Origin of the sequence: Halorussus caseinilyticus (genome assembly GCF_029338395.1) — an archaeon.
Taxonomy (GTDB): Archaea; Halobacteriota; Halobacteria; order Halobacteriales; family Haladaptataceae; genus Halorussus; species Halorussus caseinilyticus.
In genome coordinates this window covers 2291550-2345527 of the sequence record NZ_CP119809.1, presented here as the reverse complement: position 1 = coordinate 2345527, position 53978 = coordinate 2291550, and the positions used below count along the sequence as shown (strand labels likewise).

Annotated in this window: 59 protein-coding genes and 2 tRNA genes (1 of these 61 only partly in view); 15 read left to right on the top strand and 46 right to left on the bottom strand. The window is 65.2% G+C overall.

Going from position 1 to position 53978, the window contains the following annotated elements; genetic code table 11:
• Positions 1-465: 465 nt before the first annotated feature.
• Entirely contained in the window at positions 466-2277 is a 1812-nt protein-coding gene (locus tag P2T60_RS11785) for a hypothetical protein (RefSeq protein WP_276279443.1), read from the bottom strand.
• A 173-nt stretch (positions 2278-2450) separates the two neighbouring features.
• Positions 2451-3170, bottom strand: a complete 720-nt coding sequence (locus P2T60_RS11780; RefSeq protein WP_276279442.1) for a CehA/McbA family metallohydrolase — start codon at positions 3168-3170, stop codon at positions 2451-2453.
• Positions 3171-3225: 55 nt separating this feature from the next.
• On the opposite strand from P2T60_RS11780, the gene P2T60_RS11775 reads away from it, so the two are divergent.
• On the top strand, positions 3226-4185 hold the full coding sequence (locus P2T60_RS11775) for a diacylglycerol/lipid kinase family protein (protein WP_276279441.1): 960 nt from the start codon (positions 3226-3228) through the stop codon (positions 4183-4185).
• A gap of 30 nt (positions 4186-4215) precedes the next feature.
• On the opposite strand, the gene P2T60_RS11770 is transcribed toward P2T60_RS11775, so the two are convergent.
• The 6 genes from P2T60_RS11770 to P2T60_RS11745 form a co-directional block, all read right to left on the bottom strand.
• The gene (locus P2T60_RS11770) at positions 4216-4437 is read right to left on the bottom strand and encodes a hypothetical protein (protein WP_276279440.1); all 222 of its coding nucleotides are present in this window, start codon (positions 4435-4437) and stop codon (positions 4216-4218) included.
• A 93-nt stretch (positions 4438-4530) separates the two neighbouring features.
• Entirely contained in the window at positions 4531-5064 is a 534-nt protein-coding gene (locus P2T60_RS11765) for a DUF5815 family protein (RefSeq protein ID WP_276279439.1), read from the bottom strand.
• A 307-nt stretch (positions 5065-5371) separates the two neighbouring features.
• On the bottom strand, positions 5372-5785 hold the full coding sequence (locus P2T60_RS11760; RefSeq protein WP_276279438.1) for a DUF7124 domain-containing protein: 414 nt from the start codon (positions 5783-5785) through the stop codon (positions 5372-5374).
• A 138-nt stretch (positions 5786-5923) separates the two neighbouring features.
• Entirely contained in the window at positions 5924-6166 is a 243-nt protein-coding gene (locus P2T60_RS11755; protein WP_276279437.1) for a DUF7979 domain-containing protein, read from the bottom strand.
• A gap of 143 nt (positions 6167-6309) precedes the next feature.
• Positions 6310-6546: a DUF7120 family protein gene (locus P2T60_RS11750; protein WP_276279436.1), complete on the bottom strand. Its 237-nt coding sequence runs from the start codon at positions 6544-6546 to the stop codon at positions 6310-6312.
• A gap of 152 nt (positions 6547-6698) precedes the next feature.
• A complete protein-coding gene (locus P2T60_RS11745; RefSeq protein ID WP_276279435.1) occupies positions 6699-7940 on the bottom strand; it encodes an NAD(P)/FAD-dependent oxidoreductase in 1242 nt (413 codons plus the stop codon).
• Positions 7941-8045: 105 nt separating this feature from the next.
• On the opposite strand from P2T60_RS11745, the gene P2T60_RS11740 reads away from it, so the two are divergent.
• Positions 8046-8639, top strand: coding sequence for a DUF6149 family protein (locus P2T60_RS11740; RefSeq protein ID WP_276279434.1), 594 nt, complete (start codon positions 8046-8048; stop codon positions 8637-8639).
• A gap of 26 nt (positions 8640-8665) precedes the next feature.
• On the opposite strand, the gene P2T60_RS11735 is transcribed toward P2T60_RS11740, so the two are convergent.
• From P2T60_RS11735 to P2T60_RS11725, 3 genes are all read right to left on the bottom strand, one after another.
• Positions 8666-9352 (bottom strand): DUF6338 family protein, encoded by a 687-nt coding sequence (locus tag P2T60_RS11735; RefSeq protein ID WP_276279433.1) that lies wholly within the window; start codon positions 9350-9352, stop codon positions 8666-8668.
• 19 nt (positions 9353-9371) lie between these two features.
• On the bottom strand, positions 9372-9587 hold the full coding sequence (locus P2T60_RS11730; protein WP_276279432.1) for a hypothetical protein: 216 nt from the start codon (positions 9585-9587) through the stop codon (positions 9372-9374).
• 103 nt (positions 9588-9690) lie between these two features.
• Positions 9691-11073 (bottom strand): NAD(P)/FAD-dependent oxidoreductase, encoded by a 1383-nt coding sequence (locus P2T60_RS11725; protein ID WP_276279431.1) that lies wholly within the window; start codon positions 11071-11073, stop codon positions 9691-9693.
• A gap of 136 nt (positions 11074-11209) precedes the next feature.
• On the opposite strand from P2T60_RS11725, the gene gpmI reads away from it, so the two are divergent.
• Positions 11210-12727, top strand: a complete 1518-nt coding sequence (gpmI, locus tag P2T60_RS11720) for a 2,3-bisphosphoglycerate-independent phosphoglycerate mutase (RefSeq protein ID WP_276279430.1) — start codon at positions 11210-11212, stop codon at positions 12725-12727.
• Positions 12728-13551: 824 nt separating this feature from the next.
• Here the strand turns inward: gpmI and nadC are convergent.
• From nadC to P2T60_RS11690, 6 genes are all read right to left on the bottom strand, one after another.
• Positions 13552-14364, bottom strand: a complete 813-nt coding sequence (gene nadC / locus P2T60_RS11715; RefSeq protein WP_276279429.1) for a carboxylating nicotinate-nucleotide diphosphorylase — start codon at positions 14362-14364, stop codon at positions 13552-13554.
• Positions 14351-15901, bottom strand: a complete 1551-nt coding sequence (locus P2T60_RS11710; protein WP_276279428.1) for an L-aspartate oxidase — start codon at positions 15899-15901, stop codon at positions 14351-14353. The genes nadC and P2T60_RS11710 overlap by 14 nt, the downstream gene beginning before the upstream one ends.
• A gap of 2 nt (positions 15902-15903) precedes the next feature.
• Positions 15904-17037, bottom strand: a complete 1134-nt coding sequence (gene nadA / locus P2T60_RS11705) for a quinolinate synthase NadA (protein WP_382210359.1) — start codon at positions 17035-17037, stop codon at positions 15904-15906.
• Between the two features lie 189 nt (positions 17038-17226).
• Entirely contained in the window at positions 17227-18783 is a 1557-nt protein-coding gene (locus P2T60_RS11700; protein ID WP_276279427.1) for an amidohydrolase, read from the bottom strand.
• Positions 18784-18855: 72 nt separating this feature from the next.
• Positions 18856-19152 (bottom strand): DdfA family disk-determining factor, encoded by a 297-nt coding sequence (locus P2T60_RS11695; protein WP_276279426.1) that lies wholly within the window; start codon positions 19150-19152, stop codon positions 18856-18858.
• Between the two features lie 110 nt (positions 19153-19262).
• Complete coding sequence (locus P2T60_RS11690) at positions 19263-19907, bottom strand: helix-turn-helix domain-containing protein (RefSeq protein WP_276279425.1); 645 nt, start codon at positions 19905-19907, stop codon at positions 19263-19265.
• Positions 19908-20022: 115 nt separating this feature from the next.
• Between P2T60_RS11690 and P2T60_RS11685 the strand changes: the two genes are divergently transcribed.
• Complete coding sequence (locus P2T60_RS11685) at positions 20023-21087, top strand: thiamine pyrophosphate-dependent dehydrogenase E1 component subunit alpha (RefSeq protein WP_276279424.1); 1065 nt, start codon at positions 20023-20025, stop codon at positions 21085-21087.
• A gap of 22 nt (positions 21088-21109) precedes the next feature.
• Here P2T60_RS11685 and P2T60_RS11680 read toward each other — a convergent pair whose 3' ends face one another.
• Positions 21110-21340 carry an Lrp/AsnC ligand binding domain-containing protein gene (locus P2T60_RS11680; RefSeq protein ID WP_276279423.1) on the bottom strand — a complete coding sequence of 77 codons (231 nt, stop codon included), beginning with the start codon at positions 21338-21340 and terminating at the stop codon, positions 21110-21112.
• 82 nt (positions 21341-21422) lie between these two features.
• Between P2T60_RS11680 and P2T60_RS11675 the strand changes: the two genes are divergently transcribed.
• On the top strand, positions 21423-22118 hold the full coding sequence (locus P2T60_RS11675; RefSeq protein ID WP_276279422.1) for a potassium channel family protein: 696 nt from the start codon (positions 21423-21425) through the stop codon (positions 22116-22118).
• Position 22119: 1 nt separating this feature from the next.
• Positions 22120-22350: an Lrp/AsnC family transcriptional regulator gene (locus P2T60_RS11670; RefSeq protein WP_276279421.1), complete on the top strand. Its 231-nt coding sequence runs from the start codon at positions 22120-22122 to the stop codon at positions 22348-22350.
• Here the strand turns inward: P2T60_RS11670 and P2T60_RS11665 are convergent.
• Positions 22347-22874, bottom strand: coding sequence for a DUF5813 family protein (locus P2T60_RS11665; protein ID WP_276279420.1), 528 nt, complete (start codon positions 22872-22874; stop codon positions 22347-22349). The two genes, P2T60_RS11670 and P2T60_RS11665, sit on opposite strands and share 4 nt — an antisense overlap.
• Before the next feature lie 26 nt (positions 22875-22900).
• On the opposite strand from P2T60_RS11665, the gene P2T60_RS11660 reads away from it, so the two are divergent.
• A complete protein-coding gene (locus P2T60_RS11660; protein ID WP_276279419.1) occupies positions 22901-23056 on the top strand; it encodes a hypothetical protein in 156 nt (51 codons plus the stop codon).
• A 74-nt stretch (positions 23057-23130) separates the two neighbouring features.
• Here the strand turns inward: P2T60_RS11660 and P2T60_RS11655 are convergent.
• Positions 23131-23213: transfer RNA gene (locus tag P2T60_RS11655), tRNA-Leu, on the bottom strand.
• Positions 23214-23386: 173 nt separating this feature from the next.
• Here P2T60_RS11655 and P2T60_RS11650 point away from each other — a divergent pair.
• On the top strand, positions 23387-23719 hold the full coding sequence (locus P2T60_RS11650; protein ID WP_276279418.1) for a hypothetical protein: 333 nt from the start codon (positions 23387-23389) through the stop codon (positions 23717-23719).
• A 2-nt stretch (positions 23720-23721) separates the two neighbouring features.
• On the opposite strand, the gene P2T60_RS11645 is transcribed toward P2T60_RS11650, so the two are convergent.
• The 7 genes from P2T60_RS11645 to P2T60_RS11615 all read right to left on the bottom strand — a co-directional run bounded on the left by P2T60_RS11645 (position 23722) and on the right by P2T60_RS11615 (position 31035).
• Positions 23722-24270 carry a peptidylprolyl isomerase gene (locus tag P2T60_RS11645; RefSeq protein ID WP_276279417.1) on the bottom strand — a complete coding sequence of 183 codons (549 nt, stop codon included), beginning with the start codon at positions 24268-24270 and terminating at the stop codon, positions 23722-23724.
• A gap of 104 nt (positions 24271-24374) precedes the next feature.
• On the bottom strand, positions 24375-24680 hold the full coding sequence (locus P2T60_RS11640) for a winged helix-turn-helix domain-containing protein (protein WP_276279416.1): 306 nt from the start codon (positions 24678-24680) through the stop codon (positions 24375-24377).
• Between the two features lie 292 nt (positions 24681-24972).
• Positions 24973-26028: an ABC transporter ATP-binding protein gene (locus tag P2T60_RS11635; RefSeq protein ID WP_382210361.1), complete on the bottom strand. Its 1056-nt coding sequence runs from the start codon at positions 26026-26028 to the stop codon at positions 24973-24975.
• Positions 26021-27304 carry an ABC transporter ATP-binding protein gene (locus tag P2T60_RS11630; protein ID WP_276279415.1) on the bottom strand — a complete coding sequence of 428 codons (1284 nt, stop codon included), beginning with the start codon at positions 27302-27304 and terminating at the stop codon, positions 26021-26023. The genes P2T60_RS11635 and P2T60_RS11630 overlap by 8 nt, the downstream gene beginning before the upstream one ends.
• Positions 27304-28374, bottom strand: coding sequence for an ABC transporter permease (locus tag P2T60_RS11625; protein ID WP_276279414.1), 1071 nt, complete (start codon positions 28372-28374; stop codon positions 27304-27306). The genes P2T60_RS11630 and P2T60_RS11625 overlap by 1 nt, the downstream gene beginning before the upstream one ends.
• Positions 28374-29360 carry an ABC transporter permease gene (locus P2T60_RS11620; RefSeq protein WP_276279413.1) on the bottom strand — a complete coding sequence of 329 codons (987 nt, stop codon included), beginning with the start codon at positions 29358-29360 and terminating at the stop codon, positions 28374-28376. Before P2T60_RS11620 ends, P2T60_RS11625 begins: the two co-directional genes overlap by 1 nt.
• A 46-nt stretch (positions 29361-29406) precedes the next feature.
• On the bottom strand, positions 29407-31035 hold the full coding sequence (locus P2T60_RS11615) for an ABC transporter substrate-binding protein (RefSeq protein WP_276279412.1): 1629 nt from the start codon (positions 31033-31035) through the stop codon (positions 29407-29409).
• A gap of 131 nt (positions 31036-31166) precedes the next feature.
• On the opposite strand from P2T60_RS11615, the gene P2T60_RS11610 reads away from it, so the two are divergent.
• Positions 31167-31817 carry a reverse transcriptase-like protein gene (locus P2T60_RS11610; RefSeq protein ID WP_276279411.1) on the top strand — a complete coding sequence of 217 codons (651 nt, stop codon included), beginning with the start codon at positions 31167-31169 and terminating at the stop codon, positions 31815-31817.
• A gap of 92 nt (positions 31818-31909) precedes the next feature.
• On the opposite strand, the gene P2T60_RS11605 is transcribed toward P2T60_RS11610, so the two are convergent.
• Positions 31910-32011 (bottom strand): C2H2-type zinc finger protein, encoded by a 102-nt coding sequence (locus P2T60_RS11605; protein WP_276279410.1) that lies wholly within the window; start codon positions 32009-32011, stop codon positions 31910-31912.
• A gap of 365 nt (positions 32012-32376) precedes the next feature.
• Here P2T60_RS11605 and P2T60_RS11600 point away from each other — a divergent pair, with 365 nt between their 5' ends.
• The 3 genes from P2T60_RS11600 (at position 32377) to P2T60_RS11590 (ending at position 34187) form a co-directional block, all read left to right on the top strand.
• Entirely contained in the window at positions 32377-32889 is a 513-nt protein-coding gene (locus P2T60_RS11600) for a CBS domain-containing protein (RefSeq protein WP_276279409.1), read from the top strand.
• A gap of 82 nt (positions 32890-32971) precedes the next feature.
• Positions 32972-33904, top strand: coding sequence for a DMT family transporter (locus P2T60_RS11595; RefSeq protein ID WP_276282201.1), 933 nt, complete (start codon positions 32972-32974; stop codon positions 33902-33904).
• A gap of 58 nt (positions 33905-33962) precedes the next feature.
• Positions 33963-34187, top strand: coding sequence for a hypothetical protein (locus tag P2T60_RS11590; RefSeq protein WP_276279408.1), 225 nt, complete (start codon positions 33963-33965; stop codon positions 34185-34187).
• 7 nt (positions 34188-34194) lie between these two features.
• Here P2T60_RS11590 and P2T60_RS11585 read toward each other — a convergent pair whose 3' ends face one another.
• Positions 34195-35163: an aldo/keto reductase gene (locus P2T60_RS11585; protein WP_276279407.1), complete on the bottom strand. Its 969-nt coding sequence runs from the start codon at positions 35161-35163 to the stop codon at positions 34195-34197.
• Between the two features lie 92 nt (positions 35164-35255).
• Positions 35256-35552, bottom strand: a complete 297-nt coding sequence (locus P2T60_RS11580) for a DUF8028 family protein (protein ID WP_276279406.1) — start codon at positions 35550-35552, stop codon at positions 35256-35258.
• Positions 35553-35915: 363 nt separating this feature from the next.
• On the opposite strand from P2T60_RS11580, the gene P2T60_RS11575 reads away from it, so the two are divergent.
• The gene (locus P2T60_RS11575) at positions 35916-37112 is read left to right on the top strand and encodes a M24 family metallopeptidase (RefSeq protein WP_276279405.1); all 1197 of its coding nucleotides are present in this window, start codon (positions 35916-35918) and stop codon (positions 37110-37112) included.
• A 31-nt stretch (positions 37113-37143) separates the two neighbouring features.
• Here the strand turns inward: P2T60_RS11575 and P2T60_RS11570 are convergent, their stop codons facing one another.
• The 4 genes from P2T60_RS11570 to P2T60_RS11555 form a co-directional block, all read right to left on the bottom strand.
• On the bottom strand, positions 37144-38082 hold the full coding sequence (locus P2T60_RS11570; RefSeq protein WP_276279404.1) for a DUF7827 domain-containing protein: 939 nt from the start codon (positions 38080-38082) through the stop codon (positions 37144-37146).
• A gap of 152 nt (positions 38083-38234) precedes the next feature.
• Positions 38235-38384 (bottom strand) — tRNA-Met (locus tag P2T60_RS11565).
• Between the two features lie 215 nt (positions 38385-38599).
• Positions 38600-39229 carry a transcription elongation protein SprT gene (locus P2T60_RS11560; RefSeq protein WP_420028682.1) on the bottom strand — a complete coding sequence of 210 codons (630 nt, stop codon included), beginning with the start codon at positions 39227-39229 and terminating at the stop codon, positions 38600-38602.
• Positions 39230-39550: 321 nt separating this feature from the next.
• Positions 39551-39856: a CBS domain-containing protein gene (locus P2T60_RS11555; RefSeq protein ID WP_276279403.1), complete on the bottom strand. Its 306-nt coding sequence runs from the start codon at positions 39854-39856 to the stop codon at positions 39551-39553.
• Between the two features lie 28 nt (positions 39857-39884).
• On the opposite strand from P2T60_RS11555, the gene P2T60_RS11550 reads away from it, so the two are divergent.
• Entirely contained in the window at positions 39885-40187 is a 303-nt protein-coding gene (locus P2T60_RS11550; protein WP_276279402.1) for a hypothetical protein, read from the top strand.
• Between the two features lie 174 nt (positions 40188-40361).
• Here P2T60_RS11550 and P2T60_RS11545 read toward each other — a convergent pair whose 3' ends face one another.
• The 12 genes from P2T60_RS11545 to P2T60_RS11490 form a co-directional block, all read right to left on the bottom strand.
• The gene (locus P2T60_RS11545) at positions 40362-41420 is read right to left on the bottom strand and encodes a deoxyhypusine synthase (protein WP_276279401.1); all 1059 of its coding nucleotides are present in this window, start codon (positions 41418-41420) and stop codon (positions 40362-40364) included.
• A 92-nt stretch (positions 41421-41512) separates the two neighbouring features.
• Positions 41513-42235, bottom strand: coding sequence for a bacteriorhodopsin (locus P2T60_RS11540; protein WP_276279400.1), 723 nt, complete (start codon positions 42233-42235; stop codon positions 41513-41515).
• Positions 42232-44529: a methyl-accepting chemotaxis protein gene (locus tag P2T60_RS11535; RefSeq protein ID WP_276279399.1), complete on the bottom strand. Its 2298-nt coding sequence runs from the start codon at positions 44527-44529 to the stop codon at positions 42232-42234. Before P2T60_RS11535 ends, P2T60_RS11540 begins: the two co-directional genes overlap by 4 nt.
• Positions 44530-44964: 435 nt before the next feature.
• Positions 44965-45732: a Nif3-like dinuclear metal center hexameric protein gene (locus P2T60_RS11530; protein ID WP_276279398.1), complete on the bottom strand. Its 768-nt coding sequence runs from the start codon at positions 45730-45732 to the stop codon at positions 44965-44967.
• A gap of 583 nt (positions 45733-46315) precedes the next feature.
• Positions 46316-47137 carry an agmatinase gene (gene speB / locus P2T60_RS11525; protein WP_276279397.1) on the bottom strand — a complete coding sequence of 274 codons (822 nt, stop codon included), beginning with the start codon at positions 47135-47137 and terminating at the stop codon, positions 46316-46318.
• Positions 47138-47518 carry a translation initiation factor IF-5A gene (locus P2T60_RS11520; protein ID WP_276279396.1) on the bottom strand — a complete coding sequence of 127 codons (381 nt, stop codon included), beginning with the start codon at positions 47516-47518 and terminating at the stop codon, positions 47138-47140.
• A 220-nt stretch (positions 47519-47738) separates the two neighbouring features.
• Positions 47739-48008 (bottom strand): DUF8028 family protein, encoded by a 270-nt coding sequence (locus P2T60_RS11515; RefSeq protein WP_276279395.1) that lies wholly within the window; start codon positions 48006-48008, stop codon positions 47739-47741.
• A 232-nt stretch (positions 48009-48240) separates the two neighbouring features.
• Positions 48241-49362, bottom strand: coding sequence for an aminotransferase class I/II-fold pyridoxal phosphate-dependent enzyme (locus P2T60_RS11510; RefSeq protein WP_276279394.1), 1122 nt, complete (start codon positions 49360-49362; stop codon positions 48241-48243).
• Between the two features lie 57 nt (positions 49363-49419).
• The gene (locus P2T60_RS11505) at positions 49420-49683 is read right to left on the bottom strand and encodes a hypothetical protein (protein WP_276279393.1); all 264 of its coding nucleotides are present in this window, start codon (positions 49681-49683) and stop codon (positions 49420-49422) included.
• A gap of 39 nt (positions 49684-49722) precedes the next feature.
• Positions 49723-50625 carry a ZIP family metal transporter gene (locus tag P2T60_RS11500; protein WP_276279392.1) on the bottom strand — a complete coding sequence of 301 codons (903 nt, stop codon included), beginning with the start codon at positions 50623-50625 and terminating at the stop codon, positions 49723-49725.
• Positions 50626-50696: 71 nt separating this feature from the next.
• Positions 50697-52370, bottom strand: coding sequence for an ABC1 kinase family protein (locus P2T60_RS11495; RefSeq protein WP_276279391.1), 1674 nt, complete (start codon positions 52368-52370; stop codon positions 50697-50699).
• A gap of 9 nt (positions 52371-52379) precedes the next feature.
• Positions 52380-52736 carry an Hsp20/alpha crystallin family protein gene (locus P2T60_RS11490; RefSeq protein ID WP_276279390.1) on the bottom strand — a complete coding sequence of 119 codons (357 nt, stop codon included), beginning with the start codon at positions 52734-52736 and terminating at the stop codon, positions 52380-52382.
• Positions 52737-52830: 94 nt separating this feature from the next.
• Between P2T60_RS11490 and P2T60_RS11485 the strand changes: the two genes are divergently transcribed.
• Positions 52831-53978: the 5' portion of a molybdopterin molybdotransferase MoeA gene (locus tag P2T60_RS11485; RefSeq protein ID WP_276279389.1), read on the top strand. Its footprint extends 79 nt past the window's final position; 1148 of the gene's 1227 nt are visible here — the first part of the coding sequence; it begins with the start codon at positions 52831-52833; its stop codon lies off the right edge, out of view.

Genomic DNA, 53978 nt, shown 5'->3' with positions numbered 1-53978 from the left:
GCTTAGGGACATCTGTAGATTGTTCTCGGCGAGGGGTTCGGTTTACGGGCGTCTTCGGTCGGCGAACGTCTTCGGTCGGCGAACCGGCGACGGGACGGACGCAGGGAAAAGGAGAGCTAGCTACTCCTTGAGCCAATCAAAACCGCCCCGCACGGCACCGCAACCGCGGACCACGCCCTCCCCAACCGATTGCGTTCCTCGCTCCCTGCGGTCGCTGTGGTACTCATCCACCGTCGGAAGCGAGTTCCGACGAGCCATCGGTCGCTCGTTCGCGGTTGCACCGCTCTCGGTCGCGGCGCAGAGCGCCGCGCACCGCTCCCGATGACCTCGCGCAGATGGGCGCGGCGCTTGTGCGCCGCGCCCGCACGCGCCGGGGTCGAAAGAGTCACGTCGGCGCGCGCCCGTCGCAAAATCGCAGTGGCGCGCGCCGACCCCGAACGTCCCGACTACCGCCGGTCGGCGGTCTCAGTTACTCGTGCCGTCCTCGTCGAAGTACACCTCGGCGATGCGGGTGTGGTAGGGGTCGCGCTCCTCGGCCTCCGGCGGAACCTCCACGTCGGGCGAGTACTGGCTCACCGTCCAGAACCGGCCCGAGGAGGGGTCTACCGACACGCCGTTGTAGTCGCCCCAGCGCAGGGGGTTGGCCAGCGTCCCGAAGCCCTCGCCGAAGTCGTAGTTCGACTCGCCGTCTTGGACGACCAGCGAGTCTTCGAGTCGGCCCTGCGCGTAATCGCTGGTCCGGCCCGAGACCAGCGACTGGATGTAGGTGTCGGGTCCGCTCCGGTTGTGGGCGATGACCGCCGTGCCGTCGTCGGCCCCGACCGTCGGGATGTAGTAGGAGGTGCCGGGTTCGCCGTAGACGCCGCTCTGGACGACCGACCGCGAGGCCACGTCGATTTCGTACCACCGGATGGCCGCGACCGCGCGCCCGTCGCCGTCCCAGTCGTACTGGATGGTGTGGGCGGTCCACAGCGACCCGCCGTCCACGTCGGCGTTCATCAGGCGCGTGCCGAGGGTGTCCACGTAGTCGGTCTCGTCGCCGCCCTTCTGTCGCGCTGGCGGCGGATAGCTGTAGGGGTCAACGTCGAGCGTGTAACACTCCAGCGTCGGGTCGCCCGTCGGGTCGGTCAACTCCCAGAGCGTGAGCGTCCCCGAACTCGGCGTGGGGAAGTCGGAGTTCACCAGATAGTACGTCCCCGAACTCCCGCCCGAGAACGGCTGAAGCGCCGGTTGGACCGTGAACGTCAGACCGTCCGCGTCCGGGTCGCTCATCCCGGTGAAGTGGTGGGTCGTCACCGGTTCGCCCGCGTACATCTCGGCCTTGTCGAGGGTAATCATCGTCACCTCGAACACCTCGCCGAAGAAGTTCTGCGTGAGGTAGATGGCGTCGCTGTCGAGTCCGAGCGTCGGGTAGTCCACCAGACCCTCGTTGTTCAGCGGCGGGACCCGGTAGACGTGCCACTCCCCGTTCGGGTTGCTGGTCGCCGACACCGCGACGACCCACCATCCTCGGGGCGGGCGACTGACCTGTTCGTCCTCCAGCTCGCCCTCTTCGAGGGTCTCACGGTCGATGATTTCGCCGTCGGTCGTCAGGCCGGGTTCGTACTGGGTCGCACACACCACGAACCGGTCGGCCTCTCTGTCGTAGCGCGCCCGCGGGTCGAACACGAACGGTTCGCCGTAGACGAACCCGCCTTCGGGTTCGGGGATGACCGGTTCCCAGAGTCGTTCGAGGCGTACCTGCTGTTGTCGCCGCCCCGCCTGCTCGTTGAAGATGGCGACCTGTCGGTTGAGCGCGTGGACGACTTTGCCGTTGCCCGCCGCGACCTGCGAGTCGGAGGGGACGCCGCCGCGGGTCTGTTCGGCGTTCACGCCGTCGTACTCGGTTCTGGCGGTCAGCGGGCCGGGGTCGTCGGCGTTCGACTCTTGGGCGGCCTGTCGCGGCGGTTGTCGTCCGCCCGCCTCGCTCGCGGTCCGGCGCAGGTCCGCGGCGGTCCCGCCACCGCCCGGACTCGACGCGCCCACCGAGTCGGGTGCCTCGCCGCGCGCTTGCTCGGCCCGAATCTGACCGAAGTTGATGGTCGCGCCGTCGTAGGTCCGCTTGAACGGGCCGTCCGCGCAGTCGGTCTGGGCAGTGGCGACTTCGCCGCCGAACCCCGCGAGCGAGAGACCGCCGACTCCGACGCCCGCCGCCTGCAACAGTCGGCGTCGGCCCATCGACAGGTGGTCGTCGTCCTTCTCCGAGTCTGCAGGTTCGTCCTTTTTCGTTCGTCTCATGGAGCAGTCCGGTTTGAGAATTGGAAGATTGAAGGTTAGTTAATTAGCTCCTACTCGAAGGTGAGACCGGAAACGAAGACGCAATTTTAAGTCTACCTACGTGGTACGTACTCGGCTTTCCGGCGAAACGAACCCGCGCGAGACGGAGTGTCGTCGCCAGAACCAGACAAGAGTCACTTCGGCGGTTCGCCCACGCCCGGCGTCTCCAACCACTCGGGTCGCTGGAGGTACCCCTTCTCCTCGTGAACCCGCCGGTAGAGCGTCCGAAGCGCCCTATTGAACGGGCTACGGTCGACCTGCGGCCTGACCCGTCCGTCCCGAATCGCCGAGACGACGGCCTCGGGCGAGAACTCGTCGGCGTCGATTTCGGTGTAGGCCCGACCCACCTCGACCGGATAGTGGGCGTCGCTCCCGCCGACCAGCGGCAGGTCGTTGCGGTCGGCCAGTCTCCGGACCCACTCCCCGGTCCGGGGGTGTTTCCCGTTGACTTCGATGGCGTCGAAGTCGGCCCCCACCTCTCGGACGGTGCTGTTGCGGTAGGGGTGGGCGACGATGGCCGCACACCCTCGGTCGTGGGCGAGTTCGACCGCTTCTTCGGGCGAGAGGTCGCCGGGGTCGGTCTCTCGCGGGGGGTCCGGCCCGACCACGAGGACGTGGCCGTGAGTGGTCGTCACCTCGATGCCCGGAATCGTCCCCGCGAACCGGCCGTCCGGCCCGGAGTCGCCGATGTCGAACGCCCGGAAGTAGTCGTGGTTGGTCAGCGCCACCCCGTCGAGTCCCCGCAGTTCGGCGGTCCCGGCCAGCAGACGGACCCCCACCGGGTCGTAGTAGTCGGCCGCCCGCCGGTGGCCGTGGAAGAATCGCGTGTGGGCGTGTAGGTCAACCGTGTACACACGAGACCGTAATAGCCGGTAGACCTTTGACTTTCTGCCCCCAACGGACTGTCGTATGCCCGATGTTGGGCGGGGGCCCACGGGTGAGGCGACTATCGCCGACGACGGCGACCCGAGCGACCGAATACTCGTTCTCAACCCGGTCAGCGGGAACGGGAGTCACGCCGAACGGGTCCGGAAGTCGGCCGACGACGCCGGATTCACCGTGTTGGAGACCCAAGCCAGCGGCGAAGGCGTCGAGTTCGGCCGACTCGCGGCGGCGGCCGGTGCGGACCTCGTAGCGGCGGCGGGCGGCGACGGAACCGTCAACGAAGTTCTCCGGGGTCTCGACGCGGCAGACGCGTTAGACGACGTGACCTTCGGTGTCGTCCCGGCCGGGACCGGAAACAACTTCGCCGGGAACGTCGGCATAGAGGGCATCGACCACGCCTTCGACGTTCTCGCCGAGGGCGAACGCCGCCGCATCGACGTGGCGACTGCCGACGGCGAACGCTTTCTGAACTCCTGCATCGCGGGGTTGACCGCCGAAGCCAGCGCCTCGGCTTCGCCGGAGTTGAAGGCCCGACTCGGCGTGTTGGCCTACGTACTCAACGGTCTCCGAGCGGTCACGGAGTTCGAGGGCCTCCCGCTTGCGGTCGAGGCCAGTTGCCCGGGGACCGAGAAGACGTGGACGGGCGACGCCGTGATGGTACTGGTCGGCAACGCTCGCAGGTTCCCCGCACGGGGTCGGTCGCAGGCCAACTGCGAGGACGGACTGCTGGAGTTGACAATCGTCGAGCGGTCGCCCCCGACGAACCTGCTACAGGAGGCGGCGATTCACCGACTGTTCGGCGAGGAGACCGAACACGTCACCAACCTCTTCGCGTCGGAACTGCGGGTCGACGTTCGACGCGACGACCCGGTGGGGTTCAGTTTCGACGGCGAAACCGGGACTCACGGGTCGCTGACGATGGAGACCGGCGAGCGAACGGTGGAACTCGCCGTCGGCGAGACCTACGAACCGACTCCGGAGTGAGTCGGGGTCGGCGAATCGGCTCTCGGCGACTCAGGTTTCGAGTCGGTACCGATACGGCGACGACTGGATGACTGTCACCTCGCCCTCTCGCGCGCGCCGCCCGAGGACGGTGGCGACGCGGTGGGCACTCTCGAACGGTTCGTCGCGTGCTTCGAGCAACTGGAGGATTTCTCGCGCGGTCAACGGTTCGTCGGCGTCCGTTTCGGCGAGGACGGTTCGGATGCGGTCGTACTCCCTCGCGGGCCGGGCCATACGTCTGTTCTCGCATGGGAGAGAGCCACACTTAAGCCTCAGTCAGACGGGCGTCAGACGCGGTTTCGCGTCGAAAATCGGACTCGGGCGAAACTACACCGCTCGGTCGTGGGGACCGGAGAAGTCCCGTTCGCGGCGGTACTGCTCTACGAACTCCGTCACGTCGAAGTCGAGCATGTCGTCTTCGAACTGGGCCATCGCGCCGTCGTCGTCGGCGTGACTCACGGCGTGTTCCATCAGTTCCACGACGAGTTCGACCACGATTTCGTGGAGGCGACGCGAGTCGAAGTCGGTCAACCAGAGTAGGGCGTAGCCTACGTCTTGGTCGTCTTCGACGTTCTCGCTGACGACTTCGCCGGGGAACTCCTCCAACACGACGCCCATGACGTGGGGCGTGCCGAACTCGCCGAGGTCGTCGTCGGTGTCGATAGTCGCCCGGAGGACTTCCACGAGGAACTCGGGGACGAAACGCGAGGGCGGGTGAACGTCGGTGACGACCGCGTGGTTCTCGCCGCACGCGCACTCGTACTCGCGCATGCCCATGTCGAGGTCGTGGACGTAGACCGACTCGCCGCAGGGGAGGTCGATTTCGGCCCCCCGACCGCCCGGAACGCGCGGTTCTGCCATGCGACTGGGTTGGCGTTCGGGACGTTTAAAAACCGCGACTTGGTGAACGGGGACGGTTGGCCCGCCCACGAAGCTACCCCGTCCTTTTCGCCCGTCCGCGTTTTCGGTAGGGGGTGACTATCGGAGCGTCGGGTCCGATTCCCCACGCTCCCAGAGTTCAAGTACGAACGCGGGACAAGTCCGCCCCGGTGAACCCACGGCGAAGCAAATCTGCATCTCCCGCGAGGCCCACGAACGACTGAAGTCGCTCCGAGAGGACGGGGAAACGTTTTCGGAGACTATCCTTCGATTCGAGGCGGTGTGACGCTCAGGGCCAGTCGTCGCGCTGGTCCTCTTCGGCCGCTTGCTCGTCGTCGTCCACCTCGTCGGCGAGTTGCCACTCGGCGGCCTCTGCCGCCTCGGTCACGTCTAAGAACTCCCACTCGTACTCGTCGGCGAGTTCCCGGTCGTCGTCGGTCGTGCCGACGAAGACGTGGCGGTCGGTGTCGAACTGCTCGCGGACGCTTTCGAGACTCTCGCCTTTCCCCTTCGGTCCGGAGAAGAAGTCCTGCCGGATGCGGTTCTTCCGGGTGAAGTTCGTCACGACGTAGGTGGGCTTGTCCGAGACGACGCCGACGTACTTGCTCCACCTGCGGGCGTCTTCGAACACCGTGCCGGGTTTGGCCAACTCCTCCAGCGCGGAGAGTTCGAAGGCGAGGGTCATGTCGCCGCTTCCGTTCATGGGTCTCTTTCGGCCCGTGGCGGGCAAAACGCCTTCGGTCCGAAGTCATCTCTCGGACCGACGCCGACGCTCGCCGGGAATCGACGGTCGGGTTCGCGCCGACTGCCCACCGGTTCCGGTGGGCAGTCGGCGCTCGACTCAGGCGAGTTCGACGCGCAGGTACTCGGAGAACACGACCACCGGTTCGTCGGCGAACAGGGAGGCCACCTCCGGCGTCACGGCGACTGTGCCCCGTCCGTCGTACTCGGCGAGCAACTGCTGTGCCCGCTCTGGTAACTCGTCGAAGTGACGCACCGGCACCCCGGCCGGTGCGGTCGCTGTCGGACGGAGACGAAGGGTTCGCCCGTCTCTCTCGGTTCCGGAAGTCGTGTTCGAGGACATTGTGCTACACGGTACCAAATGCCGTGAAGTATCTTAAACCTTCTGGCGTTCGGAACCAACGAGTCGGGGAGATAGATATTCCTCTCGGCGGGAAAGTCGAAAAGCAAGATTTGCGAAGCGTCGGGTCGAGCGCCGAACGGACGTTAGAACCGGTAGCCTTCGTCTTCGTCGCCGAGCGAGCGTTCGGTCGTCTCCATCATCTCGTCGGCGAACTCCATCTCGTCGCGGGTGTTGCTCTCCATCGTGGTCTGGTACTCCTTGATACCGAGCGACAGGACCTCTTCGAGGGCCTCTTGGCGGTCCACGAACTCCTCTTGGGAGACCAACTGGTCTATCTGCATGTCCACGTCGTCCGACAGAGTAATTTCGAGCTGAGGCATGTACATCGGCTACCAGTTCCAACTACTACAACGTTTGGTTGGCCCGTCGTTTTGCTCCCATCGGCGAGTCGGCGGTCCGCGGACCGCCGACTCGCCGAGAAGTCTGAGACGAAAAGTGACGAGTTACCGGGTGGTTCGTCGTTCGCGCGAAACTACTGTTCCTGCGGAATCGCCAGCTCTTCGGGGTCGAAGTCCTTCTCCAGCAGGGTCTCTTTCTGGTCGGCGACTTCGGCCTCTTGGCGGATGAGGTCCTTGTACTTGCCCTGCGGGGCGATGTCGCCGATGAGGACGCCGCCGACCAACTTACCGTCCTTGAACGCGAGACGCCGCCACTCGGTGTCGCTGTACTTGCGCTCGCACTCGTCGTCGCCCAGCGTCGGGAACCCGAAGCTGAGGAACGGGAAGTCGAAGTGGGTGATGGAGTACGACGAGACCCAGCGGAACGCTTCGTCTTCGCCGTCGGCGACCATATTCTTCGCGGCGATTTGGCCCTGCTCTTTCGCACTGCCCCACGACCCGTTCTGGGCGTACTGGTCGAGGATGGTGTCGTAGTACCGGGTGATGTCACCGGCAGCGTAGATGTCCTCGACGTTGGTCTGCATGTACTCGTCCACGACGATGCCGCTGTCCTCCTCGATGCCGGTGCCTTGGAGGTACTCGGTGTTGAAGTTCAGACCGATGGCGACGCCGACGAAGTCGCTGTCGTACTCTTCGCCGTTGGCGTCCACCGTCGAGACGACTCGGCCGTCGTCGTCGGTCTCGAATCGCTCGACGCCGCTTTCGAGGACGGGTTCGACACCCTTCTCTTCGAGGGCGTCGTGGATGATTTCGGCACCGTCGAGGCTCAGGCCGTAGCGCCACCAGCGGTTGCCACGCATGATGTACTTGGCGTCCACGTCTTGGGCCGCGCACACCGCCGCGAGGTCGATTCCGAGCAGACCCGCGCCGACGACGACGCCTTGGTCGGCCTCGCTCGCGTTCTCCTGAATCTTCCGGGCGTCTTGGAACGTCCAGAAGTGGTGGATACCCTCGGCGTCGCTGTTGTCCACCGGAAGCTGAGTCGGCGTTCCGCCTGTCGCCACGAGCAGTTTGTCGTACTCGAACGTGCCGCTGTCGTGGGTGTGGACCTCGTGAGCGTCGGGGTCCACGTCGGTCACGAACGTGTTGAGTTCGAGGTCGATGTCCCGCTCGGCGTACCAGTCTTCCTCGTGGATGGAGATGGGTGCTTCGGGGAGCTTTCCTTTGGCGAATTCCTTGATGAGGATGCGGTTGTACAGCGCCTCACCCTCGTCTGTGATGACGGATACGTCGGCGTCGGGGTCTTCCTCGCGGATGGTCTCCGCGGCGGAACTGCCCGCGATTCCGTCACCGATTATCACGTACGACTCGCTCATAGCCGAACCTTCAGCTTCGGGGTTAAAGTGGGTTGCTATCTTCGTATCGTGTCAGAGGTTCACGAACAGACGAACTTTTGGGGGTCGCGTCCTAACCCCCGCCCGATGAAGATAAACCAGAACGTCCGCCACTTCGCGTCCCGGAAGGCGCTGGAACTGCCGGTGGTCTCGGACCTCGTGAAGGACAAGCTCGTGGACCTACACACGCGTATCTTCCTAGAGAAGGCCGACGAGCGACACCGCGAGGAGCGCCGCGAGCGACTCGACGCCTTCTTCGACGCCACGATGGACACCTACCTCGCGGCGCTACAGGCCGGTGCGCCCGAGGCCGAGGCCCGCGAAATCACCCACATTCAAGCCAATTTCGACTTCTACAACCACGGCTGGACCGAGATGATGGAGTTCCCGAGCGACGAACTCGACGACCACTACGACCGCTACGCCGAGTTCTTCGAGCGCCACGGCATCGCCATCGAGGACCCCCTCGGCGAGTTCATGCCCGCGGGCGGGATTCCCGATGCGCCCTCGACGCCCGAGAAGTTGGAGGAGCCGGAGCATCCCTACGCTGAGGGTGGATTTGCGGACGACGTTTACGTCGAGGGACCTGATGGTGAGATTCGGGTCGGCGGGCAGGACGAACCCGAGGAAGTGGACCTGACGGACGCGCCCGGCGTGAGCGACGAGGACGCCGAGGCGTAAGAAAATATCTATTCACTATCTAGAGACTACTCAGAGCTTTCATCGCAAGAACAAAATTGGAAATTTGAAAGAAAATATTTTATTTTGTCTAAAATACCCTCTCGTTCTCGTGTCGTCATTACATGGACGGCCCTGATTTGCTCCTCAGTGAGAATTGTTTTCTCTCGGGAGGGTTTATCCTCAAAATCGATATAGACTGGATATGCGAGTACAAGCTGGCGCTCTCTCCCAACTCGGCTATACTCGGTAAGTATGCCGGAAATATCCTTTCCATTCTTGAGTTCTACCATGACTTGCTCGGCATTTCGAAGACCTCCTTCCCAAGGTTGCCACGGATTCCGCTGATGACTCATCCAAGAGCCAAGTTTCGAGCGAACTTGGTGTGGGAAATTTGTTGTGAGTGTGATTGCGTAGACAAGGCCAAAAGCACATGAAAGAATGAATAAGGTGACGGCTGACTCAATATAAAACCTATCTGGACCGAAGAAGACGCCACGAATTGCATTCTGACTATTAATTATTTTCCCTGTCTGCTGACCGATCCAAATGAATGTAATATCTATTAGTATACTAGAGACGAAACTTGTAAGATAGAATATATCGCGGTCGATTTTTTGCTCAACCACTCCTAGCGTGATACCAAGAAGTACAGCAATAAAACCGGGAGCGATCAATAAGGCCGCGAGTATCAGCGTTTCCGCAGTTATCGGCATAGGAAGCGAAAATATTGTGTTAGTCGTTATCGCCGTCGCCGTTACTTCTATCAGGGTTATTTGAGGTCGGAGCCATGATGTAACCGTCTTCTGGTGGCTCAACATCAACTACTTCTTCCCCCTTCTCAATTGTTCGGCGAGCAACTTTCTCTGAAAGTTCAACCTTTTCAGAATTTGCTCGGGGGTTCTGTGTCTTATTTTCTTGGGCGGCGTCTGATGAATCGTCGTCAGACATACACCACTATTTTAACTAGAACATAAAATGGTTTTCGGACGGTTGAACAGTGTGGAGAATATACTTGATGATAAAGTACTGAGGATTTATAACTTAGCCTCAACTACTCCGGACTGACGACTTCCTTCCGCCCCGCAATCCGGTCGGCACACTCGTAACCCGCCACGATACCGCCGTTCAGACTCCGCTCGGGATACTGCGCTCTGCTCGCCATCCCCGCATAGTACAGCCCATCCGCAACCTCCTCGCCGAGGTCGTAGGGAATCACCATGTCGAGATACCCCCGCTCGTAAATCGGTGCGGCGCGGGGGTTCTTGGCCAGTCGGAACTCCTCGACGTGCGAGCGGTCCCAGTCGGGGAACATCTCTTCGACGTGCCCCAACCACAAGTCCCGAACCTCCTCTTCCTCCATCTGCCAGAGGTCCTCCTCGTAGTCCTGAATGTAGCTGGCGACGTAGAGCAGGTGGTCGCCGCCGTAGTTCTCGGGCGGCATGTAGTTGGTGTGTTCGATGAGCGCGCCGAAGGGAGCGTCGTGGGCCACGTTGAGCCAGTAGGTGTCGGTCAGCGCTTCGTCCATCGTCACCAGCGCGCAGACCGCCCCTTGGAAGTCGATTTCGCACGGGTAGCCGGTGAGGTCTTCGAGGACGTTGGGCATCGCCGCGACCACCACGTCGTCCACCGCGTGGGTCTCGGTGGCCGTGCCGCCGTCGGCGGCCTCGGCCTGCGCTTGCTCCGAGACGGGTTCTCCGTCTGCGACTTCGACGGTCATCTCGCTCACCCCGCCGTCTTCGAGGTCGAGGTCGGTGACGCGGGCGTTCGTCGTGATGTTCTCACGGCCGACTTCCTCCACGAGAGCGTCGAGCAACTGCCCGAACCCGCCTTCGAGGTAGCCCAGCGGTTCGCCCCGGAGCAGGTCGCGCTCGCCCCGGAACTTGATGCGCCCGAGCAACCACGCCGCGCTCACGTCGTCTTTGCGGTCGCCGAACTTGGCGTCCAGCAGGGGTTCGAAGAATCCCTCGTAGACGCCGTTGGAGGTGTGTTCGCGAAGGAAGTCCTCGATGGCAACGTCCTCGAAGTCCTCCAGATTCTCGTAGGTGTCGAACTTCGGAACCCCGCCTCGAACGTCGATTTCCTGCGTGAGCATCGTGAGGCGGAACTTGTCGTAGACGCTCATGTGGGGGTAGGCCAGAATCTCCCACGGTTTGTCCATCGGGTAGACCGTGCCGTCCCAGTAGTAGGCGTTCTTGCCGATTGGCCACTCCAGACGCTCTTCGAGACCCAACTTCTCGATGAGGTCCACGATGGTCTCTTCGGAGGCCGAGAGGTGGTGGTAGAACTTCTCTACTGGGTCGCCCGCCGTCTCGTACACGGCGGCGAGTCCGCCGATTTGGTCGCTGGCTTCGAACACCTGCACGTCGTGACCGTGTTGCTGGAGGCGGTAGGCGGCCGCGAGACCCGCGATTCCCCCACCGACGACACCTTTCATGTCCCTTCGTTCACCACGGTCGGCCAAAGGTCTTGTTGAAGTGTCCGGCCGGTCGCGGTCCCGCGACCGGCCGACGCGACCGGCCGATTTCTCGCCAAGCGAAGAGTAGTTACGACAAGCCGCCCTCCATCCGCCCATGAAGGCCGCGCTCATCATCCTCGACGGTTGGGGATTGGGAAGCGAAGACGGCGGGCGAAACGCCATCGAAGCCGCCGAGACGCCGAACTTCGACCGGTTCGCCGACGCCGGGAGCTACGGCACCCTGAACGTGACCGGGCGGCGGGTCGGCCTGCCCGAGGGACAGATGGGCAACAGCGAAGTCGGCCACCTCAACATCGGCGCGGGCCGGGTAGTCCGCCAAGAGTACACCCGCATCTCCGACGCCATCGAGGGCGGCGAGTTGGGCGACAACGACGCCATCGACTCGGCGTTCGAGTACGCGAAGGACAACGACGGTCGAGTCCACTTCATGGGTCTGGTGAGCGAGGGCGGGGTTCACTCCGACCAGAAGCACCTCTACGCCCTCGTCGAGTTGGCCGCCGAGCGAGGCGTCGATGCGGTCACGCACGCCTTCACCGACGGCCGGGACACCCCGCCCCAGAGCGGCGCGGGGTTCGTGGGCGAGTTGCAGGAGGTAATCGACCGCGAGGAAACCGGCGAGGTGGCGACCGTCTCCGGGCGCTACTACGCGATGGACCGCGACCAGAACTGGGAGCGAACCCGGCGGGCCTACGACGCCATCGTGAACCGCGAGGCCGAGTACACCGCTGAATCGGCGGTCGAGGCGGTCGAAGAGAGCTACGAGCGCGAGACCACCGACGAGTTCGTGGAACCGACGCTAGTCGAGGGCGGTCCCGCACTCTCGGACGGCGACGCCGCGGTCTTCTTCAACTTCCGGTCGGACCGCGCCCGCCAGTTGACCCGGATGCTCGCGGACATCGACCCGGTGTGGGCGTTCGACACCTCGCCGCCCGAGATTCGACTGGTCACGATGACCGAGTACGACGAGGAGTTCGACCTCCCCGTGGCTTTTCCGCCCCACCAACCCGCGGACGTTCTCGGCGAAGTCCTCGCAGAGACCGGTCTCACGCAACTGCGCATCGCCGAGTCCGAGAAGTACGCCCACGTTACCTACTTCCTGAACGGCGGGCGCGAAGTGGAGTTCGAGGGCGAGAGCCGGAAAATCGTGGAGTCGCCCAACGTCCCGACCTACGACCAGCAACCCGAGATGAGCGCCGAGGAGGTGACGGACACCGCCATCGCCACCATCGAGGAGACCGACCCGGACGTGTTGGTCCTCAACTACGCGAACCCCGACATGGTTGGCCACACCGGGGACTTCGACGCCGCGGTCGAAGCGGTCGAGGCCGTGGACGCCCAACTCGGCCGACTCGTGGAGACCGTGGAGGGCGCTGGCGGGCACGTCCTCGTCACCGCCGACCACGGCAACGCCGACGACATGGGCACGCCGGAGGACCCCCACACTGCCCACACCTACAATCTGGTTCCGCTGGTCTACCTCACCCCGGAGGGCGACGACGGCGGCAAGCGGGTCCGCGAGGGCGGGTCGCTCTGCGACATCGCGCCGACGTTGCTCTCGCTCATCGGAGTTGAGAAACCCGAAGCGATGACGGGCGAGAACCTGCTGGAGTAGCCGAGAAGTCCCCGAGAACCGTCGTTCTGACTGGAGTCGCGCTCTCACGATTTCTCCTCCGGCGCGTGCGGGCGCGACCCTCGTGGTCGCGCCGACCCGCGCGAGGTCGTCAGCGCTGTGCGCCGACTGCTCGTCGGAACTCGCTTCCGACGGTGGACGAGCGAGTGACCAACGGGAACGAGCGAGGAGGTTGGGGAGGTGTGAGGCCCGCGGTTGCGGTGCTGTGCGGTCTCCTCGGCGTCGGCATCAGTGCGGTTCGCGGTTGCGGTGCTGTGCGGTCTTCGTCGGTTCGAGTCTGTAGCTACCAACCTGACGCTTCTCGTCTCCCTCGTAAACCGCGTTCCCCTCGTAAACTTCGTTACTCCGTCGCCTCCCCCGCCAAATCAGCGAGTCGCCATCTACTGCTTGAACCGATGACCCGTTCCGCCGTGTCGTCGCTGGCGGAAGGACGGCGTGGCGCTCTTGTCCGGAAAACGATGCGTCGAACGCGCTGTTGACCCTCTGGCGCGGGGGTCAAGGTTGTCGCGGTGCTGTGTGGTCTCCTCGGCGTCGGCATCAGTGCGGTTCGCGGTTGCGGTGCTGTGCGGTCTCGATTGGTTCGAGTCTGTAACTACCGCCCTGACGCTTCTCGTTCCCCTTCGTAAGCTTCGTTGCTCCGTCGCCTCTTTCCACCAAACCAGCGAGTGGCTAGCTACTGCTTGAACCGATGACCCGTTCCGCCGTGCCGTCGCTGACGGAAGGACGGTGTAGCGCATTCTCGACAATCTATATATTTCTCTAGAAATGAAAAACAATTCTAAAAGAAACGTATACAATCGCTTTCCTCACTCCCCGGTCCGGAACGACAGGTCCAGCGAACTCGCCGAGTGCGTGAGCGACCCCATCGAAATCACGTCCACGCCCGTCGCGGCGTAGTCGGGCACGTCCGCGATTCCGATGCCGCCGCTGGCCTCCGCAATCACGCCCTCCGGAAGCGCCGCCACGCCCTCCCGGACTTCCGCGGGCGACATGTTGTCCAGAAGCACGATGTCGGCCCCGGCGTCGGCGGCGCGAGCGGCGTCTTCGGGACGCTCGACTTCCACCTCGATTTTCGTCGCGAAGGACTTCTCCGCCCGGAAGTGCGCGACTGCCGCTTCCATCCCCATCTCGGCGACGTGGTTGTCCTTGACCATCACCATCCCCGAGAGGGTGAGCCGATGGGTGTCGCCTCCCCCGGCCGCAATCGCGCGCTTCTCGACCCCGCGCAGGCCGGGCGTCGTCTTCCGGGTTCCGGCAATCGCCACGCAGTCTCGGACCTCGCGGGCGGCATCGACCGCTCGGCGGGTCTTCGTCGCCACGCCCGAGGCGTGGCCCGCGACGTTGACCGCCACGCGCTCGCCGCGGAGGACCGACTCCGCGGACCCCTCGACTTCCAGCACTGTGTCGCCGGGCGCGATTCGGTCGCCCGCTTCGGCCGTCGCCTCGCAGTCCGCGTCGAGGTAGTCGAAGACGGCGCTCGCGGCGTCGAGTCCCGCCGCGACGCCCTCCTCCTTGGCGACGAGTCGGCCCGTCGTCTCGCCGGGGACGTGGTTGGTCACGTCGCGGTGGCCCACGTCTTCCCGTAGCCAGTCTTCGACCTTGCGGTCAGTCACTCGCATTCGCTGGCACCTCGCCCGACTCCTCGGCGTCGCGTTCGTCGTCTTCCAGCGCGTGGCACCCGACCGGTTCGGCGTCCAACGCCGACCGAGCGACCAGCAGGGCGACCACGCTGGCGTTCCGAAGTTCGTAGAGGCTCCGACTCGTCCGGGTCCGGGTGTAGGCGTCCACCTCGCCCTTGAGTCGCCGGAGGACCGCCGTCGCGCGCCGCAGACCCTCGGGCGTCCGGCGAATCCCGACCTGCTCGTCCATCACGCGGCGCAGGCGGACGAACTTTTCGCGGGCGAACCCCGAGGGGAGGTCGGGGTCGCTGTCGCGCAGTTCCGGCGCTTCGACGGGTTCGGGGTCGAACCCGGCGGCCGACTCCCCGGCGCGCAGGCCCCAGACGAGTCCCTCCAGCAGACTCGTGGACGCGAGGCGGTTCGCGCCGTGGACGCCGGTCCGGGCGCACTCGCCGACCGCGAACAGGCGGTCCAAGTCGGTCCGGCCGCGGTCGTCAACCGAAATCCCGCCACAGAGGAAGTGTTCGCTCGGTTCGACCGGGATGCCGTCGGTCCAGTCCACGCCGCGGACCTCGCACTTCTCGGCGAGGTCCGGGAACTCCTCGGCGAAGTCGAGCGGACTCACGTCGAGTCGGACCTCGCCCGTGCGCTCGCGTTCGTCCGCGACCGCGCGGGCCACCACGTCGCGCGGCGCGAGTTCGGCGTCCTCGTGGTAGTCGGGCATGAACCGCTCGCCGTCGCCGTTCCGGAGGAGCGCACCCTCCCCGCGGACCGCCTCGCTGACGAGGAAGGGGTCCTCCCCAGAGAAGGCCGTCGGGTGGAACTGGACGTAGGCCACGTCCGCCACGTCCGCGCCCGCGAGGGCGGCCATCGCAATCCCGTCACCCGTGGCGGTCTCGGGGTTCGTGGAGTTCCGGTAGAGCGCGCCGATGCCGCCGGTAGCGAGGACCGTCGCGCCCGCGAAGACGGGTTCGGGACCGGAGTCCTCGCTCGCGCCGTCCGCGGCGCGGTCCACGACCGCGCCGTGGACTCGGCCCTCGTGGGTAATCAGGTCGAGCGCCGCGGTGTCCTCACGAATCGTCACGTTCTCGTGGGCCGCGAGGCGGTTCAGAAACGGGCCGAGGACGTGCTTGCCGGTGCTGGCGTCCACGTGGAGGATGCGCGGTTCGGAGTGGGCGGCCTCGCGGCCGAAATCGAACTCGGACCCGTCCCGGTCGAAGGGCACGTCCAGCGTCTCTACCAGCACGTCTTCGACCGCTTCACGCGACTCCTCGACCAGCACCTCGACCGCCTCCGGGTCGGCGGTGTCGGCGCTCGCCGCCAGCACGTCCTGCTCGAACGCTTCGGGGTCCGAGCGCGCGGTGGCGACCCCGCCCTGCGCCCAGTGTGAGGTGGTCTGCTCGGGCCGGGTCGCCTTCGTGACGACCAGCACGTCCGCGCCCTCTCGCGCGGCCGAGAGCGCGGTCGCACACCCGGCCACGCCGCTTCCGACCACGAGTACGTCCGCTTCGGTGCGGGTGTCGGATTCGTTACTCATCGTCATATCTCCAGCATGCGCTCCATCGCCACGTTCGCCAGTTGCGCCTCTCGGGGTGGGACTTCGATGACGTTGCGCTCACGTCCGGCCACGAGTTCCTCCAGCACCCACGTCAGGTAGTTCGGGTCGATTTGGCGCATCGCGTTGCAGTCCATGCAGGCGTCCCCGCAGAGGGGGACGACTTCGACCTCGGGGTGCCACCGCTGGAGGTGGTTCGTGAGGTGAATCTCGGTGCCGATGGCCCACGTCTCGCCGGGGTCGGCGTTCGCCACGGTCTCGCAGATAGTCGCCGTGCTTCCCGCAACGTCGGCGGCCTCCACGACCTCCCGGCGACACTCGGGGTGGACGATGACGTTGGCGTCGTCGTACTCCTCGCGGACCTGTTCGATGTGTTCGGCGCGGAAGCGCTCGTGGACCTGACAGTAGCCGTCCCAGAGGATAACGTCGCTCTCGGCGACTTCCTCGGCGTCCTTGCCCTCTGGGTCCCACGGGTCCCACTCGGCCACGTCGTCCTCCATGCCGAGTCGGTGGGCGGTGTTCTCGCCGAGGTGCTTGTCGGGCAGGAAGAGTACTTTGTCGCCCTGCTCGAAGGCCCACTCGAACACGTCGGCGGCGTTCGAGGAGGTACAGACCGCCCCGCCCTGCTCGGCGCAGAACGCCTTCAGGTCGGCGTAGGAGTTCATGTACGTGATGGGAATTATCTCGTCGTCGGGCGCGGCCTGCGTAATCTCGGCCCACGCCGCGTCAACTTGCAGGGCCTCGGCCATCCCCGCCATCGGACACGAGGCTTCCATCGAGGGGAGAATCACGGTCTGGTCGTCGTCGGTGATGATGTCCGCGGACTCGGCCATGAACGTCACGCCGCCGAAGACGACGTACTCGGCGTCGGCCTCGGCCGCCTCGACGCTCAACTGGTAGGAGTCGCCGATGAAGTCGGCGTGTTCCACGATTTCCCGTCGCTGGTAGTTGTGACCCAAGATTACGAGGTCGTCGCCCAACTCGGCTTTCGCGGCCTCGATTCGGTCGGTGCGTTCGGCCTCGTCCAACTCCCGATAGCGTTCGGGCAACTGTTCGAGGTTGTCGTATTTGAAGAGACTAAGGTCGGTTTCGATGTCGGCCGTTTCCATTTTTGGCACAGTCAGCCACCTCCGATTGCAACAGACTTCGGTATCCACTATTGAAAATATTTTCTCTTCATAGATACCCGGTGAATTGCCCCGGTGATACGAGAGTCTATAGAGAGGGAGACGGCCGACGGACTACTCGCGTGAATCCGAATCACTCCCCGGTACCAGCAGGTGGTGAGAAAAGAGCGGAGACCGAACTCAGTTCCGGCCGTCGTAGACGACTTCGCCGTCCACGACGGTCATCGCCACGTCGATGTTCTCGATGTCGTCGGGGTGGTCCCACGGCGAGCGGTCCAAGACCACCAAATCCGCCTTCTTGCCAGCCTCGACGGTGCCGAGTCGGTCCTCGTCGAACCCGGCGTAGGCCGCCCCGCGGGTGTACGCTCGGAGCGCGTCCGTCACCGAGAGACGCTGGCGCTCGGCGGGTGCGTTGACGGTCTGGTGGACGCCGAAAAGCGGGTCCAGCGGCATGCAGTCGCTCCCGAACGCCAGCGGCGTGTCCGCCGCCAGCAGGTCGGCGTAGCGGTTCGACCGCTCGCGTCGCTCGGTGCCGAGGCGGGCGTCGTACAGTCCGCCCTCGTCGGCCCACTTCAGGAAGTTCGGTTGGACCGACGCGACGACCCCGGTGTCGGCGAATCGCTCGATAGCCTCGTCGGACGCGAGTTCGGCGTGTTCGACCCGGTGGCGGGCGCTCGCGGGGTCGTCGGTCCCCTCGTAGGCCGACAGGACTTCCTCGACCGCTTCGTCGCCGATGGCGTGGGCGGTCATCTGGAAGCCAGCGTCGTCACCCTTCGCCACGAGTTCGCGGAGTTCCGCGGGCGGGACGACCCACTGGCCGGTTTCTGATTCCGGCGAGTCGGCGTAGGGTTCGGAAAGTTTGGCGGTCCGTCCGCCGAGGCTTCCGTCGGTGAACGTCTTGACGCCGCCGGTCCGGACGAACTCGCTCCCGTGGTTGGTCCGCAGGCCGACTTCGGTGAGGGCGTCGAGGTGGTCCGACCAGTAGTTGATGCGGACCCGGAGCGCGAGGTCCCCGTCCGCGTCCATCCTGCGGTAGACCTCCGGCGCGCGCGACTGGCGAACCATGTCGTGGACGCCCGTCACGCCCTTCCGGTGGGCCTCGCGCTGTGCGGCGTCGAGCAGTCCGCGGGTCTCCTCGGCGTCGGGTTCGATGGCCTCGTAGAGTACGTCCACTGCTTCCTCCACGACGACGCCCGTGGGGTCGCCGCCCTCGGTCCGCACGTCGCCGTCGGGCATCTCGTCGGCGAACCGGTCGAGCGCGACCGAGTTGACCGCCGCAATGTGCATGTCCTCGCGGAACGCCGCGACCGGTCGGTCCTCGGAAACGGCGTCGAGGTCCGCGCTCGTCAGGTATCGGGACTCCTCCCACGCGCTCTCGTCGTAGCCGAATCCCAGAATCCACTCGTCACCGGAGTCACCGTCACCGTCGGAACCGCCCTCGTCGGCGAGCAGGGCCACGCAGTCGCCGGGCGAGTCGGCCTCGGCGAGGTCGGCGTAGACCAGCGAGCGCCCGAGGTGCTGGAGGTGGGTGTGGGCGTCGATGAAACCCGGCAGGAGGACCCGCCCGTCGAGGTCCACGACTTCGGTCTCGACGCCGTTCAGGAACTCGACTTCGTAGGCGTCGTCTACACGCACGACTTCGCCGTCCCGGACCGCCAGCGCCTCCGCGGTCACGTCGGGGTCGGCGAGCGTGTGAACTTCCGCGTTCGTGAAGATACGGTCTGCCGCCGCTGTCATGTCCGAGACGTGCGCGCGCGGAGCGATAACCGTTGGGGAATCGGCGACCGGACGAGCGACCGAGTGACTCGGTTACGGCGTCGCGTCGAGTATCGAGATACGGCCGCTGCCGGTCACGACGACGCCGTAATCGAAGAAGGAGAACCGAGTCGTCCCGTCGGCCCGCGGGGTTCCGTCGTGCCGAGCGTCGAACAGGGCGTCCAGCGCGTCCGGGTCGATGACCTCTGCGAGGGGGTCCATCTCGGCGGGGTCGATGCCCGAAACCGCGGCGACGGCCGCGATGACCCCCTCGCTCAACCGCTCGCCGGTCGCCACTTCGTAAGTCGTCAGCACGGTCCCGCGATTTACTTCTGATTGCTTTTCGCTCATGGATAACTCGGTCTCGCGGAGTACCTCGGTCTCCGGAGTTCGCTACGCCGATGTTGGTTCTCTGGAGGGGTACTCGGTCTGGTTCGTCTCTGAACGGTTTTAAATAGGGTCTACTCTTCGGTCACGAGCGTCGTCGCAACTAGATTCCGGAGTCCGCGACGGATTCGCTTGGAGACCGCCCGCGAGGAGATACCGAACTCCTTAGAGAGGTCTTCGAGGGTGGTCTCGCGCGGTTCGTCGAAGTAGCCCGCCTCGAAAGCCGCGACGATGGCCCGACGCTGGTCGTCGGTCAGGCCGTACTGCTCGCCCGCCTCGACTTCCGTGAGCGTGTGAATCCAGTTGAGTCGCAGGTCGATGTCGTGGTCCGCGCAGTAGCGCTGGAGCGCCACGACCGCCGCGCGGTCGGGCGACCGGAGTTGGAACTTCCACACGTCGTCGTGTCGGTTCACCGCCAACAGGGTCGCCTCCGAGTTCACGATGGTCTCGATGAGTCCGTGTTCTTCTCTCCACTCCGCGCGCACCAGCGCACCGTCGCCCACCCTGTCTAAAACCGTGACTTCTTCGATGCCGGTGTCGTTCTCTAACTCCGATACGAACGCGTCCACGTCGTCGCCCCACACCCAGAAGAACGGGAGCGCACCGTCACCTGTCGGGACGATGCGTTCGAGTTCGACCTCCATGGCTGGCGTCACCGTGAGGGCTCTACCGAGCGGAAAGTCGCCGACTGGGACGGACAACTCCGCGATGATACTCATCCGGGTCCGGTTTCAGCGCGAAGCGACAAGCCGGTTGTGGTACTCGATTGCTGTCAACGAGTCCACCGCCGACAGTTCCGGAACCAATATGCGACGGGGGGTCAAATCGCGGGCTATGAACCGCATCATCGGCGAGCGCGACCTCTCGGAGACGCCGTTCTCTCCCGAACAGGCCCGTGAGACCTACCGCGAGTTGGTCCGAGCGCGGGCGTTCGACGAGCGAGCGCTGGCGCTCCAGCGACGAGGGTGGATGAGTAGTTGGCCACCGTACCGAGGCCAAGAGGGGTCGCAGGTCGGGGCCGCGCTTGCGATGGCCGACGACGACTGGCTCTTTCCGACCTACCGGTCGAACGCGATGCAAATCGCCCGCGACGTTCCGATGAGCGACATCCTCCTGTTCCGGCGGGGCATGCCCGAGTTCCACTCGGGCCACGACGTGCCCAACTTCCCGCAGGCGATTCCCATCGCCACCCAGATTCCCCACGCCGCGGGCGTCGGCATGGCGATGAACTACCGGGAGGCGGTCAACGGCGAGGACGGCGACCGTGCCACCGTCTGTTACTTCGGCGACGGCGCGACCAGCGAAGGCGACTTCCACGAGGGTCTCAACTTCGCGGGCGTCTTCGACGCGCCGACCGTCTTCTTCTGTGAGAACAACGAGTGGGCGATTAGCCTGCCGCGCCACCGCCAGACCGCCGCCGACAGCATCGCACAGAAGGCCGCGGCCTACGGCTTCGAGGGCGTACAGGTGGACGGCAACGACCCCCTCGCGGTCCGGGAGACGGTGGCCGAGGCGCTCGAATCGGCCCGCGACGGGAACCCCGTCCTCGTGGAGAGTCTGACCTACCGACAGGGCGCACACACCACCAGCGACGACCCGAGTCAGTACGAGGAGACGGCCCGCGAGTTGCCCGACTGGCGGACCGCCGACCCCCTCGAACGCTACGAGGAGTACCTCCGCGACCAAGACGTGTTGGACGACGAGTTCGTCGCCGAGGTCGAGGACGAGGTGGATGCCGAACTGGACGAGGCCGTCGAGCGCGCCGAGTCCGCCGACCCCGGAGACCCCGACGACGTGTTCGACCGAGTGTACGAGAACCTGCCGCCGAACCTGCGCGAACAGAAAGCGTGGCTCGACTCCTTCCTCGCCGAGAACGACGTGCAGGAGTTAGACCACTGACGACCCGGCGGCGCGATTTTCCTCAGTCGAGCGCCATGTACGTCTTGGTGTCCGCAACGCCGTCCATCCCCGAGATGTCCGACGAGGCGGCGTGAAGTACGTCGTACACCTCGTCGGCGTCGGTCTCCACGATAACGTCGAACTCGCCCGCGACGATGTGGGCCTCCGAGATGCGGTCTAACCCGCGAACTGCCTGTAGAACGTCCTCCGAGCGTCCAGCGGCCGTTTTCACCATGATAAAAGCGTGAACCATCGCACTGTGTGATTCTGTACCACGCGAGAAAAGCCTTTGGGGTGGAGAAAAGTTATTCAGTCAGTCCCACGTAAACGTTCCCATGCGATTCGTTATCATTGGCTCGGGTCGGGTAGGGCTTCGCACGGCCCGCGTCCTTCGGGAGGAGGGCCACGAGGTCACGCTGATAGAGCGCGACGCCAACAAAGTCGAGCGCGCTCGTAACGACGACTTCGAGGTCATCGAGGGCGACGGGGACCGCGAGGAAGTCCTGACGCAGGCCGACCTCGAATCAGCGGACGCGGTGGGTGCGCTCACCGGCGACCTGAACGTCAACTTCGCGGCGTGCATGGTCGCCAAACACTACGGCTGTCGGACGGTTCTGCGCATCGACGAGGACTACCGCGAGGACATCTACCGGAAGTTCGCCAGCGACGTGGACGAGGTGGTCTACCCCGAGCGCCTCGGTGCCATCGGCGCGAAGAACGCACTGCTCGGGGGGAACATCCGCGCCATCGCGGACATCGCCCAGAGCCTACAGGTGGTCGAACTCACGATTACCGACGAGTCGCCGGTCAAGGGCTACTCCATCAGCGAACTCTCGTTGCCCGCCGACTCCCGAATCTTGGCGTTCGGCAAGGCCGACGAAGCGATGGGGATTCCGCTCCCCGACGACTCGCTGGAGGTCGGCGACCGACTGGCGGTCCTCGCGGACTTCGACGTGCTGGAGGACGTGCGACAGATTCTGGTGGGCGACGCAAGCAGAGCGAGTGCGCAAGCGATGACGGGAGGTACCTAACATGGTTACAGCGTACGTGATGGTCAAAGCGAACACGGGCGAGGCGGACAGGCTCAAGAACGCGATTATGGACCTCGACGGCGTAATCGACGCCCACATCGTCGCGGGCGACGTGGACATCATCGCCAAACTCGACGTGGACTCGCCCGCCGACGTGAAGGAAATCGCGGCCGACGGGATTCAGGGCATTCAAGGCGTCGAGGACACCCAGACGTACATCGCCATGGACTAGCGGGGACCGTCCCGTCGCCCGCTAGCGCCGTCCTCGTCGTAGTTCTGGCGCGCTCGCTCGCGCAGGCCCGCGGCGGGTTCCCGGTAGTCGTAGCCCGGGATGATGCCCTGCACCCACGTCCCTTCGACGTACTCGGCTATCGCCAGCGCGTCCTCGGCGGCGCGTTCGGGGTCCTCCCGGTCGAACGCGACGGTGACGACGACCTCCGCGTCCTCGCCCGTCCCCTCGCGCTCGATTTCGGGCGGCGCGGCGTCGGCGTCGGCGACGGTGTGGGCGTCGTCCAGTCGCAACTCTAGGGTCTCGAACCACCCGTCTTCGACGACTTCGGCCACCGTCTCGCCTTCGACCACGGCGTCGAGCATCGGCGTCCGGGCTTCGAGGCGGTACTCGCGGGCGTCTCCCTCGGTGTCGCTCACGGTGACGACGTTCTCGAAGGGTTTCGCGGGCGTCTCGAACCGGTCGTCGTCGGTCTGCTCGAAGTCGGGATGGTCGCGGAAGGCGCGCTCGACTCGCTCGTCGGTCATTGTCTCCGGATAGGCGATTCGGAGGAATGTGGGTTTCGACTGGCCACGGTCACGGTGCGGTCGCGGTGCGGTTGCGGTCGCGCACCAGCGACTCGCCGCGAGCGAGGAGCGCCGTCGGCGCTCCTCGCTCGCGGGCCGAGGAAGCCCTCGAAGAAGCGCCGTCGGCGCTTCTGAGGGGGTGACGACGGCTTTTTGGTCGAGCTTTTATCGAGTCGGGTCGCCGACGGCGACCCGACTCGCAATAAAAAGGTCGTAGTGCGAGGGATGGGATTCGAACCCATGGACTCCTACGAGAGCGGGTCTTAAGCCCGCCGCCTTTGGCCGCTCGGCAACCCTCGCGCACGAGAAAATTGACCGTTGGTCCCGAAGTGGGTTTCGGTCTGTCCGAGACGGAAGGAAGTGCGGGCGCGACCCGTCCGGCGTTCGAGGTCGGGGGTTCCGGGGTAGGGAACTGTAAAAACACGTTTAGAAATCGTATATATGTTCTAAAGCCATCCAGATGTTGCTATAGGATGGGATTTCGAGTCTCCAGCGCCCTCGGGGTGGCCCGTCGCCCGGACCTGTTTCTGTTCCATCCGGTCGCTCCGGACCTCTACGCCGCGGGGCCGTCGCTCGTCTGGTCGGTGGTCGCAGGAGCGTCGCTGGCGCTCGCCGTTCTGCTCTCACAAGTAGTGACGTTCGCGTGGCCCGGCGCGTACACCGACGAGCGGCGGGGACTGGTCGTATCGACGGCAGTCCTCGCCGTCCCCGCAGTGCTGGTCGTTCCGACGACGGTCGGGTACGCCGTCGGAGTCCTCGTCTGTTCCAACCTCGCGCTCTCGCCGGCGGCGGCTATCGTTCGATAGCGCTACTCGTGAATCTCGACGCGTTCGAGCGTCACGTCTTCGTTGGGGCTGTCGTTGTGGTCGGTCGGCACCGAACCGATTTCCTCCACCACGTCCATCCCGTCGATTACCTCGCCGAACACGGCGTGTCGGTCGTCCAGATGCGGTTGGGCGTCGAGGGTGATGAAGAACTGCGAGCCGTTGGTGTCGGGACCGCTGTTGGCCATCGAGAGGATGCCCGCGTCGTCGTGGCGGAGTTCGTCGTGGAACTCGTCTTCGAACTGGTAGCCGGGTCCGCCGCGGCCGGTTCCGGTCGGGTCGCCGCCCTGAATCATGAAGTCGGCGATGATGCGGTGGAAGGGCACGTCGCTGTACAGCGAGTCGCCTCGGACCTCGCCGGACTCGGGGTCCTCCCACGTCGTGGTGTCGGTCGCGGGGTCGTCGTTCGCGGCGGGGTCGTGTTTCGCCAGATTGACGAAGTTCTCGACGGTTCGGGGCGCGCGCTCGTCGAACAGTCGGACCTCGATGTCGCCGTGAGTCGTGTGGAGTGTCGCGGTCAAATCGTCTGCCATGGTTCCGAGAAGGGTCGCCGGATAGAAAACGGTGCCGGACGCGACTCGTGACGCGGCGCTGTCCGAGACCGGCGACAGCTCTCTCGACGCCCCGAAAATCGGCCTTACTGGAGGTTCACACCTGCGGCCGCCCGCAGACAGTCCACGAGGCCGGTCGAGTCGGAAAGACGGACGATTCCCTTCTCGCCGTCGTGTTCCACGATGCCCGCCTCCGTCAGTTTCGGCAGGTGCATCCGGTGGAGTTCGGCCCGAGTCTTCTCTATCTCCGCCGACGTGACGACGGCCCGCGTCTTCTCACTCATCGACGCGGCCAGCAGTTCCGCCAGTTCGTCTACCGTCATCGGCCCGTCGCGTCGGGCGAGGTAGTGACAGAGACATCGCCGTCGGTGGTCCGAGAGCGCCCGAAACACCGAACCGAGCGACTCGCTCTCGCTATCGACCGGCAGTACGTCCTCTTCGGCGACGTGCGGTGGGGAGTTGGCTCACCGGTTCTGGTTCTGACTCATAGCTGTGGCGTGAGACGCTCGCGGCGCGAACGGCGCGTCCGTGACCTTCGACGGCCAGCACCCCGCGTCTCTCCCCGACGGAGAGTCACACCGGGCGTCGTACCGTAGTTCGAAGACCACGTTACCGGCCAAAAGGATACTGCCCGACTATTCATGCCGAACGTGCTACGCCGCCGAAAACGGACCCGAGAAGGTCTCAGTCGTCGACGGCGGTTTCGGCCGCCCGTTCGTCGGCGTCTATCGGCGGACTCGACCAGTACTCGTGGTCGTCCACCCGCCGGAAGCAGGCCGCCAGATGGTCGTCGTCGCCTTCGACTTCGTAGCCGTCGGGGTCGGCCTGCGTACACGCTTCGCGGGCGTACGGACAGCGAGTGTGGAACCGACACCCCGAGGGCGGGTTCCGCGGCGAGGGCACGTCGCCCGCCAGCGTCTCCACCTCGCGGCCCTGTTCGCTGGTGTCCGCGCGCGGGACGCTCTCCAACAGCGCCTCGGTGTAGGGGTGGCCCGGATTCTCGAATATCTCGTCCACCGGACCGATTTCCACGATTTCGCCCAGATACATCACCGCAACCCGGTCGGAGATGTGCCGGACGACGCTCAGGTCGTGGGCGATGAACAGGTAGGTCAGACCGAACTCCTCCTGCAAGTCCTCCAGCAGGTTGAGAATCTGGGCCTGCACCGATACGTCCAGCGCCGACACCGGTTCGTCGCACACCACGAAGTCCGGTTCGAGCGCCAGCGCACGGGCGATACCGATGCGCTGGCGCTGGCCGCCCGAGAACTCGTGGGGGTAGCGGTCCATCTGTCCGGCCGACAGGCCGACGCGCTCCAGCAGTTCCGCGACTTGCTCGCGGCGCTCGGACTTCGTGCCGATGCCGTGAACGTCGAGGGGTTCGCGCACGATTTCGCCCGCGGTCATCCGCGGGTCGAGACTGGAGAACGGGTCCTGAAAGACGACCTGTGCGCGCTCGCGAAACTCGGTCAGGTCGTCGTTCTCGAAGACGTTCTCGCCGTCGAAGTACACCGCTCCGTCGGTGGGTTCCCGGAGGTGGAGCAGGGTCTCGCCCGTCGTGGACTTGCCGCACCCCGACTCGCCGACGAGTCCGAGCGTCTCGCCCTCCCGGACCTCGAAGCTCACGCCGTCCACGGCCTGCACGCTCTCGGGTTCCCGGCCGAGCAGTCGGTCGGTGAGGTTGTCGTTCTCGAAGTAGTACTTCCGGAGGTCCTCGACGCGGACCAGCGGGTCAGTCATCCGCGCTCACCTCCTCGTCCTCGCTCGCGGCGTCGCCGCGAGCGGTTCCCGAGGCGCTTTTCGCCTCGTCCGTCCCGCTCCCGAAGTAGCCCTCGGGGAGCGCCTGCGAGGGGTCGTACTCGTGCTGTGCGAGGTAACACTTCGCGCCGTGGTCGCTCGCCGCGCGGTCGGCGAAGTCCTCGCGCGATTCGCCGGTCTCGGTGTCGAACTCGGGCGGTTTGTGCAGACACTCCTCCATGGCTTTCGGACAGCGGTCGGCGAAGTAACATCGGTTTTCCATCTCGGCGTCGTAGAGGTCCGGCACGTTGCCCTCAATGGGTTGCAGGCGCGGCGCGGGGTCGTCCAAGTCCGGAATCGACCCGAGGAGGCCCTGCGTGTAGGGATGCACCGGGTCGTCGAACACGTCTTCGAGGGTTCCTCGTTCCACGACTTCGCCCGCGTACATCACTCCAACTCGGTCGCACATCCGAGCGATGACCCCGAGGTTGTGGGTAATCATCACGATACTCATCCCGGTATCTTCCTGCAAGTCCCGCAGGAGGTCGAGAATCTGGGCCTGAATCGTCACGTCGAGTGCCGTCGTCGGTTCGTCGGCGATGAGCAGGTCGGGTTCGCCCGCGAGGGCTTGGGCAATCATCGCGCGCTGGAGCATCCCGCCCGAGAACTCGTGAGGGTACTCCTCGGCCCGCTCTGCGGGGTCGGGGATGCCGACCTGTTCGAGCAGTTCGATGGCCTCCGCGCGACTCTCGTCGCTGACGTACCCCTGCGAGGGCAGGAGCGTGCTGGTCAGGAGGTTGCCGAGTCCGAACCCCTGCGTGCGCGAGCGCGTCGAGCGCGGGTTCGAGCGCGCCCGACGTTGGACTTCGACCGCCTCGGCTATCTGCTCGCCGACGGTCAGCGAGGGATTGAGACTGCTCATCGGGTCTTGGAAGATGGTGCTGAACGACGGCCCGCGGAGCGCCCGCCTGACGTTCTCGGGCACCCGGCGCACGTCCACGAAGTCGCCGTCCACGGCGTCGGGGTTGTCCTCGCGCACCTCCTCGGCGAGGTCCGGGTTCCGGTACCAAATCTCGCCGCTGGTGATTCGGCCGGGCGACTCCACGAGGTCGATGACCGACAGCGCGGTCACGCTCTTGCCCGACCCCGACTCGCCGACGATGCCGAACACCTCGCCGTCGCGCACGTCGAAGTCCACGGATTCGACCGCGTTGACCTGCCCGTCCTCGGTGAAAAAGCGCGTCGAGAGATTTCGGACGCGCAGGAGGTCCTCGGCCATCAGACGCCACCTCCCTCGCCCTCGATACCGGGGTCCAAGGCGTCACGAAGCCAGTCGCCCACGAGGTTGATGCCGATGACCGTCAGCACGATGGCGATGCCGGGCACGGTCGAAATCCACCACGAGGAGGCCAGATAGTCCCGACCCTGCGCGATGTCGAAGCCCCACGAGAGGTTCGTCCCGGAGAACCCGAGGAACGAGAGGGCCGATTCGAGCAGGATGATGGCCGCGATTTGGATGGTCGCCAGCACGAGGATGGGGGTCACGCTGTTGGGCAGGACGTGTTTCCGGATGATGAATCCGTCGTCGGCACCCACCGACCGCGCGGCCTTGACGTACTCCTCGCCCTCTATGGAGAGCGCCTCGCCGCGGGCGACCCGCGCGAACCACACCCAGTTCACCAAGCCGACGACGAGGATGACCGTCCCCGGTAGAGCGAACGTCTCGGGCATGTTCGGCGCGATTCCGGCCTTCACCAGCGGGTCGGGGAGTCTGACCACCGCCCTGCCGAACAATCCGACCAGCGCCACCGCCAACACGAGCGAGGGGAACGCGAGCATGATGTCGGCGCTCCGCATCAGCGCGTCGTCCACCTTCCCGCCGTAGTACCCCGACACCAGTCCGACCGTCACGCCGACGAGGGCGGCGATGGCGGTGCCGAACAGTCCCACGAGCAGGGAGGTCCGCGCGCCGTAGATGACCCGCGAGAGCATGTCCCTGCCGAGGGCGTCGGTTCCGAGTGGGTACTTCGGCTCGGCGGAGACGAGAGCCGTCTCGTTGGCCACTTGGACCGTCCCGTTGACGACTTCGGAACTGGTCTGGGTCGTCTCCTTGCTGAACCCGACCGGCGGGAGTTGGGACTCGTCCAGATGCTGGCTGGTCGGGTTGTGGGGCGCGAGCAAGGGCGCGAACACCGCCACCAGCACGATTGCGACGACGACGACGATACCCACCTTGGCGAGTGCGCTCTGTCGGAGTTCCTTCCGGAGGTTCCGGGCAGTTCGCGGCGAGAAGCCGCGCTCGACGCTACTCCAGAACAGGTCGGCGAGTCTGTCGAACGGTCCGGCCATCAGTGAACCACCTGCGGGTTGATGTAGGCGTACAGCGTGTCTACGAGCAGATTGATGAGGACGAACCCGGTTCCGATGACGATGAGCGACCCCTGTATCAGCGGCCAGTCGCGGGCGTTGATGGCGTTGATGACGAGCGTCCCGAGTCCGGGCCACGCGAAGACCGCCTCGGTGATGACCGCGCCGCCGATGAGGGTCCCCAACTGGAGACCCAGCACCGTGACGACCGGAATCAGGGTGTTCCGGAGCGCGTGCTTGTACCGGACCAGCGTCTCGGGCAGTCCCTTCGCCCGCGAAGCGCGGACGTAGGGCTTGCCGAGTTCGTCCAGCATCCCGCTCCGTGTGAGGCGGGTGATGAGCGCGGTGAAGTACGTCCCGAGCGTCACTGCCGGGAGCGTGATGTGGGAAATCCACGTCACCAGCCCCGAGACTTGGAACTGGGTCACGAGCATCGTCAACGCCGGGTAGAGACCGATGCCGCGACGACTCGTCGGGAACAGGCCGAACTGGACCGACAGCACCAACACCAGCATGATGCCCAGCCAGAAGTTCGGCGTCGAGATGCCCACCAGCGAGAAACTGGTCGCGGCGTAGTCGGCGGGTTCGTGTCGCCGGGTCGCCGAGACGACGCCCAGCGGAATCGAGATGACCACTGCGACGATGCTCGCGGCGACGGCCAACTCCAGCGTCGCGGGCAGTCTGGAGAAGATGAGGCTACTCGCCTCGGTTCCCGAGATGTAGGAGTAGCCCATGTCGCCCTGAAGCAGACTCAAGAGGTAGTCGAAGTACTGGACGTAGAACGGTCTGTTCAGGCCGAGTTCCGCGGCGATTTGCTGGCGCAACTCTTGGCTCGCGTCGAGGGGCGCGACGAACGTAATCGGGTTGCCCGGCGTGACGTACCGGAGACCGAACACGACGGTCACGACGCCCCAGATGACGAACACGCCCTGTAGTCCGCGCTTTATCAGGAATCGTCCCATCGACATCAAACATCACTCCATCGAGACCAGGAAATCATGAGTCGGGGCGGTGCTACTGCTGTGGTTCCATCGCGTAGGCGTCGATGCGCTCGTCACGTCGCGCCTGCCACTTCACGTCGTTGGTCGCGCCGTAGACGCTGTACTGGCGGTTCAGGAATATCCACGGGGCTTGGTCGTGGATGAGTTTGTTCGCCTCTTGGAGCAACTGCTTGCGCTCGTCCTGATTGGACTCGCTCTGGGCCTGTTCGATGAGGTTGTCCAACTCGTCGTTGCTGTAGGAGGTCAGCGCCCCGTCGGAAGTCAGCAGGGGGATGATGGTCTGGCTGGCGTCGAAGGTGGCGTTGCCCCATCCGATGAGGTAGAACTTCGGACTCGTCTCCAGATTGCCGTCGGTGAGTTCGCCCGCGAGCGTCCCGAAGTCGCGCTGTTTGACCGAACACGAGACGTTCGAGAGTTGGTTGATTTGGTTGGCGACCGCCTGCGCGATTTCGAGGTCCTTGAGGTAGCGGCCGACCGGCGTGTGGAGCGTGATTTCCGCTCCGGCGTGGCCGCTCTCTTCGACCAGCGTCTCGGCCTTCTGCTTGTTGTAAGCGTACGGTCCCACGTCGGGGTTGTAGCCGAAGAAGCCCTCCAGCGTCGGTTGGCCCGTCGCGTCGCCGAACGTCTGGAGGACGTTCTCGATGATGCCTTCGAGGTTGACGGCGTAGTTCATCGCCTGTCGGAACTTCGGACTGGAGAACGGTTCCACGTCGTAGCGCATCGCGTTGTAGATGACGCGGGTACTCGGTACTGCGGCGACGCGGGCGTCGTTTGCTCCCTTGACGCGGGAGATGGCTTGGGGCGGGACGTTGACTATGATGTCGGTCTCGCCGCTCAAAAGTTGGTTGACGCGGGTGCTGGACTCCTTTGCCGCCCGGAAGGTCAGCGACGTGACCGCGGCGGGGTCCTGCCAGTAGTCGTCGTTCCGGGAGAACTCGACTTTGACGTTCTCCTCGTAGGTGTCGAGTTCGAAGGGACCCGTTCCGTTCATCTGCTTGGCGATTTGGGACTTCTCGCGGTCTTGGACCCACGCCTTCTCCATCACGTCGCCGTAGGTGGCGAACAGCGAGAATACGATGGGGTTCAGGCCGTCGGACATCACGTCCACGGCGCGTTCGCCGTCTACGACCTTCGCGCCCGTCACGCCAGCGAGTTGGTCGGACTGCGGGCTTGCGATGCCCACGTCCTTCTTGACGATGCGGTTGATGCTGAAGGCTACGTCCTCGGGAGTGAGTTCGTTGCCGCTGTGGAACGTGACGCCCTCACGAATCTGGAAGCGGACCACGCCCGGTTCTTGACGGTTCCACTCGGTCGCCAGTTGCGCCTGTACTTTGCCTTTCCGGGTGCGCGAGAGCAGTCCCTCGTAGGCGTGGAGAACCACGTTGTCGGTCGGGGTCGAACGGTGGTTCTGGGGGTCCAGCGTCGTCGGCATCTGGCCCTGCGTGATAGTCACCGAGAAGTCTCCCGACTGGTCGCCACCGTCTTCGGTGGTTTCGGTGGTCTCCTCCGTCGCGGTGTCGGTTTCGGTCGTCGTGTCCTGTCCACCCTCGCCACCGGTACAACCGGCGATTGAAGCAGTTGCGGCCGCGGTTCCAGCGGCCGTCAGAAATTTGCGTCGAGACGTGCCTTCGTCGTGCGCCATATCCACTACAACATCTACTTGGACATAAATATGCTGTGGTGACACACAGCATTCGCCGGTCTCGCGGTTGGCACGTCGTTCCGGGCGCTCTCGGCCGTAAGTTTAAGTTCTCTGGGGCCGAACCGACGGATATGGCCGTTCACGGCCGCTCCTCCCCACTCCGGGCACTGTTCGACGAATCGCCCACGCCGCACATCGCCCATCCGCCGCGGACGCATCACCGCGATTTCTACGTCGTCACGGACGGTTCCTACGACCTCCGGAGCGACGACGGCGGACTCGGCGTCATCATCGAGACCCGCGACGGCGAGCGCGTAACCCGACTCTCGATTCCGGACGAGACCGTCACGGACAACAACGTCGCGGAGTACCGGGCGCTCCACCTCGGACTCGACGTACTCGCCGCTCACGCGCCGACCGACGCGCGCGTCGGGGTCCTCGTGGACCACGACGACCTCGCAGCGAACGTCAACAGCGCGGCGCTGGCGACTCGTCGGACCGACCACACGCCGCCGCGGGAACTGACGGTCCCGCGGGCGAGCAGACACCAGTGGCGCGGGATTCGTGCCCGAATCTGCAACTTCGGCGAGATTCGGGCGGCAGTCCTCGAAAGCGGCCAGAACCCGGCCCACGCGCTGGCGAACGCTCCCGAGGAGTACGCCCACGTCAACCGCGAGACCGACCGGTGTCTCCTGCCCGAGCGAGCGACTTCCAGCGAGGCCCAGATTCCGCCGCCGTCGCGGGCCGACCGGCAGGCCAGCGACACCCGAGCGAGCGACTGACGGACTCACGGCTATCCGTCCCTGCGCTGGTCTGCTGGCGACGTGCGGGTCGTCGGCCGGGCGGCGGCTTGCGCGGCCACGCCTCCGGTGGCCTACTCCACCAGACCGACGGCGTAGACGTGCCTGCGAAGTTCTTCCTCGGAGTCGAACGACTTGCCACACGCCTCGCAGACGTACCGCTCTTGGTCCCCCATACCCGGAGAGACGACCGGAGAAGGTGTAAGGCTTGCCCGAGTCGGTCTCCGAGTTTCACGAGGAGACCGACCAGCGCGCCGAGACTACCGAGTAGCGAGCGCGATGGGCCGACTCCGCGGGCGCGGCGACTGACCGGCACGCCACGAGTTCCCTCCGTTCCGATAGTTGAACCTTCGGACGCCCACCAAGACACGCATACATTTCCTAAAGCACGAAAAATAATTGCTAAGAGCGCGTATTTCGTTCCATACGCTATCTGTGAGACGGTGCGCTCGGCGAGGCGCGAGGAGCAAACGCGGGACGCGACGGCCGACCTGTCGCGCGACCGGAAACGATACGGCCCGTCGTCGCCTCGGCTTCGAACATGGACGCCCGCGACCTGATGACGACCGACGTAGAGACGGTTCATCCGGACGACGAGATAAGCGAGGTCTTGACACGTCTCGCGCGCGCGGACTTCAACGGCTTCCCCGTCGTGGACGACGACGGCCGCGTCGTCGGCATTGTGACCCAACACGACTTGGTTCACATCTTCCAACCGAGCGACCGGACGCTCTGGATTCCGGTCGGCTTTCCGCCGTTCTTGGAGACGCTCGAGTACGCCATCGACCTCTCGTGGGACGACTTGGACCGGGAAATCGACCTGCTGAAACACGCCGGAAAGCCGGTCCGGACCGTGATGACCGACGACGTGGTGACGGTCAAACCCGACACCGACTTCGACGCCATGCTCGACCTGTTGGCCGACGACGAACGGGACATCAACCGCCTGCCGGTCGTGGACGACGACGGCAAACTTCTCGGTATCGTCGCCCGACAGGACGTGCTTCGGGCGGTCCGGGACGAGCGCCGGACGACCGGCGAACCGGTTTCGTGAGCGGTTCTCCCGAGTCGTCACGCAACCGGCAAACCCTGTCGCCCTTCGAAACGTTGACCCCCCGGTGGCGACCAGTTCAGTCGTGACCAACTACCGGAACGTCGCGCTGTTCGTCGCGTTAGCCGCCGTCTGGGGGTCGGCGTTCATGGCTATCAAAGTCGGATTGGAGTACTTCCCGCCGGTGCTGTTCGCCGCGATTCGCTACGACATCGCTGGCGTGTTGATGCTCGGGTACGCCGCCTACGCCGCCGACCGGTGGCGACCCCGCGGCCGGGGCGAGTGGACGCTCGTCCTCGTCGGCGCGTCGCTGATGATAGCCGGGTATCACGCCTTCCTCTTCGTCGGCGAAGGCTACGACAGCGTGACCAGCGCAGTCGCCGCAGTCGTCGTCAGTCTGAGTCCCGTCCTGACCACCGGGTTCGCGCGCGCTCTGCTCCCGAGCGAGCGCCTGACCCCGGCGGGCATCGCGGGCCTGCTGTTGGGTCTGGTCGGCGTCGTGGTCCTGAGCAACCCCGACCCGAACAACCTCGTGACTTCGAGCGTGGTCGGCAAGTCGCTGGTGTTCGCCGCGGCCGGGTCGTTCGCGCTCGGGAGCGTCCTGACTCGGCGCATCGACGCCGAGTTGCCAATCGAGACGATGGAAGCGTGGTCGATGGTTCTCGGCGCGGTCATGATGCACGCCGTCAGCGTCGCTCGGCCGAGCGAGTCGTTCGCCGCGGTCAGGTGGACGCCCGAGGCAATCGGCGCGATGGCCTACCTCTCCATCGCCGCGAGCGCGCTCGGGTTCCTCGTCTACTTCGACCTGCTCGAACGACTCGGCCCAATCGAAATCAACCTCGTCTCCTACGTCGCGCCGGTGTTCGCGGCCGTCTCGGGGTGGTGGTTCCTCGGCGAGGTCATCGACCTCACGACCGTCGGCGGCTTTCTGATAATCTTCGCCGGGTTCTGCCTGATGAAACGCGAGGCGCTGGCGCGCGAACTCCCCAAACTCCGGGCGGCCGTCTCGCGCCAGTGAGACCGACCCCCGGCGCGACCCACAAGGACTTTAGCCTCCCGACGAACAGCACCCACCGATGACCGAACGGGGAACCGACTTCACCGGGTTCGTGCCCGACGCGGGACAGCAGACCGCCGCCACGGAGCGGTCGCCGGTCGCCACGGCGCTGTTCGTCGTCGGCGTGGCCGTCGCCGCGGCCAACAGCGCGCTCTACTTCTTCGGCGTCGAGTCGCTCTCACATCCGGTGGTTTCGATACTGGCGCTCGCGCTCTTGGTACCGCTGTACCTCCGAGAGCGATAGGCGAAGTCTACTTCGCCTCGGCCAACCGCTCGAACTGTTCGCCTGCGAGGTCGATGTCGGTGGCCGCGAGGTTCTCCTCTAGTTGTTTCACCGTGCGCGCGCCGACGATGGGGGCCGTGACTTGCTCGTGGTCGGTCAACCACGCGAGACTGACCTGCGCGGGCGTCGCACCGACTTCCTCGGCGACTGCTTGGACTGCCTCCAACACGTCGAAGTTCTCCGAGGTGAGATACGAGTCGCGGAACTGCTCGTCGGTCGCACCGCGAGTCCCCGTCGGCGGTTTCTCGCCGCGTTCGTACTTGCCGGTGAGGAATCCGCCCGCGGGGGGACTCCACGGGACGACGCCGACCTCGTAGTCGGCGCACATTTCGAGGTAGTTCCCCTCGATTTCCCGGTTGGCGAGGTTGTACCGGGGTTGCGCGAGTTTGAAGGGTTCGTAGCCGCGCCTGTCGGCGATTTCGTTGGCCTTGGCGACCTTCCACGCGTTGGGTTCGAGCGTCGAAGTCCCGAGGTAGTTGACCTTCCCCTCGCGGACGAACCGGTCTAGGGTGCGCATAAACTCCTCGGCGGGGGTGTCGTCGTCCCACCGGTGGACGTAGAGCAGGTCCACGTAGTCGGTCCCGAGGCGGTCCAGAATCTCTTCGACGTTGTTCCGGAGGTGCTTGCGCGAGAGTCCTTTCCCGTTCGGGTCGTCGCGGGTCGGCCAGTAGATTTTCGAGGCGACGACGAAGTTCTCGCGGTCCCGGTCGGCCAGCCAGTCGCCGATGTACCGTTCGCTCCGGCCGTCGCCGTACATGTCGGCGGTGTCGATGAAGTTGCCCCCGGCGTCGGCGTAGGCGTCGAGGAGTTCGTGAGCGCGCTCCTTCCCTATCTCCATCTCGCCCTCGTCGTTCTTCCGGCCGAACCGCCACGTTCCGAACGCGACTTCGCTGACTTTCGTGCCGGTACGACCGAGCGACGCCGTGTCGAGGTCCATGCCCGGCTATTACCGCAGACCGGGGTTAAAATCGTCTCTTTGGCGACGGTGGGAGATACCGAAACCGGGTCGAAGAGAGGGCCGAAGCGTCGTCACTCTCGCTTGTGGCCGTGACCGGCGAGGAGGGCGGCGAGATTCAAGACGAGGAGACCGACGAAGGTGAGTAGTTCGCCCTGCGTCGAGATGCCGGTGAGCAAAAGCGGCACGTAGAGGAACGGGAGGGCGATTGCCGACCAGAACCCGACGACTTCGAACGGCGTCGTCAGGGTGTGTTCGTGGTACCGGTCGTGCAGAGCGGCGAGTTTGTGACTCCCTGCGGTCGCTTCACCGGCCTCTGCCGGGGACCCGATGGCGGACTTGTTTTCGTTTTGGAGGGTGGAATCGGTCATGGGGGACATCTCGACCTCGACCTATCGTTACACCGCAGGGGTAATATAACGCGCCGAGCGTTAGCGCGATTTCAGAACAGTTCATCGGTCGAGCGACGAAAACGGTACCTTTCAAAAAGAGTTTTGATGGCTTTATAAAATTTAAAACTGACTCTGAGCGTTTTATTCAGATATTTTTACGAGTATAAATGTGGTGATACTTGGGTCCGGACAGGAGTATCAGGCGTTGTTTGGACGACGATAGGAAGGGAGTATCGGTACGCGGGGAGGTCGGCGTCTCGGCGAAGTCCGAGTAGCGAACCCCGGTGAGACGAGTGCGAATCGCCGGAACGTTCTTTGAGCGACGTTCTGAATCCCCACCCAGTGAGTTCCGTGACAGATACCGACCTGATAGCCGAGAAGACCGAACAGGCGTCCGACGTGCTGGCCGACCGAGACGTGGACTGCTGGCTTACCTTCTGCCGGGAGACGACCGAGATTTCCGAACCGAACCTGCCCTACCTGCTCGGGTTCGACGTGGTGTGGCCCACCGCAGTCGTCATCTCGAAGGACGGCCGGTCCGCGGTGGTCATCGGCCGCCACGACGCGCCGAACGCCCGCGAACTCGGACACGAAGTCTACCCCTACGACGAGTCACTGGAGGAACCGCTCCTGAACTTGCTTGACGACATCGACCCGGACGAAATCGCGGTCAACTACTCGCGCGACGACACGTCCGCCGACGGTCTGACCCACGGCATGTACCTCCGACTGCGCGACTTGCTGGAGGGGACGCCCCACGAGGGGTCGCTGACGAGCGCCGAGGAAGTCGTCTCGGCGGTTCGGGGCGTCAAGTCACCGATAGAGCGCGAACGCGTCGAGCAGGCCGTGGCGACCACCGAATCCCTGTTCGACGAGATGACCGACCGGTGGACGCCCGACTGGACCGAATCGGACGTGTCCGACTGGTTCCACGCCCGCATGGACGAGCGCGGACTCGGGAGCGCGTGGAGTTGGGACTACTGCCCGACGGTCCACGCGGGCGGCGAGAGCGAAGTCGGCCACACCCTGCCGGGCGACCTGACGCTCCCGCCGGGCGAGGTACTTCACCTCGACTTCGGCGTGAAGCAGGACGGCTACAGCGCCGACGTACAGCGACTGTTCTACCGGCCGTCGGACGAGCATCCGGAGCCTCCGGCGGAGTTACGGGCGGCGTTCGCCGACGTTCGCGCCGCAATCGAGGCGGGCCGAGAGCGAATCGCGCCGGGCGTGCAGGGCTACGAGGTAGACGACGCCGCACGCGAGGAGTTGACCGGCCGCGGATGGCCCGAGTACGAACACGCCTTCGGCCATCAGGTCGGCCGGAACGCCCACGACGGCGGGACGCTCCTCGGTCCGCGGTGGGACCGGTACGGGACCGCGCCGGAGGGCGAGATTCGGGCGGGCGAAATCTACACCGTCGAACTTGGTGTGGACACCGAGTGGGGGTACCTCGGACTGGAGGAGATGGTCCTCGTGACCGACGACGGCACCGAGTGGCTGACCGAACCGCAGGAGGAGTTGTGGGAACTGTCGGCGTGACCGAAAAATCGTCGGAATCCGAAGAGACAGGTTAGTCGTCTCGCCGGAGGGCGAGCAGTGCGACCGCCGTCAGCGCGAGGACGGCGGTGGAGAGACCGAATCCCGGCGTGCTACCGTCTTGGGAGTCGGTCGTCGTTTCGGTCGTCTCGTCTTGCACCGCCTGTTTCGTCGTCTCGGTGGTCTCGGTCGGCGGCGTCCGGACGACGCCCATCACTTCTGTCTGGGTCTCGTCGTTCGCTCGGACCGAGACGGTGAACTCGGTCCCGTTCTCGCCCACACTGTCGTCGAAGTCGAACGAGACGCGGAACCGGCCGTCGTCGGTGACGTTCGTCGTGGCGGTCCTGATGAACTGGTCGCCCTGCACGCGAACCTGCACCTCGGTTCCGGGTTCGAGGTCGAGCGACCCGGTGATGGTCTGGTTCTGGGCGTGGGCGACGACGACGCCGCCTTCGATGTCGGTGACGTGACCGGCGTACGGTCCCGGCGTCGCGGTTTCGGTCTCGGGGTCCTCGTCGGACTCCGGTTCGCCGACGACGAGCGCCGCCACGTCGGTAGCGTTCGCACCGCTCCGGTTGCCCGGCGCGACGGTGAGTTCGTAGCTACCCGGCGCGAGCAGGTGGTCGTCGGAGAGTTCGGTCTCGTCGACGACGGTCACGTTGTCCGCGCCGTCGGCGACGGAGAACGCCCCGCCGTGGCCCGCCTTACTGGTGTTGTACCGGAGGGTGACGTTTCGGTCGCCGTTCCCGTCGCCGACGACGACGGTGGCGACGTAGTTGACCGACTCGGAACCGACCGTGACGGTGGCGTTGTCCGTCTCCGAGAGCGTGACGGGAATCTCGGCCGTCTCACCGGCGGGGGTCTCGGCGACGTTCCCGTCGAACTCCGCGGACGGGGACGCGCCCAGAACCGGGACGGCGGTCGATACGAGGACGACGACTGCGAGCGTCAGGGCGTGACGTTTCACGTTCATCTTCCACGCGTCGGTTCGGACACGCCCAGAAAAGGTGTTTGGTAAGCTACAATGCGCTTTTTAGTGGACTATCGTTCGTGACGAATGCGGCGGCGGACGGAACCGTAGCCGTCGCTCGGGAGGATAACGTCACCGGCGAGAATCGAACGGAGTGCCCGGGGGGGGCTCCGAACCCCCGATCTCCGCATGACCCAGGTTAGAGGCTCGGCGGGCCTCTCGGTCACGGGAGGCTTCCAAGGCCTGAGCACCGAATCTCAGTAACCCTATGAGTGCGGCGCTATGTCCAGCTAAGCCACCCGGGCTCGGTTTCGAGTAGGGCGGTGCTACTCTTTAAAGTTCTCATCTTGCGGTAGTTCGGGACTCCGACGCACGGTGGTTTCGGACGCACCGTCGGGCGAGTTGACGCGACTGCAGTCGCGTCAACTCGCGTGAACGTGGGAAACCAGAACAGTCGTTAACAGTGGAAATATATGGTTTAAACATTTCTATAGCGTGCTAAAACGTGCTATCTCCGTTTTCACTCGGGCTCCGAACACGTCAGCGACGCGCCACAGCACGACGACCGATACCGGTCGTGGCGGCGGACCAGTTTGCACTCGCGGTAGCGCCGCCCGACCAGCGCGCCGCAGTCGGCGCACGTCAGGATGTACTCGGGGTCCGCGAACGGGGGGCATCGGACCGTCGCGTCCACCGTCTCGGCACGGGCCTCGAACGCCCGGCCGTGGTCGGTCGTCCCGTACCGTTGGAACTGCTCTACGTGGACGAGTTCGTGGCGGAGGACTGCGGTCCACTGACTAACGTCGAACGACTCGAACGCCGCCCATGTCAGCGAGAGCGTGCAGGTCCGGAGGTCCGCGAGCGACTCGTCGAGTCGCTCGGCCGCGGCCCGCCAGTCCACTGGGTCACCCACTTCGGCGTCGGAAATCTTCGGACGCTTGACCGCGGCGGCGCGTCGCTTCGCGCGGGTCGAGACCTCCCACTCGACCGGCGAGAAGTCCACGTCGAGGTCGTACTCGCGGGCCGCCTCCCGGCAGTAGGCCCGCGACCCCAGAATCAACTCTTCGTCGGTCTCGGCGTGGGCGAGCGCCCGGACGGTCGGCGACTGGTCGGGGTTGACCTCGGGCGGGGGGCGGCGGGAGTCGGACACGTGTTCGGGTCTCCGTGACGGTTCCGACGGACCCGGACCTCGTGAGTGTCCCGACTCGAAGAAATAGCCGTAGACGGCCATCGGTGGGGGTCCGGTAACGACAGTGGCGCTACCGTCGATTGTGACCGTTCTCACCTCCGGTCGGCGACGTTACGGACCGCTGGTCGAGGAGCCGTGATTGTCAGTCTCTTCCATCGTTCTCACCTCCGTCTCGACGCTCACATCCGCGACTAAAATAAGTGTTGGAATTTTTATATTATAAAATAATAATTGAAATTATAATTTAAAATATCTGTCTGCATTCCGTCGCCGACCAGCGCGTCACCGCGGCGACTCTTCCTCGATAACGTCCGCGATGGCCCGCGTGTCCGCGGCGAGTCGCTGGTGTTCGCCCGCGAGGTGGACAATCAGGTCGTCCTCGCCGCTGGAGACGTTGTACTCGCTGTCCTCGGCGAGGAGTTCGACGGTCAGGTCCCGGTCGGTGACGATTCCTCGGAGGTCACCGCTCTCGGCGACGACGCTCCCCACGGACTCGCCGAACATGGTCCGCGCGACTTCTTCGACCGGTGTATCGGGCGATGCGGTGACGACGTGTTCGCTGTAGATGCTCTGTAACCCTACCTTCAAGTTGGAAGTCCGACACTGACTGGTAAAAGTGTTGTTGCCGGTTCGCAGGGTCGTCGTCTCTGTTGGTTTTGTAGTCGTGGTTGTCGGAGTCGTCGGTGTCGAAGTTGCTGTTTCTGCGGTCACTGTCGTCGGAGTCGTGGCCGTCGTCGGAGTCGTGGCTGTCGTTGGCGTCAGGGTCGGCGTCCTCGGAGTCCGAGAGAACGAGGTTTCGAAAGCCCCCGCCCGCTCGCGGTCGCTCCGCGGGATATTCTCGCTCGTTCACTGCGTTCACTCACCGGCAGACGTTCCTGCTCGCTTCGCTGTCTCCGAAAATCGGATATTTTCGGGATGACGAGAGCGTTGCTCTCGAACCATGCGGGCGTGCGACTGCCGAGGTCTGCGTCGCTCCGCTCTGCAGACCGCTCGAATAGTGGCCCGCGGAGACGACCACGACGAACGCGAGCGGCCCCTTTTATCCACCCAGACGGTGGTTTGTCTCACCGAGCGTTCGCTGGCGGAGGGTCGCTCACTCGTCTTCGATGCGCTCGCGCGCCGCCGCGACGACCAGTGGGAGGGTGATGGTCGCGTCGGCGTAGACGCTCGCGTTCCGAGCGGCCTTCTCCAGTTTCCCCCACGACCGGGCCTCGTCCAGCGTCGCGCCCGAAAGTCCGCCGGTCTGGGGCGGGTCCATCGTCAACTGGACCGCGTAGTCGTACGCGTCCGGCGAGACCAACATCGTCTGGAGGACGTAGTTTTTGGGCACGCCGCCGCCGACCACCATCGCGCCCGACCGGTCGGCCTCGAACGCTTGGTCGGTAATCGTCGTCATGTCGGCCAGCGCGTCGAGCGTGAAGTCGGAGGTCTGGGAGTACATCCACGCTTGCAGACCGAGTACCGAGTCCTGAATCGCCGGACAGTAAACCGGAACGTCGTTCTCGTAGGCCGCGGCCGCGATTCCCGCGCCCTCCTCGACGCCCTCGCTCTCGTTGACCTCGCTGTTGGCCTTCCCGAGCGCCTCGGTCAGTCGCTGGATGCTGACCGCGCCCTCGTCTTCGACCGCGGGAAACACCTCTGAGCGCAGGTGGTTCTCGAACAGCGCGAAGTGTTCTTGGGGAAGGTAGACGTTGTAGATGCGGTCGACCTGCTCGTCGCGCAGTTGCTCGTCGTGGTCCCGAAGGCTCCGCCCCTCGCCGGGTTCTTCGGTGCCGTGGTGGTGCTTGCCACCGATGGCTTCGATGGCGTCGTGGGTCAGGTTCGCGCCGGTCGTGACGAGGGCGTCGATGTGGCCGTCCCGAATCAACTCGGCCACGATTCGGCGCATCCCGGTCGGCACCATCGCACCCGCGAGTCCGAAGAAGTTGGTCACGTCGTCGCCGAGCATCTCGGAGTAGATGTCCACCGCCTCGTGGAGGTCGGCCGCGCCGATGCCCGCGTCGCCGTAGGAGTTGGCCAACTCCCCGACCGTCATCCCCGCCCGGACCTCCGCGTGAGCGATGGGGTCGTGGTGGAACTCCTCGCGGTGGGGTTCGTGGTGGCCCTCGTCGGGTTCTCCGCCGTCCTCGTGAGCGTCGTGGTCGTCGGTCATGTGGGTTGCTGGTCGGCCCAGACGCTTGAACGCCGCGATTACGAAGCCGGAGGCGGGAAACGTCTGTCAGTCGGCCGGGAGAAGACGACCGGTCAGTCGGCGGCCGGGGCGTCGGTCCCTGTGTGGTCGGCCAGCGCCGCCCCGGTCCGGAGTTGGTCGAGCGCGTCCGCGCCGTTGACCGCCATGAACACGAACCCGACCTTACTGGTGAGGTCTAGGTAGGTCACGACCATCACCTCGGTCCCGACCTGAAGCAGTCCTACTCCGAGCGGTCCGAGAATCCACACCACGGGGTAGAGCGTCCAGAGGACCACCGTCAGGTTCCTGAGTTTGGTGAACACCGCGGTCACTCGGTCGCCGAGCAGAGTCGCCTGCCGGGGCAGGACGGCGAGCAACAAGTAGAGCAGTCCCATGTAGGCCACGCATCCGACCAGATACGCCACGTAGTTGTACGGCGTCGGGACCAGACCCGCGACCACGCCCGCGCCGATGACCAGCACGTCAACGCCGACCAGCGCGGCGTACACCCGGCGTTCGGGGCGACAGAGCATCCCGAGATACAGCACCAAAAGCGGCGTCGTCACCAGCCAATCGACGTACCGGGGCAAGAAGAGTTCGGCGTCGCCGACCTGCACGCTCCCAAGACCGAGCGCCATCGAGAGGTACGCGACGGTCGCGAACCCGGTCACGCCCGCGAGAACCCCGAAGTAGGTCCCGTACCGGCGTTCGGCGGCGAGTCGCCAGAGCGGGAACGCCGTGCCGACGGCCATCCCGAGAGTCCCCAGCCAGAACCAGACCGGCGTGAGGTCCATCATCGGTGGCTCACCTCCGCGGACTCGAAGTCAGTGTCGTCCATCGGCCCGGCACCCTTCCCGACTCGGAAGTCGTCGAGGAGGGCCGAAAGCTCCGCGGCGCGCTCTGCGAGGTCCGCGGCGTCGTCGCGGACCTCGGCCAGCGTCCGGGTCTGGTTCTCGGCGGCGTCGGCGACCGACTCGGCCTGTCCGGAGGTCTCCTCGCTGATGGCGGCCACTTCGTCCACCATCTCGACCACCGCGGCCGACGACTCGGCTTGGTCCTCGGTCGCCTCGTTTATCTCCTGAATCCGGGTGTCGGTCCGCTCTACGTACTCGGCTATCTCTTCGAGCGCCTCGATAGCGCCCTCGACCGTCTCGACGCCGGTCGTGATGCGGTCGCTGGTCTCGTGCATCTCGGCCACGGAGTCGGCCGTCTTCGACTGGACGCGCTCGATGCGCCCCTCGATTTCGGCCGCCGACTCCTTGGTCTCCTCGGCGAGGTTCTTCACTTCGTCGGCGACCACCGCGAAGCCGTCGCCGTCCGCGCCCGACCGCGCCGCCTCGATGGAGGCGTTGAGCGCGAGCATGTTGGTCTGGTCGGCGATTTCGGTGATGACCTCCACCACGTCGCCGATGGCTTCCATCTCGGCTTCGAGTTCCTCGATTTCGGCCGCCGTGCGTTCGGTCGCCGTCTCCACCGCGTCCATCTCTTCGAGGGCTTCCTCGGCGGCCTCCCTGCCGAGTTCGCCCGCGGCCGCGGCCTGTTCGGAGGTGGCGGCCACCTCGTCCACCGTCGCGGCGACCTGTTGGGCACTGGCCGACAGGGTGTTCATCTCGTTCGCCACGTCGCCGAGGTTGTCGGTCTGGCGGGCCGCGCCGTCGGAGATTTCGCCGACCGACTCGCTGACCTCCTCGCCGGTCGCCATCACCGTCTCGGCGCTGTCTTCCACGTCCACTACCGCGTTCGAGACGTGGGAGGCGAACCGCTTGACCTTCGCTACCGTCCGCTCGATGTCGTCGAGCATGTCGTTGAGCGACTCGCCGATGGCGACCATCGCCTCGTCTCGGCTCTCGGGGTCGACCCGGACGCCGAGGTCGCCGTCCGCGGCCGCGTTCATCACGTCCTCGTAGTGTTGGGCCTTCGTTTCGAGGTGCGCCGAGAGTTCCTCAGCCTCCTCGCGCCGACGCTCGGCCGCTTCGCGGGCACTCTCGGCTTCTTCCTGAGCGGACTCGGCTTCGAGTCGGGCAGACTCGGCCTCGTCGCGTGCGGACTCGGCCTCGCGTATCTGTTCGCGGAGCGAGTCGCGCATCCGGGCGAACGAGTCGTACAGCGACCCGAACTCGTCGGTCCGGGTGGTCTTCAACTCGACTTCGAGGTCCCCGCCCGCCATCGCGTCGGCCTTCCGCGAGAGTTGTCTCAGGGAGATGACGGTGTTGCTCCCAATCGTGACGCCGACCAGCGCGAGACTCACCACCGCGAGCAGGATGAGTCCGAGGATACTCGACGTGACCGCCGACCCGAGCGCGTACGCCTCGCTCTGCGGTGCGTGGACCACGACCACCCAGTCGGCCGACTCCATCGGCGCGTAGGCCATCAGCGTCTCCGAGTTCATCTGCATGAATCCGGATTCCCCCGCTACGCCGCGTTCGACCGCCGTATTGTCGCCACCGCCCGGATGCGTCGTCAGAAGTTTGCTCCCGTTCGGGTGAGCCAGATACCGACCGTCCGAGTCGAGGACGACGGTCGACCCGCCTTCGATACCTCCGGTGAGCGACCGGGTTCGCTCGGCGATGTTCACCATGTAGACGACGCGCTTGTCGGGTCGGTCGGGGACCGGCGAGACGACGGCGACGACCGGGAACTCGACCACGGGGACCTCGAACGGCGCGGAGACGTACACGCCGTCGCTCCCGTCGTAGGTCGGCGGGTTGCGGGCGAACGGCGCGCCCTGTTCTTCGGGACTGACTCCGACCATCGCGTCGCTCGAACTCGTCACGATAGTCCCGTTGGCGGCGTCGTAGTAGTGGACCGCCACGACGCCCGCCGGAACGTTGTCGTCGGCTATCAACCCCTTCAGGTGGTCCCGGACGCGACCGGTGTCGCCGCTACCGACGGCCGGATGGTCCGAAGTCAACCGCGTCTGGGTCTTCACGCTCGCCAGCCACGTATCGAGGTTGTCGGCCCGCGAGTTCGAGAACGTCGTCATCTCCTCTTGAACGTCCGCGCGCAGCCGTTCCCCCGTCTGGACGTGTATCAGCGCCCCGACGACCACCGTCACCGCCACGACCGATACCAGCGCGACTGCGAGCTTCAACGCGTAACTTCGTCGTACCCTTGTCACGAATGGCCACTTCTGTCCCATTTTGGTCTTACTCGAAGATAGATAAGAAGTCGGGGAGAATAAGCGTACGTGGTCGTATCATCGCTGATAATCGCGGTTCTCGACCTGTCATTTCGTCGATTGGCGAAAAACTGTAGTGCCAACTACCGCGAAGGCCCGCGTGACGGCGGTCGGACGCCAGCGGCGGTTCAATTAGCCGCACCCGAGGGGTCGGCTGTCGGGGCCGGTTGGCCGCGGCCCGTCTCCGTCGAGAACCGTCGCGTGACCATAGCTCCGGCAACCTTCTCGGGTTGTTGAAACCCGACGGACACGTTATTCAAGTTGAACGGAGGGGTTTTAATATTATCCATTTCCAGAGAACGTCGTCGGCCGGTCGCCGCCGCGTCGAGTTCGCTCGGGACGCGCCGCTCAGAGGCCGGTCGGCGCGTCGATGTACGTCGTCTCCAGTCCCCAGTCGTCGGCCAGCGATTGGAGCGACCGGACGCCGAACGTCTCGGTGGCGTAGTGGCCCGCCAGAAAGACGGTGAGTCCGGCCTCGCGCGCCTCGTGGTAGGCCTTCTGCTTGCCCTCGCCCGTAATCAGGGCGTCCGCGCCCGACTCGACGGCCTCGTCCAACCAATCGACGCCGCTCCCGGTCAGGACGGCAACGTCTTCGAGCTTTTCCGGGCCGAAGTCGAGGACGCGCACGCCCTGCCCGAAGTGGTCGAGTTCGGCTTCCAGCGTCTCGCGCAGGCGGTCGGTCGGAATCGGGTCGGGTGCGGTTCCGCGCTGGCCGACGTGTTCGGGACCCACCTCGCCGAAGGGTTCGCGGTCTTCGAGACCCAGCAAGTCCGCGATTCCGGCGGCGTTGCCCAGTTCCTGATGGCCGTCCAGCGGAAGGTGGGAGACGTACAGCGCCACGTCGTTCTCGATTAGCGGCGCGATGCGACCGTACTGGCGACCGGTCACGCGCTCGATACCGCCCCACGAGAGACCGTGGTGGGTCACGAGCAGGTCCGCGCCGCGGTCGGCGGCGGTTTCGACGGTCTGCTCGGCGGCGTCCACGGCGAACGCGACGTGTTCGACCTCTCGGTGGTCGGGACCGACTTGGAGTCCGTTGGCGCTGGCGTCCACGTCGGCGAAGTCGCTGGTGCGCAGTTCCTCGTCGTATCGCGCGGTGAGTTCGGAGAGGTCCATTCCTGTCCGTGGATTGTGTTCGGGACGGCTTGTATCTGTATCACTGCTCGCGGGCGTGTTCGATGGGGACGATTGTCGGAGTCGAGAGGCGGAGTTTCGGGGGCGAGAGGGCATGGTTTCGGGGATGTGACGACCCGGGACCGACGGGGACGCACTCGGTGGACCAACCGATGGGGAGGGATAAAGGGGCCGCCCGCTCGCGTTCAACGTGGTCGTCTGACCGGCCCCTATCCGAAGTGAGCGGAGCGAACGAGGATATGCCGGTCAGCGACCGCGAGCGGGCGGGGGCTTTCGAGGCGTTCACTGCTTCTACGGTGACTATGGCGGTGTAGAGTGGTGTTCGAGACGACGAACGATAGGGAGAAGCTAGCTACTGCCGACTCCAATCAGACCGCACCGCGACCGCAACCGTAGGCCACGTCCTCCCCAACCGACTCCTTCACTCGTGCCTCCGGCACTCGTTCAGTCGTCCCTCGCGCGATTTGGCGCGGCCACTCCGGGCCGCGCCAGCGCGCGCCGATAGAGGTTATTAAATAATGCCATAGCAAACAAAAACATTGCCTAAAGAAACGAATACGATTCCCTACTCCGAACTCGTCGCGGCGGCGTCCGCGAGGACGAACTCCCGGAGCAACTTCCCGCCGAGCGCCGCCGACTGGCCGTCGTCGCGGTCGTTGACCTCCACCACGTCGAACCCCGCGACCTGACCGGCCGTGGCCACCTCCCGCACCACGTCGCGCATCTCGCGGGGAGTCAGTCCGAACGGTTCCATCGTGCCCGTGCCGGGCGCGAAACCGGGGTCCGCGCCGTCGATGTCCACGCTCAGATAGACGCTAGCCCCCGGGTCGAAGTCGGGCGACCAGTCGGCCACGTCCTCGGGGGAAACGACCGTCACGTCAGACTCGCTGGCGCGGTCGTACTCCGCTTCGCTCCCGGTTCTGGCCCCCAGAATCACGGCTTCGTCGGCCACGTCGAGGGCGTGGCGGGTCACGGTGGCGTGACTCAGCGGGTTGCCGTCGTACTCCTCCCGGAGGTCGAGGTGAGCGTCGAGACAGACGAAGATGTCCGGGTCCGCGGCGCGGACGCCCGCGACGGTGACGGTGTGTTCGCCGCCGAGCAGAAGCGGCGTCGCGTCGTCCCACCGCACGTCGGTCAGCACGCCCTCCAAATACTCCAGATACTCGTCGGCGTCGTCCCACGCCCGCACGTCGCCGTGGTCGTGGACCGCGAGGTCCGAGAAGTGTCGGCCGGTGCGGGCGTCGTAGTCGTCGTAGGTCCGCGAGAATCGGCGGACGCGCTCGGGACCGAATCGCGCACCGGGTTGGAACGTCGTGGAAACGTCAAGCGGTGCGCCAACCACCACGTAGGAAGCTTCCTCGCGGTCGGCGGACGCACCGGGGAACATCTATTCGAGAATCTTCCGCTGTTCTTCCATCTCGAGGTACTCGATTTCGTCGTCGGGGGAGAGCGAGACATCGCCGGGGGTCTTGATGGTGATGGTCTCGTAGGTTTCGAGGTCCATGACTTGGGCAACGTCGGCGCTCTCGACGGAGACGACCTGTCCCTGTTTCCGGTTGATGATGGGGACCCAAATCTTGGCGTCGACGGGTTGGGAGAGACTTCGCTTCTTGCCGTCGAAGACACCTTCGGCCTCGATGCGGGCCTTGGCGCTACCGTGCTTGCCTGGTTTGGCCGTGCTGTAGGAGTTGATTTCACACGCCGCGTCGTCAATCATCACGTAGTTGCCTTCCTGAAGGTCTCGTACTTCCTTCTGCTCTTTTGCCATACGGCCGGATAGCGTCCGGGGTAGTATAAACCGTTTGGAATGGGATTTCCAGCGTTTCGGACCGACGCGGTGAGCGGGCGACCTCGGAGCATCAGGCGGAGACAGTGAGTCGGCGAGGCGGAGACAGTGAGTCGGCGAGGCGGAGACAGTGAGTCGGCGAGGCGGGGACGGTGAGTCGGTGAGAGTGGACGGAGGGGAGCGCCAGCGGGGGAGCGAGCCATCAGTCGCGTCGGTAGCCGTGTCCGACGACCAACGCGAGGACGTGGGCCGCGACGAGGACGGCGAAGGCCGAGCGTTCGTCGGCGGTGAACCCGTCGGCAAACATCGGGAGGTAGAACAACGGGAGCGCCACGGCCGACCAGAATCCGGCGAACTGGAACGGAGCGGTGAGCGTTTTGAGCGCCGACTCGACGCCGTTGCGCAGTCCGGAGTATGCGTCGTCTGGAAGCCGGGTCGCCTGTTCGCTGAGTGGGGAGGGCACGTTCGACATCGTGATGACCTACTTTCTCCTCGAACCCCCAACACCATATAAAGGGGAGAGCGTTAGGGAGAATTTGTGCGTTTTCCACCCTGCTAACCGATTTCCCGTGGTTTCACGAAGGTGAACTGACGTTTTATAACGCTCCGAAAACACTCTAGAAGTTTTAAAACCGGTGCTGCGGACGTTCCTCCGATTCTCGAAAGAGTGGTACGCCGTCCCAAAGCAGGCACGCGAGTTCCGACTACTGTCGTCGCTCGATGCAGTCGCCGACGCGCGCGAGACCGTCTTCGAGTTCGTCGGTCGGCAGGCCGAACCCGATGCGGAAGTACTCGTCGTAGCCGAACAACTCGCCCGGCGCGAGGACGACGCTCTCTTCTTCGACCACGGTCCGACAGAAATCCTCGCTCCCCGAGAATCCCTCCGGCACCGACACGAAGCCGTTGACCCCCACGGGGTCGTACCACGACAGGTCGTACTCGGCGACGAACTCCCGGACTCGCTCGCGGTTGTGGGCCGCGAGTTCGCGGTTCTCGGCCAGAATCGCGTCCTCTCGCTCGCCGAGGGCTTGCCGGGCGAGGTGCTGGCCGAAGATGGACGGCGAGATGGTGGTGTAGTCTTTCCACTGCCACGCCCGTTCGACGACTTCCTCCGGTCCGGCAATCCACCCGAATCGCAGGCCAGCGAGTCCGTAGGCCTTGGTGAGACTGGTCGTGCTGATGCCGTACTCGCCCATGCTCGCCACGGTCGGAAGGGGTTCGTCCGCCAGCAGGCGGTACACCTCGTCGCAGAGGAGGTAGGCGTCGTTGTCGGCCGCGAGTTCGTAGAGCGCCCGGACTTTCTCCTCGGGGTGGTAGCGTCCGGTCGGGTTGTTCGGGTTGTTGAGGACCACGACCGACGTTTCCGGCCGAATCGCGTCGGCCACGGCGTCCACGTCGAGTTCCCACTCAGGTGGTTCGAGCCACACCCTGCTCACGTCGCCGATAGCCTCGGGCACGGCGTGGAGCGCCTGATACGTCGGCGTGACGACGACTGCGTGCGGGTTCCGCGAAGCGGAACCGGATGGCGAGGCGGTATCGCCGCCGAGCGCTCTCTCTCGGTCCATCAGCGAGAGGAACGCCAGCAGGTTGGCCTCTTGGGTCCCGCAGGTGAACAGCACTTCGTCGGCCTCCCGGTCGTATCGGTCGGCCACCGACGCCCGGAGTTCGGGGTCGCCGTTGGTCGGGATGACGTAGCCGAGTTTCCCCGGATTCAGGTCGAACCTGTCGGCCGATAAGCTTCGGATACCGCTCTCGGCGAGCATGATGTCGGCCTCGTGTTCGTACTCGGCGAACCAGCGTTCGAGTTCGAAGGGTGCGATGTCCATGCCGGACCTACGACGGGCGAGAGCGTAAAGTCGATGGAAACCGGAACCCGCACTCGATTACCGACACGTCCACGCCGCGATACCGAGTAGGACGGCGACCCCGAGGTACGTCGGCCAGAGCGGTGCCAGTATCGGACATCCGGCCCAGTAGAAGTTGACGGTCGAGAAATCGACCGACATCACGCGGTAGGTGTCGGGCGGAACCGACGGCAGGCACTTCCACGAGACCAGCGCCCGCGTCGTGAGAGCGACCCCGAGACCGACGAACGCCGACGAGAGCAGTGCCACGGCGAGTTCGTCTTTCCGAATCGAACTGTTCACGTCGGCAGGAAGTAACCACGGCGGTATCTGCCTACCGGACTACACGTACATCAGCGGAACCATCGCGGCGACGCCGACCCCGAGACCCGCGAGCAGTTCCCGGTAGCCGTCTCCCGAAAGCGTCTCGCCGGTCTCCAACGCCTCGGGGATGAACTCGGTGACGACCAGATAAATCATCGCGCCCGCGGCGAACCCGAACCCGAAGGGGAGGAACTCCTTGGCCCACCGGACGAACGCGAAGGCGATGACTGCACCGATGGGTTGGGGGAGACTCGAAAACACCGCCGCGCCCACCATCCGCCACTTGCTCACGTCCATCGCGCGCATCGGGATGGAGATGGCCAATCCCTCCGGGACGTTGTGGATGGAGATGGCGACGGTCATGAACACCGCGAGCAGGGGCACCGAAAAGCCGAGAATCGGGATGCCCCCCGCGAAGCCCAACTCCGCGAACGAGACGCCGACCGCGACCCCCTCCGGGAAACTGTGGACCGTCAGGATGCCGAGGATGAGGACGAGTTTCCGGAGGTCGCCCTCGGCGAACGCCTCGGCCTCCATCGCGTGTTCGCCGTGGCTATGGCCGCCGTCGGCGTGAGCGTGGTCGTCCTCACCGTGATGGTCGTGACTCGCCTCGCTCTCGTCGCCGCCTTCGATGTCGATGGCGTCGAGCGCCCAGTCTGCCGCTTCCACCAGTACGACGCCCGCGAGGAGACCCCCGACCATCAACACCGGAAAGCCGCCCTCCGCGTACGCCAACCCCTCGTTGACGAGACCGAACAGCGACGCCGACACCATGATGCCCGACGCCAACCCCCACAACGCGACGTTCCACCGGTCGCTGAAGTCGTCCACGACGAAGAAGGGAAGCGCGCCGAGTCCCGTCGCCAGCGCCGTCACGAGACCCGCGACGAACACCAGCACGAGGTTCTCCAGTAGTCCCATGTTCGACCCTTCTCGCTACTACCCGAAAAGAGTTTTCCAAAACGCAAAGTAGTTTTTGGCTATCCTAAAACTCACTTCCCGCCGCGGCGCTGGCGCATCTCGTGACGGGTGAACTGCGGCGTCGCCCGGATACCCTTTCGCCCGCGGAACGTCCGGTAGAGCAGGAACGCGACCCCCGCCGAGAAGACGCCCGCGACTGCCGCCGCTTCCACGGTGGTCAGCGCGTAGAGGAACGCCGTCGAGAACGCGCCCGAGGCGAGCAACATGCCGTAGACGAGGCGCTTGGCGAGGTCCTCGAACACGTCGTTGCCGTCTTCAACGTCCGCCCGGACGTAGAAGTCGTCTCGCTCGATTCGGTCCAGCGCGTTCTCCAGTTTCGGCGGGACCCGGACCGACGACTGAATCGACCGCTGAATCTGGTCGCCCGTCTCGGCGGCGAACTGCTTTATCGACTCCTCGCGGTAGCCCTGTTCGGTCAGGTAGTCGGTCGCAACCGAGATGAAGTCGAAGTCGGGGTCGAGCGTGACGCAGACCCCCTCGACCACGGTAGCGACCCGCAGAACCAGCGCGAGGTTCGAGGGCAGACGCAGGGGGAACTCGTAGATGGTGTCCTCGACCTGCTCGACGATTTGCTGGACCCGGTAGGTCTCGATGTCCTCGCCGCGGGCGTCCTCGATTGCGAGTTCCATCACCTGTCCCATCGTCGCTCGGTCGGCCTCGGGGCTGAGCGTCCCCATCTCCACGAGGGCGTCGAGAATCCCGTCGATGTCCTGATTTGCCACCGCGATATAGAAGTCCACGATTTTGTTCTGGATGAACTCGTCCACTCGACCGGACATGCCGAAGTCGTAGAAGACGATGGTCCCGTCCTCGCGCACCGCGAGGTTTCCGGGGTGCGGGTCGGCGTGGAACACCCCGTCCTCCAGTAGCATCTGGAGGTAGGCCTCCTGTAAGTTGACCGCGAGTTGGTGGCGGTCGAGACCCGTCGCGTCGAGTTCCTCCACGTCGTTGATTTTCGTGCCGGTGATGTACTCCATCGTCAGTACCCGCGGCCCGGAGTGCGAATCGAGGACCGACGGAATCGCCACGTCGTCGTTGCCCTCGAAGTTCGACCGAATCTCTTCGAGCATCGCGGCCTCCCGGCCGTAGTCCATCTCTTGGCGAATCGTCCGGGCGAACTCGTCGGCGAGGTTCTCAAGCGAGAACGCGCGGGCCTGTCCGATGAACCGGAGCAGAATCGGGAGCGACCACCGAATCACGCGCAGGTCGGCGTTCACCAGTTCCTCGATGTTGGGCCGCCGAATCTTCACCGCCACTTCTTCGCCGTCGACTTCGGCGGTGTAGACCTGCCCGAGACTCGCCCCGGAGATGGCCTCCGAGTCGAACTCGTCGAACCGGTCTTCGACTGACCCGAGTTCGTCTTCGAGGACGGCCCGCGCCTCGGCCCACGGCGCTGGCGGCACCTCGTCCTGTAGCTTCGACAGCACGTCCACGTACTCGGGGGGCAGGATGTCCGGCCGAGTCGAGAGCAACTGGCCGAGTTTGATGAACGTCGGGCCGAGCGTCAGCAACGACTCCAGCAGGGTGTTGGCTCGCTCGACGCGCATCCCGCTATCGACGCGGCGAGGTCCGCCGAACAGCAGGTACCGGCGTCTGTCGCGGGCGTAACTCAGCAGTAGCGGCAGGAAGTGGTACGCGACCACGAAGAACCGCCGGTACGCACGGAGGTTAGCCAGTGTGACCACCCCGCGGGGTCACCGGCTCTCGATGGGAATTTCCTGTTCCGGGGTGGCCTCGCGCTTGGGCAGGCGAAGCTCCAGCACTCCCCGGTCGATGGTCGCCTCCGCGTCCGCACCGGTGGCGTCCGGCGGCAGGGGGAGGTCGGCGTCGAGGAACAGCGACCGCTCCTCTTGGAGGTACGAGAAGTCCATCGGCACGTCCTTCTCGCGGCGCGCCTCGATTTCGAGTCGTCCGTCCGTGACACCCACGTCCACCGTCTTCTCGTTGGCACCCGGCAGGTCGATGACCAGCAGGTAGGCGTCGTCGCTCTCCAGCAAGTCGGCGAACACCGCGTCCGGCAACTCCCGCATGGCCTCACGAAGCGCTGACATACCTGCGTCTTAGGACGGCGGGGCGAAAAAGGGTGTGGTCCGGTCTGCGGGGCTTTCCCACACGTTTTTGCCCGCGGGCGGCCGATTTCAACCCATGAGCGAAGACCAACCGGACCGGAAACAGTCCGGGTTCAAGGACAAGACTCGCGTCGGCGAGGCCCGCGAGCGCCTCCTCGACGCGGTGGCTCCTCACGACCGGACCGAGGAGGTGCCCCTCGCCTCCGCAGACGGCCGAGTCCTCGCCGAGGAGGTCGTCGCGGCGCGAAACGTGCCCCATTACCCGCGGGCCGCGATGGACGGCTACGCGGTCCGGGCCGAGGACACCTTCGGCGCGAGCGACCGGTCGCCCGAGGTGCTTGGACGCGCCCGGGAGATGGCACCCCGGAGTGCCGTCAGGGTCCACACCGGGAGCGAACTCCCCGCGGGCGCGGACGCCGTGGTGATGATAGAGCAGGTAGACGAGTTCGGAGACGACGTGGAGGTTTTCGACGCCGTGGCCGAAGGCGAGAACGTCGCGCCGGTCGGCGAGGACGTGGAAGAGGGCCAGCACCTCTACGATGCGGGCCACCGCCTGCGGCCCTCCGATTTGGGCCTGCTCAAGTCGGTCGGCGTCGATACCGTGGCGGTCCGCGAGCGACCCACGGTCGGGGTGGTTCCGACCGGCGAGGAGTTGGTCCAGTCCGACCCCGACTCCGGCGAAGTCGTGGAGACCAACGGCCTGACGGTCTCGCGCTACGTCGAGCGGTGGGCCGGCCGAGCGACCTACCGCGACGTGGTGACCGACGACCCCGACGCGCTCCGGGCGGCCATCCAGCGCGACCTGACGAAAGACGTGGTGGTCACCACCGGCGGGTCGTCGGTGGGCGAGCGCGACCTGCTCCCCGAAGTCGTGGCCGACCTCGGCGAAATCCTGTTCCACGGGGTCGCGCTCAAGCCCGGCCACCCCGTCGCTGTCGGCGTGGTCGAAGAGACGCCGGTCGTGATGCTCCCCGGCTACCCAGTCGCGTGCATCATCAACGCGGTCCAGTTCCTCCGGCCCGCGCTGAAGGCGGTCGGAGGGCTACCCCGAAACGGCTTCCCGACGACCGAGGCCCGACTCGACCGGAAGATTCGGAGCGAACCGGGCATCCGGACGTTCGCTCGGGTGCAACTCGGCGAGGACGACGACGGCGAGGCGACGGCGACCCCCACCAGAGCTTCGGGGTCGGGCGTCCTCTCCAGCGTGGCGCTCGCGGACGGGTG

Excerpts from the sequence above, each read along its gene's own strand:
- P2T60_RS11785 (WP_276279443.1), bottom strand. The coding sequence starts at position 2,277 with ATGAGACGAACGAAAAAGGACGAACCTGCAGACTCGGAGAAGGACGAC.
- P2T60_RS11775 (WP_276279441.1), top strand. The coding sequence starts at position 3,226 with ATGCCCGATGTTGGGCGGGGGCCCACGGGTGAGGCGACTATCGCCGAC.
- P2T60_RS11770 (WP_276279440.1), bottom strand. The coding sequence starts at position 4,437 with ATGGCCCGGCCCGCGAGGGAGTACGACCGCATCCGAACCGTCCTCGCC.
- P2T60_RS11765 (WP_276279439.1), bottom strand. The coding sequence starts at position 5,064 with ATGGCAGAACCGCGCGTTCCGGGCGGTCGGGGGGCCGAAATCGACCTC.
- P2T60_RS11760 (WP_276279438.1), bottom strand. The coding sequence starts at position 5,785 with ATGAACGGAAGCGGCGACATGACCCTCGCCTTCGAACTCTCCGCGCTG.
- P2T60_RS11755 (WP_276279437.1), bottom strand. The coding sequence starts at position 6,166 with ATGTCCTCGAACACGACTTCCGGAACCGAGAGAGACGGGCGAACCCTT.
- P2T60_RS11750 (WP_276279436.1), bottom strand. The coding sequence starts at position 6,546 with ATGCCTCAGCTCGAAATTACTCTGTCGGACGACGTGGACATGCAGATA.
- P2T60_RS11745 (WP_276279435.1), bottom strand. The coding sequence starts at position 7,940 with ATGAGCGAGTCGTACGTGATAATCGGTGACGGAATCGCGGGCAGTTCC.
- P2T60_RS11740 (WP_276279434.1), top strand. The coding sequence starts at position 8,046 with ATGAAGATAAACCAGAACGTCCGCCACTTCGCGTCCCGGAAGGCGCTG.
- P2T60_RS11735 (WP_276279433.1), bottom strand. The coding sequence starts at position 9,352 with ATGCCGATAACTGCGGAAACGCTGATACTCGCGGCCTTATTGATCGCT.
- P2T60_RS11730 (WP_276279432.1), bottom strand. The coding sequence starts at position 9,587 with ATGTCTGACGACGATTCATCAGACGCCGCCCAAGAAAATAAGACACAG.
- P2T60_RS11725 (WP_276279431.1), bottom strand. The coding sequence starts at position 11,073 with ATGAAAGGTGTCGTCGGTGGGGGAATCGCGGGTCTCGCGGCCGCCTAC.
- gpmI (WP_276279430.1), top strand. The coding sequence starts at position 11,210 with ATGAAGGCCGCGCTCATCATCCTCGACGGTTGGGGATTGGGAAGCGAA.
- nadC (WP_276279429.1), bottom strand. The coding sequence starts at position 14,364 with ATGCGAGTGACTGACCGCAAGGTCGAAGACTGGCTACGGGAAGACGTG.
- P2T60_RS11710 (WP_276279428.1), bottom strand. The coding sequence starts at position 15,901 with ATGAGTAACGAATCCGACACCCGCACCGAAGCGGACGTACTCGTGGTC.
- P2T60_RS11700 (WP_276279427.1), bottom strand. The coding sequence starts at position 18,783 with ATGACAGCGGCGGCAGACCGTATCTTCACGAACGCGGAAGTTCACACG.
- P2T60_RS11695 (WP_276279426.1), bottom strand. The coding sequence starts at position 19,152 with ATGAGCGAAAAGCAATCAGAAGTAAATCGCGGGACCGTGCTGACGACT.
- P2T60_RS11690 (WP_276279425.1), bottom strand. The coding sequence starts at position 19,907 with ATGAGTATCATCGCGGAGTTGTCCGTCCCAGTCGGCGACTTTCCGCTC.
- P2T60_RS11685 (WP_276279424.1), top strand. The coding sequence starts at position 20,023 with ATGAACCGCATCATCGGCGAGCGCGACCTCTCGGAGACGCCGTTCTCT.
- P2T60_RS11680 (WP_276279423.1), bottom strand. The coding sequence starts at position 21,340 with ATGGTTCACGCTTTTATCATGGTGAAAACGGCCGCTGGACGCTCGGAG.
- P2T60_RS11675 (WP_276279422.1), top strand. The coding sequence starts at position 21,423 with ATGCGATTCGTTATCATTGGCTCGGGTCGGGTAGGGCTTCGCACGGCC.
- P2T60_RS11670 (WP_276279421.1), top strand. The coding sequence starts at position 22,120 with ATGGTTACAGCGTACGTGATGGTCAAAGCGAACACGGGCGAGGCGGAC.
- P2T60_RS11665 (WP_276279420.1), bottom strand. The coding sequence starts at position 22,874 with ATGACCGACGAGCGAGTCGAGCGCGCCTTCCGCGACCATCCCGACTTC.
- P2T60_RS11660 (WP_276279419.1), top strand. The coding sequence starts at position 22,901 with ATGTGGGTTTCGACTGGCCACGGTCACGGTGCGGTCGCGGTGCGGTTG.
- P2T60_RS11650 (WP_276279418.1), top strand. The coding sequence starts at position 23,387 with ATGGGATTTCGAGTCTCCAGCGCCCTCGGGGTGGCCCGTCGCCCGGAC.
- P2T60_RS11645 (WP_276279417.1), bottom strand. The coding sequence starts at position 24,270 with ATGGCAGACGATTTGACCGCGACACTCCACACGACTCACGGCGACATC.
- P2T60_RS11635 (WP_382210361.1), bottom strand. The coding sequence starts at position 26,028 with ATGACTGACCCGCTGGTCCGCGTCGAGGACCTCCGGAAGTACTACTTC.
- P2T60_RS11630 (WP_276279415.1), bottom strand. The coding sequence starts at position 27,304 with ATGGCCGAGGACCTCCTGCGCGTCCGAAATCTCTCGACGCGCTTTTTC.
- P2T60_RS11625 (WP_276279414.1), bottom strand. The coding sequence starts at position 28,374 with ATGGCCGGACCGTTCGACAGACTCGCCGACCTGTTCTGGAGTAGCGTC.
- P2T60_RS11620 (WP_276279413.1), bottom strand. The coding sequence starts at position 29,360 with ATGTCGATGGGACGATTCCTGATAAAGCGCGGACTACAGGGCGTGTTC.
- P2T60_RS11615 (WP_276279412.1), bottom strand. The coding sequence starts at position 31,035 with ATGGCGCACGACGAAGGCACGTCTCGACGCAAATTTCTGACGGCCGCT.
- P2T60_RS11610 (WP_276279411.1), top strand. The coding sequence starts at position 31,167 with ATGGCCGTTCACGGCCGCTCCTCCCCACTCCGGGCACTGTTCGACGAA.
- P2T60_RS11605 (WP_276279410.1), bottom strand. The coding sequence starts at position 32,011 with ATGGGGGACCAAGAGCGGTACGTCTGCGAGGCGTGTGGCAAGTCGTTC.
- P2T60_RS11600 (WP_276279409.1), top strand. The coding sequence starts at position 32,377 with ATGGACGCCCGCGACCTGATGACGACCGACGTAGAGACGGTTCATCCG.
- P2T60_RS11590 (WP_276279408.1), top strand. The coding sequence starts at position 33,963 with ATGACCGAACGGGGAACCGACTTCACCGGGTTCGTGCCCGACGCGGGA.
- P2T60_RS11585 (WP_276279407.1), bottom strand. The coding sequence starts at position 35,163 with ATGGACCTCGACACGGCGTCGCTCGGTCGTACCGGCACGAAAGTCAGC.
- P2T60_RS11580 (WP_276279406.1), bottom strand. The coding sequence starts at position 35,552 with ATGACCGATTCCACCCTCCAAAACGAAAACAAGTCCGCCATCGGGTCC.
- P2T60_RS11570 (WP_276279404.1), bottom strand. The coding sequence starts at position 38,082 with ATGAACGTGAAACGTCACGCCCTGACGCTCGCAGTCGTCGTCCTCGTA.
- P2T60_RS11545 (WP_276279401.1), bottom strand. The coding sequence starts at position 41,420 with ATGACCGACGACCACGACGCTCACGAGGACGGCGGAGAACCCGACGAG.
- P2T60_RS11540 (WP_276279400.1), bottom strand. The coding sequence starts at position 42,235 with ATGATGGACCTCACGCCGGTCTGGTTCTGGCTGGGGACTCTCGGGATG.
- P2T60_RS11530 (WP_276279398.1), bottom strand. The coding sequence starts at position 45,732 with ATGGACCTCTCCGAACTCACCGCGCGATACGACGAGGAACTGCGCACC.
- speB (WP_276279397.1), bottom strand. The coding sequence starts at position 47,137 with ATGTTCCCCGGTGCGTCCGCCGACCGCGAGGAAGCTTCCTACGTGGTG.
- P2T60_RS11520 (WP_276279396.1), bottom strand. The coding sequence starts at position 47,518 with ATGGCAAAAGAGCAGAAGGAAGTACGAGACCTTCAGGAAGGCAACTAC.
- P2T60_RS11515 (WP_276279395.1), bottom strand. The coding sequence starts at position 48,008 with ATGTCGAACGTGCCCTCCCCACTCAGCGAACAGGCGACCCGGCTTCCA.
- P2T60_RS11510 (WP_276279394.1), bottom strand. The coding sequence starts at position 49,362 with ATGGACATCGCACCCTTCGAACTCGAACGCTGGTTCGCCGAGTACGAA.
- P2T60_RS11500 (WP_276279392.1), bottom strand. The coding sequence starts at position 50,625 with ATGGGACTACTGGAGAACCTCGTGCTGGTGTTCGTCGCGGGTCTCGTG.
- P2T60_RS11490 (WP_276279390.1), bottom strand. The coding sequence starts at position 52,736 with ATGTCAGCGCTTCGTGAGGCCATGCGGGAGTTGCCGGACGCGGTGTTC.